This is a genomic window from Methylobacterium terrae, from assembly GCF_003173755.1.
Taxonomy (GTDB): domain Bacteria; phylum Pseudomonadota; class Alphaproteobacteria; order Rhizobiales; family Beijerinckiaceae; genus Methylobacterium; species Methylobacterium terrae.
In genome coordinates, this window is record NZ_CP029553.1 from 1,677,740 (window position 1) to 1,735,410 (window position 57,671).

Sequence of the window (57,671 nt, forward strand, 5' to 3'; positions counted from 1 at the left end):
CGGTTCGGTGGCGCTGTCCCTCGAACGCATGACCGGGATCGAGGCGATCGACCCGGCCTCCGCCACCATGACGGTCCGGGCCGGCACGCCGCTCCAGACGGTGCAGGAGGCCGCGGACGCGGCGGGCTTCCTGGTGCCCCTCGACCTCGGGGCGCGGGGCTCCTGCGCCATCGGCGGCAACGCCTCGACCAATGCCGGCGGCAACCGGGTCATCCGCTACGGCATGACCCGCGAGATGATCCTCGGCCTCGAGGTGGTGCTGCCCGACGGCGGCACGATCACCGCCCTCAACACGATGATCAAGAACAACGCCGGCTACGACCTCAAGCACCTGTTCATCGGCGCGGAGGGCACGCTGGGCATCATCACCCGGCTGGTGCTGCGGCTGTTCCCGAAGCCCGCCTGCACCATGGCCGCCCTCTGCGCCCTGCCCGACTACGAATCCGTGGTCGGCCTGCTCGCCGCGGCCCGGAGCGGCCTCGGCCCGATGCTGTCGGCCTTCGAGGTGATGTGGCCGGATTACTGGGAGACGGTCGGCGCGATGCCGGGCGTGCGGGTGCCGCTGCCGCAAGGCCACGCCGCCTACTGCCTGGTCGAGGCACAGGGCACCGACGAGGCCTACGACGCGCCGCGCTTCCAGGCCTGGCTCGAACGGCAGGCCGAGGCGGGGCTCCTCGCCGACGCGGTCGTGTCCCGCTCGGTGGCGGACGTGAGGACCTTCTGGGGCGTGCGCGACGCCTGCTCGGAATTCCCGCACGTGCTCGGGCCGCACGAGCCCTTCGACATCGGCCTGCCGGTGGCGGCGATGGACGCGTACGTGCGGGCCTGCAAGGCGGCGCTCGCCGAGCGCGTGCCCGGCGCCTTCGCGCTGTTCTACGGCCATATCGGCGACGGCAACCTCCACATCGTCGCCGGGCTGAGGGGCGCCGATCCCCAGCCCAAGGACGCGGTCCAGGAGGTGGTCTACGGCCTGGTGCGGGAATTCGGCGGCACGGTCTCGGCCGAGCACGGCATCGGCCTGACCAAGAAGCCGTGGCTCGGCCACGTCCGCTCGGAGGCCGAGATCGCCCTGATGCGGCGCCTCAAGGCGGCGCTCGACCCGGACGGGATGCTGAATCCCGGCAAGGTCGTGTGAGCGGAGTGGTCCCGTGATGGTCTGCTTCGCCTCCCTCGACGCCGACCTCGTCGTCCGGATGCCCGAGATCCCGCGCGCCGGCAGACGCCGCTGGCCGACGGCCTCAGCCTGCAGGCGGGCGGCAAGGGCGCGAACCGGGCGGTCGCCGCGGCCCGGGACGGAGCGGAGGTCGCGATAGGCGGCGCCGTCGGCGGCGATCCCCTCGCCGAGGTCCCGCTGGCGGACCTGCGCGAGGCGGGCGCCGATAACCGGCCGGGTGCGCCGGGTCGCGGCGGCGACGGGCTGCGCCTCGATCTGGATCGACCCGCGGAGGTGCAACCGCATCGCGGTGGCGCTCGGCGCGAATGCCGAAGCCCGGGCCGATCAGGTCGAGGAGGCATGCCTGTCGCGGGCGACGTCGCTGCTCCCGCAGATGGAGGTCGACCCGACCGAGACCGCCGTCCTCCTGCGGCGCGCGGCATCGTCAATCTCGCCCCGCCTTGCCGCTCGCCCTCGAGACCCTGCGGCTCGCCGGCCTCCTCGTCGTCAACGAGGACGAGGCGGAGGCGACCGCCGCCCGGCTCGGCTGCGCGGCGGAGGCCACCCTGCACGCGGCGCTCGGCCTCGACGTGGTGCGCACCCTCGGCGAGGCCAGCTCGGAGGCGGCGACGGCGGAGGGCGCCTGGCAGCTGCCCGCCCGGGCGGTCACGGCGATCGACACCACGGCGGCGGCGGATTGCTTCGTCGGCGTGCCGGCGGCGATCCTCGACCGCGGCGCGCCTCCGCGCGCGGCGATGGAGCGGGCGAGCGTCGCGGCCGCCCTCGCCTGCGCGCGGCCGGGCAGCCAGGCGAGCCTGCCCCGGCGCGCCGAGGCCGACCGCGCCGCAGGGGCCTGAGATCCCGGTCAGACCGGGGTGACCGTCGGGTCGGCCCGGACCGGGAAGGCGGCCTCGCGCGCCCTGACGAGGGCGACGACTGTGTCGTTGACCGGGGTCGGGACGCCGCATCGCCGCCCCAGGCGCGGGATCGACCCGTTGATCGCCTCGACCTCGCCGGGGCGCCCGGCCCGGTGGTCGAGCAGCATCGAGGGCCGCGCCTCCGGGATCTTGCCGCCGAGCCGCCGGATGTGCTCGACCGGGTCGCCGACCTCGAGGGTCACGCCCAGCGCCGCCGCGACCGCGATCGCCTCCTCGGCGCAGGCCCGCGCCACGCGCCAGGCGTCGGGATCGGCCATCACCCCGCCGATGGTGAGGCCCGTGAGCGTCGTGGTGCCCGAGAAGGTGACGTTCATGATCAGCTTCTCCCACACCATCCGGCCGAGATCGGTGAACAGGCTGACCTTGAACCCGGCCGATTCCCAGACCGCCGCCGAGGCCTCCAGCCGCTCGCGGGGCAGCCCCGCGAAGGCGCCGAAGCGGATCATCTCGAGGCCGTTGTGGTGGGCGTGGCCCGGCCCGCGCATCGAGGCGCCGAAGCCGCCGACCACCCCGACGGCGATCCGGTCGGGATCGATCGAGGCCGCGGCGGTCTCGGGCGAGCCGAGCCCGTTCTGGATGGTCTGGACCACGGTCCCGGGCCCGATCAGGGGAGCGCAGGCGGCGGCGGCCGCCGCGACGTCGAAGGCCTTGGTGGCGATGATGACGAGGTCGCAGGGGCCGATCCCCGCGGTCGTCGTGCCGGCGCCGGCGAGCCGCACGGTCCGGTCGCCGCTCGCGCCCTCGACCCGCAGGCCCCGCTCGCGCATCGCCGCGGCGTGGTCGGCCCAGAGCGTGACGGCGTGAACGTCGTGGCCCGCCGAGGCCATCAGCGCCGCGTAGACCGAGCCCATGGCTCCGCACCCGACGATCGCGACCTTCGCCATCTCGCCCCCTCCTCCCCCGGAGGGCGTCGCTCGGTCCGGCGCGCCCGCCTCGTCGGCCTGGCGACCCCGGTAGGGCTCGAACCTACGACCTGCCGCTTAGAAGGCGGCTGCTCTATCCAGCTGAGCTACGGGGCCTGGCCGGACCTCGACCTATCAGGACCCTCGTCGCCCGTCCACGAGAGACTCGCCGCAGGGGCGTTTTCCGCTCCCGCGGAGGGCCCGGCCCGCCCGTATCCGAGGGACGGGAGAGGACCGCGAACGCGGCGGGCTCGAGGGTGCCTGTCTCGGTTCCCGAGCCCGCGCCGGGGCTCGCCGGGGGGCCGAATGCCCGCCCGGAGGCCCGCCCGGAGGCCCGCCGTCACGGCCAGACGGGTGCGCCGTCCAGCCCCGCGGTCTCCGGCAGGCCGCAGATCAGGTTCGCATTCTGCACAGCCTGGCCGGCCGCCCCCTTGCCGAGATTGTCGACCACGCCCATCGCGATCACCAGATTGCGCTCCGGATCGGCCGCGTAGCCGACGAAGGCGAGGTTCGAGCCGGTCGCCCATTTGGTCTGCGGCGGCCTGTCGGTCACGCGGACGAAGGCCCGCCCGGCATAGAAGCGGCGGGCGGCATCCAGGCACTGGTCCGTGCTGGCGCGGTCGCGGCCGCGGCCGCGGCCGCGGCAGTAGATGGTGGCGAGGATGCCCCGGGTCATCGGGACCAGGTGCGGCGTGAACACCAGCCCGGCCGCGCTGCCGCCGCTCAGCCGCTCGATCGTCGTCTCGATCTCGGGCACGTGGACGTGCCTGAGCAGGCCGTAGGGCACCAGGTTCTCGTTGCTCTCGGCGTAGCCGAACCGGCTGTCGCCGCCGCCCCGGCCGGCACCGGAGATGCCGGTCTTGGCGTCGATCACGATGTTGCCGGGCTCGATCAGCCCCTCGGCCAGCAGCGGCGCCAGGGCGGTCAGCGTCGCCGCGGGGAAGCAGCCGGGATTGGCGACCCGGGTCCGGCCCGCGATCCGGTCCGGCCAGACATCGGCCAGGCCGTACGCCCAGCCCTCGGCGTAGCGGTGGTCGCCGCCGATGTCGACGATCCTCACGTCCGCGGGGACGCGCGCCAGCGCCTCGGCCGAGGTGCCGGTGGGCAGCGACGCGAACAGGACGTCGAGCTTCGGCAGGGTCGCGGGATCCCACCTCTCGATCACCAGGTCGGCGAGCCCGGCCGGCGCGCCGGGGAAACGGTCCGCCAGGCGGCTGCCGGCGCTGCCCTCGCCCGCGGCGTAGACGAGGTCGAAGGACGGGTGGCTCGCGATCAGGCGCATCGCCTCGCCGCCGCCGAAACCGCTGATGCCGACGATGCCGACGCGTATGCTCATGGTGGTGTCCGTCCGAGGTTCGGGCAAAAGAAAACCCCCGGAGCCGGGGGCTGCGGGGGTTCGGGAATGCGGGCCGGACGCTCCGGTGCGTGAGACCTACGATGAGGCCGTCACGACGCGGAAAGGACGCTGATCGACGCGCAGCCGAAGAACCGCCGCTCGAGGGCAGCGGCATCGGCGTCGATCGCGAAGGGTCCGGGTCCTGGTCATGTCCCGCGACACTGTCGCCGTCTCGCCTCACCGTCAAGCCGGGACTTCCGCCCGGGAGTTCCGCGAGCGGCCCCGGGCGGACCCCGAACGGTCGAGCCGGCACACCTCACCCCCGCCGGCGCCTGTCCGCCGCCACGAGGCACAGGAGCTCGAACAGCACCTGAGCGGCGCATTGCGCCGTGTTGCTGGTCGGGTCGTATTGCGGCGCCACCTCGACGACGTCGCCGCCGACCACGTTCACGCCGGCGAGCCCCCGCAGCAGCGCCAGCACCTCGCGGGGCGTGAGCCCGCCCATCTCGGGGGTGCCGGTGCCGGGCGCGAAGCCGGGATCGAGGCTGTCGACGTCGAAGGAGAGGTAGGTCGGCCCGTCGCCCGCGACCTCGCGGGCCCGCGCGATCACCGCCGGCAGGCCGAGCTCGGCCACCTCCTCGGCGTGGATCACCGTCATGCCGGAGACGTAAGAGAACTCCCACAGGTACTCGGCGCCGCCCCGGATGCCGATCTGGATCGTGCGCGCGGGATCGAGCACGCCGTCGAGCACCGCCTGGCGGAACGGGCCGCCGTGGTGGAACTTCGAGCCCTCGTAGACGCCGCCGGTGTCGCAATGGGCGTCGATGTGGATCATGCCGACCGGGCGCGAGGCGCCGACCGCCCGCAGGGTCGCGCGGCTGATCGAGTGGTCGCCCCCGACGGCGAGCGGCACGACGCCCGCCTTCACCACGGTCGCGAAGAACGCCTCGATGTCCTCGTGGCAGCTCTCGAGGGAGAAGCGGCTGCGGAACGGCACGTCGCCGATATCCGCCGCCTTCAGCTCCGCCGCCGGGGTGATGCGCAGCACGTGCTCGTAGGGGCCGATGCGCTCCACCGCCCGCACCGCCCGGGGGCCGTGCCGGGCGCCGGCCCGGTTGGTGACGCCGAGATCCATCGGCACGCCGATCAGCGCCACATCGAGCCCGCCGAAATCCGGCAGGGTCGCGGCCTCGGGGCGGAACGGCAGGTCGAGGAAGGTCGCGGGGTCGGCGAAGGGCCACTTGCGCCGGTCGCTCTCGCTGAATTGCTGCGCCGCCGCCTCGGCGAAATCCGGGTCGTCGATGTCGCCGCCGGTCGCATCGAGGTAGCGGGCGCGCAGGGCTGCGAGCTTGTCCTGGTCCATGGCGGCTCCGGGATCGAAGGCCCGCCGGGCGTCGAGCCCGCGGGCGCGGCACTCGGGGGGGTTCGGCCTCGTGCGAGAGGCCCGGCGCGCCCGGCGTGCCCTCGGCCCGCGCCACCCGGCCGCGACAAGAGCGCAGCCCGGCCATGCTGGCAAGCCCCTGTCCCGGCGGGCGGCGACGGTCCAGGAAGCCGGCCGGGACTCCGGTCGGCCCCGTCTGCGCCGGACATCGCCCCGTGTTCGAGATCGAGGCCGCCACGCATGGGCGACACGCCCCCCGACGTCCCTCCGCGCCCGGCCCCCGGACCGGCCTGAACGGCGACACGATGCGCTTTCCCCTGGCGCCGGCCTGGCCGGGCGTCTGGCTGCTCGCCGGCGCCCACCTCCTCGCCTTCGCGGACCGGTTCATCGCCGCCCTGGTCGCCCCGGCGATCAAGGCCGACCTGCGCCTGAGCGACTTCGAGGTCGGCCTGGTGCAGGGCACCGCCTTCGTGGCCGCCTACGCCGTCGCCTCGCTGCTCGCCGGCCCGGTGGTCGACCGCGTCCACCGCCCGCGCCTGATCGCCGCCGGGATCCTGGTCTGGAGCCTCGCCTCACTGGCCTGCGGACTGGCGACCGATCTGGCCGAGCTGATCCTCGCCCGCCTCGGCCTCGGCCTCGGCCAGGCCGTCCTCACCCCGGCCGCCCTCGCGCTCATCGCCGCGCGCCAGCCGCGGGACCAGGTCGGGCGCGGCGTCTCGCTCTACACCGCCGGCGCCGTCCTGGGGCGCGGCACGGCCCTGGTCCTGGGCGGCGGGCTCCTGGCGCTGCTGCCGGCGACCGTGGCCCTGGGGTCCGGGACACCGGTCGCGGCCTGGCGGGTGCTCTTCCTCCTCAGCGTCCTGCCGAACCTCGTCCTGGCGATCCTGCTCCTGCGGACGGGCGATCCCGGCCGCGAGGGCCCGCGCCCGCCCCCGCGGGCGCGCCTCGGGCCGTGGCTCGCCCGGCATGCCGGGCGCTACGCCGCCATGACGGTCGCGGGTGCGGCCGTCACCCTGGTGGTCCAGACCACCAACGCCTGGGCGGTGACGCTGCTCGTGCGCCGGTTCGGCCTGCCCCTGTCCTCGGCCGGGATGCTGTTCGGGCTCGTCGTGGCACTCGCGACGCCGTTGGGTCAGGTCACCGGCGGGCGCCTGCTCGACCGCGCGGGACGCGGCGGCCTGCCCGGCGGGCGGCTGCTCCTCGGCTCGCTCGTCGGCACGCTGCCGCTCGCGGCTCTCGTCTGCCTGACCGACAGCCTCGCCCTCGGGCTCGCCGCCCTCGCGGCCCTGGTGTTCGGGTTGGGGCTCGGGTCGGTCGCGACGCTCGCGGGCCTGCAGATCATGACGCCGCGCGCGCTGCGCGGCCGCGTCACCGCCCCGTTCATGGCCTGCATCACGCTCGCGGGCTTCGGCCTCGGCCCCCCGCTCGTCGGCCTCCTGGCCGACCGGGTCTTCGGCGAGGCCGGGCTCGGCCAGGCCCTGCTGGCGACCAGCCTGCTCGCCTACGGCACGGGCCTCGTTGCCCTTCTGCTCGGCAGCCGCTACGTCATGCACGACCGGATCACGCACGACGCGAGCAGGCGGGTGCGGACCGGCCGCTGAGCGGCCCGCGAGCGCGATGGACACGATCACCCTCAGCCCGGGCTCTCCGGGCCGCGCCGACGAGGCCGCCTTCGAGGCCTACCGGGCGCTCTACAGCGGCGGCGCCGATGTCGACCGCCTCGGCGGCTCGCTGCGGACCGAGGTGATCGCCCACCGGCTGCCCCGGATGCTGCTCTTCGACCGCCGCCTCGCCGGCGTGTCGCATGCCCGCGGCCCCCGCCGGGTCGCCCGCGACGGCTTCGACCACGTCACGGTCCACGTCGTCCTCTCCGGCACCATGATGCTGGAGGTGCCCGACACCGTCCGGCGGGTCGAGGCCGGGAGCCTGGCCCTGTTCGACCTCACCCGGCCGCAGCGCACCTGGACCGAGGGGGCGCGCATCGTCACCGCGGCGGTCGCCCGCGACCGCCTCGACGCCGGAGCGCTCGGCGGCCTCGACCTGCACGGCCTGGTCCTCGGCCCGCGCGAGGCGGGGCTGGTGATCGATTTCGCGCGCTCGCTCGCCACGCACGCGGCCGCCCTGACGCCGGACCTCGCCGGCATCGCGGCCGATTCGCTGAGCCTGATGCTCGGCGCGACGTTGGCCTCCCTGCGCGGCCGGCACGCAGCGGCGGCCTCGCCCCTGGCGGCCGGGCGCGCCCGCGCGCGGGTCCTCGCCTACGTCGAGCAGCATCTCGGGGACCGCGACTTGAGCGCCGCGACGATCGCGGCCGGGGCCGGCCTGTCGCGCAGCACGCTCTATCGCTTGTTCGAACCCGCGGGCGGCGTCGCCCGGTTCGTGCAGCAGCAGCGCGTGACCCGGCTGCGCCGCGCCCTCTCGCGGACCGACGACGACCGCTCGCTCGACGAGATCGCGACGGCGACCGGGTTCTCCTCGCCGAGCCATGCCGGCCGGTCGTTCCGCAACGCCTTCGGTGTTCCGCCGGGCGAGTATCGCCGCGGCGCGCGCGCCGGGGCCGCGCCGCGCAACCTCGTCGCCGCGGATCCGCCGGCCGGCCTCGCGGCCTGGCACGGCGAGCTTCTCTGAGGCCCCGCGCCCGGCGCGTTCGGCCCCCGCCGACGGCGCCGGAACGGGTCCGGGTCACGGCAGACCGGATCGCCGCCCCGGGCGCGAGGCCCGGGACGATCCGGCTCAAGGCGTCAGACGCCGCGCGAGCGCCCGCGCTTGGCCGCCTTGGTCTCGGCGGGCTTCGACTCGGCGACCGGCGCCTTCACCACCGCGTCGGACGCGGCGCGCTTGGCTGCCGCCGCGACGTTGCGGCCCCGGCCCAGCCCGATGCTCTTGGCGAGCTCGGAGCGCTGGGCGGCGTAGTTGGCCGCAACCATCGGGTAGTCGTGCGGCAGGCCCCACTTGCGGCGGTACTCCTCGGGGGTGAGCCCGCGGGTCGACAGGTGGCGCTTGAGCGACTTGTACTGACGGCCGTCCTCGAGGCTGATCAGGTAGTCCGGGGTCACCGTCTTCTTGATCGGCATCAGCGGCACGGGCTTCTCGGCCTCCTTGGCGGCGGGCTGGCCGAGGGAGACGAACGCGCTGTGCACGGTGCCGATCAGGCCGGCCAGGTCGGCGGCGGGGACGGAATTGTTGGCGACGTAGGCGGACACGACGTCGGCGGCGAGGGCGACGAAATCGACCTCCTGGACCAGATCTTCTTGCGACACGGATATTCGTCCTAATTTTACGCACCCGTTTGACGGGCATGAACCCGATATCGGGCATCGGGCCGCGGTTTCAACCCACCGTCGCGGCGTCACCCCTGAATTTCCCACAGATGCTTTTGATAATCGTGCAAGCTTCCCGTCGCGCAACGGCTTCATGCGGGGCACGGAGATTCCCCCAAGCCTTGCGCAGGTCGAGCGCTCATCGACCGCCAACTCTGCGACGAAGGTCGCATGGCGGTATCGCGCGCGGCGAAATGAGCGCAAAACGCTCAGGTGACGACGGAGCACGGCGCGATATGCGACGAACGGCCCTTTCCCCGGCCCCGGACTTGCCATAACGCCGAAGCACGAACGGCGAGCCTCGCATGCCCTTCAACTCCCTGCCGTTCCTGCTCCTGTTCCTGCCGGTGGCGCTCGGGCTGCACGCCGTCTGCATCGCCCGCCGGCCGGGCTGGCGCGTCGCCTGGCTCGCCGCCCTCTCCTTCGCCTTCTACGGCTGGTGGGACCTGCGCTTCGTGCCGCTGCTCGCGGCTTCCGTGGCGGTCAACTGGCTCGCCGGCGAGGTCTGGCGCCGCACCGGCCGCGACGGCGTCCTGGCCGCCGCGGTCGTCCTCGATCTCGGGCTGCTCGGCCTGTTCAAGTATCTCGGCTTCTTCGCCGGCCTCGTCGACGCGGTCGCGGGCGCGGACCTCGCCTTCGTCTCGCTGGCGCTGCCGCTCGGCATCTCGTTCTTCACCTTCCAGCACGTCGCCTACCTGGTCGACCTGCGGCGCGGCCATGCCGAGCGGATGACGCTCCTCGAATACGCGGTCACCGTCGCCTTCTTCCCCCGGGTGATCGCCGGTCCACTGGTGCGGCCGGGCGAGTTCCTGGGCCAGCTGCGCGGGCCCGAGCCGGTTTCCGCCGATCGCGCCGCCCGCGGTGTGATGCTGCTGACCGCCGGCCTCGCCAAGAAGGTGTTTCTCGGCGACGGGCTCGGCACCTTCGTCGATCCGGTCTGGGCCGCCGCGGCGGCGGGCGGGCAGCCGGACTTCGCCGCGGCGATGCAGGCGGCGGTCGGCTACGCCCTCCAGCTCTACTTCGACTTCTCGGGCTACACCGACATGGCGCTCGGCCTCGCGCTCCTGTTCGGCATCGTCCTGCCCGAGAATTTCCGGGCGCCGTACCGGGCGGTCTCGATCCAGGATTTCTGGCGGCGCTGGCACATCACCCTGTCGTCGTTCCTGCGCGACTACCTCTACATCCCGTTCGGCGGCAGCCGGCACGGGCTGGCGCGCCAGCTCCTGGCGCTCTTCGCCACCATGGCGCTCGGCGGGCTGTGGCACGGGGCGGGGCTGACCTTCGTCGCCTGGGGCGCGGCGCACGGGATCGCGCTCGGCCTGCACGTGCTGTGGCGCCGGGCCGGCCTCTCCATGCCGGAGATCGCGGGCCTTGTCGCGACCCTCACCTTCGTCTGCCTCGCCTGGGTGCCGTTCCGGGCGCCGGACTTCGCCACCGCGCTCGCGGTCTATCGCGGGCTCCTCGGCCTCGGCACCGACGCGGCGGACGGCTCGGCCGCGTTCTGGCCCCTCGCCGCCGGCGCCGCGGCCCTGGCGATCCTCGGCCCCACCGCCCGCGAGGCGGTGGAACGCCTGGTGCCGCGCCCTTGGGCCGCCGCCGCCACCGCCCTGGTGCTCGCCGCGATCCTGCTCCAGGTCGGCAACGACGCCAACCAGGCCTTCATCTATGCCCGCTTCTGAGGCCGCCTCCCGCCGCTTCCTCGCCCTGACGGCGGGGGTCCTGGCGGTCCTCGTCGCCGGGGTGGCGGGACGCGTGATCGGGTTCGACGCCTACTGGATCTTTCGCGAGGACCCGCCCTGGCGGCAGGCGACCGACGGCAACAGCCGCCTCCTCGACCGCCAGACCCGCCGGGCCAAGGTGCTGCAGGCGCTGACGCGCCCCTACGACCTCGCGCTGATCGGCAGCTCGACGGTCTATCACGGCCTCGACCCCGCGGACGTCACGGCCCTCGCCCCGGGCCGCGTGTTCAATGCCGGCATCTCGGCGATCATCGCCACGGAACTGCCGGTGATCGCCGCAATCGTCGCCTCGCGGGCGCCCGCCCGGGCGGCCATCGGGCTCGACTACTACATGTTCTCGCGCCCCGGCGTGCCGGTCCACCTCGACGAGAGCCTCGCCACCCCGAGCGGCCGCCTCGCCGCGCTGATGGGCAGCGTGCTCGGCCGCTACGCGCTGGCCGACAGCCGGCTGTCCGCGGTCGCGGGCGGGGACGATCCGGGATCCTGGACGAGGGCCGGCTTTCGCGTCACCCCGCCCCTGCCGGCGGCCCTGACCCTCGAGAACGACGCCACGCGCCGGCGCACCACCGCGCCGTTCCGGCCCGAGACCCTGGCGGGCCTCGACCTCGCCCTCGCCCGCCTCTCCGGCCTCGACCTGACGGTCTACCTCTCGCCGGTGAGCGACGCGCAGAGGCGGGTGCTCGCCGATCTCGGGCTGACCGACGACTTTTCGCGATGGCGCGACGCGGTGATGCGGCTCTGCGCCGCCCGCGGCCGGCCGGCCCTCGACCTCACCGGGCTCGGGGCGCCCTATCCGTTCGACCCCGCCAAGGGCTCGACCGCCGCCTGGCTCGACAACCTGCACTACACGCCGCTGATCGGCCGTCAGGTGCTGGAGCGGCTGGGGTTGCGGCGGGAGCTGCGTTGAGCGCCGCCCGGCTCCCCGCCCCGCCGGCGAAGGCCTCCGGCCTCAAGCGCCACCGCGCCGTCCTGGCGCGCCTCGCCGCCGGCGTCTCGCCGGAGGCGGTGGCGCTCGGCGATTCGCTCGTCGCCGGCTGGCCCGAATCCGATCTCACGGCCGCGACCGGCCTCGCCGCGCTCAATCTCGGCCTGCCCGGCGACCGGGTGCAGACCACCCGCTGGCGCCTGTCCGCCATGGCCGCCTTCGCCCTCCGGCCGCGCCTCGCTCTCCTGATGGTCGCCACCAACAGCTTCGCCGATCGCGACGATTGCGAGACGATCACCGCCGGCCTCGCGGCCCTCGTTGCGGAGCTGCGCGCCGCCTGGACGCCGCCGGCGATCGTCCTCGCCACCGTGCCGTGGCGCGAGGCTCCGCCCGGGCGGCGCGAGGCGGACAGGCTCGCGCTGAACGCCGCCCTCGGCGCCCTGGCGCGGGCGGAATCCCTGCTTCTCCTCGATTGCGACGCGGCACTCGGTCCCGACCCCGCCACTGGCCTCGAGCCCGACCGGCTCCATCTCAACCCGCACGGCTACGCCGCCCTGAGCGGCGCCCTCGCAGGCGCCCTGCGGGGCGGCTGACGCGCCGGCCCGCCGGCACCCGTCATCGGATCGTCATGACGGCGTCCGACACGCAGGCCATTCCGCAAGGGACAGGAGCCCCGCCCGATGGATTTCCACCGCCGCTTCACCGTGCTGATGTGCACGCCGGCCTTCGACCCGGACGACCTCGAGGGCGCGCGCGTCAACCAGATCGTGGCGGCGGTCGAGCACCGCGGCTTCGAGGTGGTGCGGGCGCGGCGGGTCGAGGACGCGGCGATCGCGGTGCAGACCGACGCGGCGGTCGGCTGCCTGGTGGTGGATTGGGGCAAGCGCGGCCTCGACGGCAAGGCGGCGGCGCTCATCGACATGATGCGCAAGCGCGGCCTCGAGATGCCGATCGTCATCATGGTCCGGCGCAAGCGGCTCGAGGACATCCCCGTCGAGCTCCTCGACTTCATCGACGGCTACATCTTCCTCGCCGAAGAAACCCCCGAGTTCATCGCGCGCGGCCTCGTCAGCAGGGTGACGCAATACGCCGAGACCCTGAAGACCCCGTTCTTCGGCGCGCTCGTCGACTACGCTGAGAAGGGCAACCAGCTCTGGACCTGCCCGGGCCACAACGGCGGCATCTTCTACAACCGCTCGCCGATCGGCCGCATCTTCGTCGAGCACCTAGGGGAAGCGATCTTTCGCGACGACCTCGACAACTCGGTCCTCGACCTCGGCGACCTCCTGACCCACGAAGGCCCCGCCCTCAAGGCGCAGAAGGAGGCCGCCCAGATCTTCGGGGCGGAGAAGACCTACTTCGTGCTCAACGGCACCTCGGCCTCGAACAAGATCGTGCTGTCCTCGCTCGTCGCCGAGGACGACCTGGTGCTGTTCGACCGCAACAACCACAAGGCGGCGCATCACGGCGCGCTGTTCCTCGGCGGCGGCATCCCGATCTTCCTCGAGACCGACCGCAACGCCTACGGGCTGATCGGCCCGATCTTCCACGAGGCCCTCGACGAGGACAAGATCCGCCGGAAGATCCGCGACAACCCGCTCGTCAGGGACCGCGAGGCGTGGCGCCGGGAGCGCCCGTTCCGCGTCGCGGTGATCGAGCAATGCACCTATGACGGCACGATCTACGACGCCCGCGAGATCGTCGCGAGGATCGGTCACCTCTGCGACTACATCCTGTTCGACGAGGCCTGGGCCGGCTTCATGAAGTTCCATCCCCTGTTCCAGGGCCGCTACGCCATGGGGCTGACCGGGCTCGACGAGACCTCGCCCGGCATCATCGCCACGCAATCGACCCACAAGCAGCTCGCGAGCTTCTCCCAGGCCTCGCAGATCCACACCAAGGACGGGCACATCCGCGGCCAGACCCGGCGGGTGGAGCACCGGCGCCTCAACGAGAGCTTCCTCGTCCACGCCTCGACCTCGCCGTTCTATCCCCTCTTCGCCTCCCTCGACGTCGGCGCCCAGATGATGAAGGGCCGCTCCGGCATGATCCTGTGGGACGACACGATCCGGCTGGGCATCGAGTGGCGCAAGAAGGTGCGGGCGATCCGCAAGGAGTTCGAGGAGAACGAGCGCGACCCCAAGCGCCGCTGGTTCTTCGATCCCTTCGTGCCCGACCTGGCGACGGGCGCGGGCGGCGCCGAGGTGCCGTGGGAGAGCCTGCCGACCGACGAGCTCGCCTCCGACCCGCGGCACTGGGAGCTCAAGCCGGGGGCCGGCTGGCACGGCTTCACCCACGTGGCGCCGGGCTACGCCATCACCGACCCGAACAAGCTCACGGTGCTCACCCCGGGCTTCGACCGGCGGACGGGCGAGTACACCGAGCACGGCGTGCCGGCCCCGATCGTCGCCCAGTACCTGCGCGAGAACCGCATCGTCCCGGAGAAGAACGACCTCAACTCGCTGCTCTTCCTGCTGACGCCCGGCGTCGAATCGTCGAAAGCCGGCACGCTGATCTCCGGCCTCGTCGCCTTCAAGCGCCTGCACGACGACAACGTGCTCTTGGAAGAGGCGATGCCGGAATTCGTCCGGCGCCGGCCGCAGCGCTACGGCGGCGTGCGCCTGCGCGACCTCTGCGCCGACTACCACACCTTCCACCGCCAGGCCGGCACCTCCGGCCTGCAGCGCAAGCAGTTCATGCCCGAGCACCTGCCCGAGATGGCGATGGCGCCGAAGGCCGCGGCGCAGATGCTGACGCGCAACAACGTCGACTTCGTCCCGATCGCCGAGGCCGAGGGGCGCATCGCCACGACCTTGATGCTGGTCTATCCCCCGGGCATCGGCACGGTGCTGCCGGGAGAGCGGCTCGACGAGCGGGCAAAGCCCATGCTCGACTACTTCAAGATGTTCGAGGCCGCCGCCAACCTCTTCCCGGGTTTCGAGGCCGAGATCCAGGGCGTCTACCGCCAGGTCGAGCCGGACGGGCGCATCCGCTTCTACACCTACGTGCTGCGGGAGGGACGGTGATGGATTCGGTCGCGGGCCAGCCCGGGATCGTGATCCGCCCGTCGACGGATGCGGACGTCTCGGCGATGATCGAGATCTACGAGCACCACATCCGCCACGGCGTCGGCGATACCGGCGACTTCGAGGAGGACCGTCTCCGGCCGGACGACCTCAAGCGCCGGCGCAAGAACATGCGCTCGAAGCGCCTGCCCCACCTCGTGGCCGAGCGCCACGGGATGGTGGCGGGCTACGCCTACGCGGTGCCGTTCCGCAAGCGCCCGGCCTACCGCTACACCCTCAAGCACTCGATCTACGTCCATGCCGGCCATCTGCACGCCGGCATCGGCCGGCGCCTGCTGCCGGCCCTGATCGAGGCCTGCGCGGCGGGCGGCTACCGCCAGATGATCGGCTACATCGACGCCGAGAACGAGGCGTCCTTGCGCCTGCACGAGGCCTGCGGCTTCGCGCGTGTCGGCCATCTACCGGGCGTGGCCTACCGCCACGGCCGCTGGGGCGACAGCGTGATGGTGCAGTGTCCGCTCGGCACGGGGGCGTCGGACCAGCCCTCGACCTGGCGGCAGGAGGCGGTGGTGCAGGAGACGCGGGCGCCGCTCCCGGCGACGTGAGGGGGGTGATCGGGTCGCGCTCGACGATCTTGCGATCACCTCATTGATCCCACCTACGACCTCAGGATGAGGTCGTAGGTCTGAATAATGTCTAGCGCCGCCGGATACATTGCCGCTCGGTCGATAAGGCTTCAACCCGGCACCACCGGTGTCTTCTTTACCGGCAGCCCGGCCAGCACCGACTCGTCGACGTTCAGATGCGCCCGCACCAGCGCGTGCGGGGTCAGCGCCATCCACTGGTTCAGCGACACGTCGGCGTAGGTCGGGCTGCGGAACAGCTCCAGGAAGCGGAGCGGCGTCGCACCGGTATTCTCGATGTAGTGGCCCATGGCGAAGGGCACGTAGCCGACGTCGCCGGCCTGGTAGTCGAAGGTGCGGGCCTTCGATTCCGAGCCGAACACCGTCATGCGGCCCTGCCCCGAGAGGTAGTACTGCCACTCGTCGCCGTTCGGGTGCCAGTGCAGCTCCCGCATTCCCCCGGGCTCGAGCTCGACGAGGGCCGCCGCGATGGTCTTCGAGGCCGGGAAGATCCGGGAATCGGTGATGCGGACGCTGCCGCTCTTCGTCCGCGTCGGCTCCTGCGCCAGCATCCGGTGGCTGAAGCTCTCGGGGATCGGGCCGGCGCCGCCGGTCCGGTCGCCGGCGAGCGGGCCCGGCATCGGCGCCGGGAAGATGTACTTCTCCGTGGAAGGCAGCCCGGCCAGAGCCGATTCGGGCACGCCGAAATTCTTCGCCAGCACGTCGCGCGGGGTATGGGCGAGCCAGTCGGTGATCAGGAAGGTCGAGTCTTCGGAGAAGTGCCCGTCGTCGAAGACCAGCAGGAACTCGCAGCCGTCGACGTCGCTCTCCAAACCCTGGATCGAGTGGGGAATGCCGGACGGGAAGTACCAGAGGTCGCCCTCGCCGACGTCGTCGACGAAGGTGCGGCCGTCCTGGTCGACCGCGGTGATGCGGGCGCGGCCCTTCAGCATGTAGGACCACTCGGCTTCCTTGTGCCAGTGCATCTCGCGGGCGACGCCGGCCTTGAGGCGCATGTTGACGCCCGCCATCGCGGTCGAGATCGGCAATTCGCGCGTGGTGGTCTGGCGCGCCCAGCCGCCCTCCTCGAGCCGCATGTGGCTGTCGGTGAAGGACCATTTCAGGTTCGGCATCGTGCCGTGGTCGGTCTTCGGCGGGCGCGTGGTGAACGGCTCCTCGGCCTGGCGCGCCGGGTTGGTCGGGCCGAGGATGTCGGCGCCGTCCTTGCCGCGGATGGGCGTCGATCCGGAGGGTGCGGGCGCCTGCGCGCCGGCGGTGCTGCTGACGAGGCCGGCCGCCGCGGCGGCCAGCGTGTGACGGCGGGAGATGAGGGTCACGGGCAGGCCTCGACCTTGGTGACGGCAAGGTCTCACGACCCCGCCTGGCGCCCGACAATGCCCCGCCCGACGGCCGGTTCCGTTCGGTCAGGGAAGCCGGAATCCGGGGTTTCGCCATCCGCGGCGACATCGACTGGACGAAACCGGCCTCGTCTTCGTGGCAGGCCATGCAGCGGCGCGACGACCCGACGAACATCGTGTCGGATCGCGGCGGCGCTCGCGAAAGGTTGATCGGCGCCGCGCGCCTGACACGGCATCGGACTCCCTCTAGGCTGCCGGCCGACGGGAGATCGGCGGAAAGCCGCGGGAGGATACGGATGGGCGAAGACCTGAAGGCCGCGGCCGACGCGATCCTGCGGCGCGGGGTGGCGCAGGCCCCCGGACTTCCCGGCATCGTCGCGATGGCGACCGACCGCGAGCGCACGCTCTATGCCGGCGCCGCCGGGCAGCGGAGCGGGGATGCGCCGATGACCACCGACACGGTCCTGGCGATCTTCTCCACCACCAAGGCGGTCACCGCCACCGCCGCGCTGCAACTCGCCGAGGAGGGTCTCATCGACCTCGACGCTCCGGCCGCCTCGTACGTGCCGGCCCTCGCCGAAATCCAGGTGCTCGAGGGCTTCGCCGAGGACGGCAGCCCCCGGCTTCGTCCGCCGGCGCGGCCGGTCACCACCCGGATGCTGCTGCTGCACACCGCCGGCTTCGGCTACGACATCTTCAACGAATCGTACGCCCGCCTGCTGCGCGAGAGCCGACGGCCGGGCGTGACCAGCGGCACCCGCGCCTCGCTGATGACCCCGCTGCTGTTCGATCCCGGGGAGTCGTGGGAGTACGGCAGCAACATCGACTGGGCCGGCCAGGTGGTCGAGGCGGTGACGGGCCGGCGCCTCGGGACGGTGATGCGGGAGCGGATCTTCGGGCCTCTCGGCATGGAGAGCACCGGCTTCTCGCTGACGCCCGCCCTGCGCACCCGCCTCGCCCGGATGCACCAGCGCAACGAGGACGGCACCCTCAAGGTCCTCGACGGCTTCGAGCTGCCGCAGGAGCCGGAGGTCGAGATGGGCGGCCACGGTCTCTACTCCACCGCCGAGGACTACCTGCGCTTCGTCCGGATGTGGCTCGACGACGGCGCCGGCCCGCACGGACCGGTGCTGCGGCCGGAGACCGTCGCGATGGCGGCGACCAACGGCCTCGGGCCCTCGCTCAGGATCCGCGCTCTCCCGGGGGTGAAGCGTCACCTCTCGCACGACGCCGAGTTCTTCCCCGGCATGCCGAAATCCTGGGGCCTGAGCTTCATGATCAACGACGAGGACGCCCCGACCGGGCGCTCGGCCGGCTCGCTCGCCTGGGCGGGCTTGGCCAACCTGTATTTCTGGATCGACCGGACCAGGGGAGTCGGCGGGTTCTGGGGGACGCAGCTCTTTCCGTTCGCCGACCCGGCTTCAATGGAGAATTTTCTGGAGTTCGAGACGGCTTTGTATCGCAGCCTGGGCTGAGTTCCGCAGGATTCCCTGTTGTTCCACCTGCGACGTCATCCTGAGGCGCCGAAGCGAAGCGGAGGCCTCGAAGGGGCTCACGCCCCGATGAACACCCCGGCGATGGCCGCACTCGTCAGGTTCGACAGCGTCCCGGCGAGGATCGCCCGCAGGCCGTAGGCCGCCACCTCCGAACGGCGCTCGGGCACGAGGCTGCCGAAGCTCGCGAGCTGGATCGCGATCGACGCCAGGTTGGCGAAGCCGCACAGGGCAAAGCACAGGATCGCGGTGGTGCGGGCCCCGAGCTCGCCGCTCTTCAGCACCGGCGAGAGGTTGGCGTAGGCCAGGAACTCGTTGAAGGCGAGCTTCTGGCCGATGGCGCCGCCCACCAGCGTCGCCTGGTCCCACGGCACGCCGAGAAGCCAGGCGAGCGGCGCCAGGGCGAGGCCGAGGGCACCCTCGATCGAGGCGCCGGGCGCGCCCACGAGGCCGCCGGCATGGGCCACGATCCCGTCGACGAGGGCGATCAGCCCCACGAAGGCGATCAGCATCGCGCCGACCGCCACCGCCACGGCGAGGCCCTTCTGGGTGCCGTCGGCGGCGGCCTCGATCACGTTGACCGCCCGGGTCTCGCCGAACGTGACCCGCATCGTCGTGACCCGGCTCGGCTCGGTCGAGGGCACCAGGATCTTGGCGTAGAGGAGCCCGCCGGGGATCGCCATGAACGAGGCGGCGAGGAGATACGGCATCGGCACGCCGAGCGCGGCGTAGCCGGCGAGGATCGAGCCGGCGGTGGAGGCCGCCCCGCTCGTCATCACGGCGAACAGCTCGGCCCCGGTCAGCAGCGCCAGGAACGGACGGAGCGCCACCGCGATCTCGCTCTGGCCGATGAAGATGGTGATGACCGCCGAGAACGTCTCGATCCGCGAGGTCCCGAGCACCCGCTGCAACGCCGCCCCTAAGCCCCGGGCGAGCGCCTGCATCACGCCGACGTGGTACAGGACCGCGATCAGCGCCGAGACGTAGATGATCTGCGGCAGCACCCTGAGTGCCAGCACGAAGCCGCCGCCGCCGAACAACTCGAACATCTTCGGCTCGACGAGGCCGCCGAACAGGAACGCCACGCCCTTGTCGCCGTAGGACAGGACCGCCTGCACCGCGTCGGCGACGGCGCTCAGGGCCGCGCGGCCCGCCGGCCAGAACAGCACCAGGGCGCCGAGCCCGATCTGGACGGCGAGCGCCGACAGGACCACCCGCGGCCGGATCGCCCGGCGGTTGGTCGAGAACAGGACCGCGACCGCGATCAGCACCGCGATGCTGGCACTGGCGTGGAGCAGGCGGTCCGGCATCACGTTCTCCCCGATCGGCGGGCCTTCCCCATCGGCAGGTCCCAGCAAGCCTGATGCCGCATCGTTCAGTGTCGGTTCAAGCGCGACGGTTCGTGATGGGGCCCGCCATCGTGATGCCCGGATGAGCGGCGATCCGGTGCGGAACCGGGGCGCGCGACCCCGGTCGTCAGCCACGGGAGGGCACCGCCATGCCGCCGCTCCGACACGTCATCCTTGCTCTCGCGGCGCTGGCCGGCCTCGTCGCGACCGCCCTCCCCGCAGCGGCGGCCCCGGCCGAACGGCGGATCGCCCTCGTGGTCGGCAACGGCGCCTACGCGGCCGGGCCGATCCCGACCGCCGCCAACGATGCCGGCCTCGTCGCCCAGACGCTCCAGGCGGCGGGGTTCGACGTCGTCGGCGCCCGCGACCTCGACGAGGACGCGCTGCGCCGGTCCCTGCGCGACTTCACCGACAAGGCCGCGGCGGCGGGGCCGGACGCGGTGGCCTTCGTCTACCTCGCCGGCTACGGGTTGCAGCTCGAGAACGAGGCCTATTTCGCGCCGGTCGATGCCCGGATCGAGACCGCCTCCGACGTGCCGCTCCGGGCGCTCAGGGTCTCGGACTACGTCAAGCGCCTCGCCGCCCTGCCGCTCAAGGCCCGGTTCGTGGTGCTCGACGCCGCCCGGGCCGCGCCGTTCCGCTTAGCGGGCGATCCGCTGGCCGGCGGCCTGCCGCTCGTCGAGGCCGATCCCGGCAGCCTGATCGCGTACAATGCCGCGCCCGGCACCGTCGGCCCGGCCGAGACCGGGCCCTACGGCGCCTACGCGCTCGCCCTCGTCGAGATGATCCGCGAGGGGGGACTGGCGCCCGCCGCCCTGTTCGAGCGGGTGCGCCTGCGGGTGGCCGAGGTGACCCGCGGGGGCGAGGTGCCGTGGAGCGGCTCGCGCATCGAGGCGCCGTTCGTGTTCCTGGAGCGGGAGGCCGGCGCGCCGTCGCTCGCCGGCTTCGCGCCGCCGGCAAAGCCGCTCGGCGAGATCGGGGCGCGGGAGGCCTACGCCGCCTGCCTCGGCCGCGACACCCTGCCGGCCTACGAGGAGTTCGTCGCCGCCTATCCCCGCGACCCGCTGGCCAAGCGCGTGCGGGCGATCATCGCGGCCCGGCGCGAGGCCCTGACCTGGCGGCGCAGCGCCCTCGCCGATTCGCCCGAGGCCTACTGGTCCTACCTCGCCCGCTATCCCCGCGGGCCGCATGCCTGGGATGCCCGCCGGCGCCTCACGGCGCTCGCCGCCGCCTTCGCGCCGCCGCCGGGTTACCGGATGCTCGCCTACGACGTTCCGCCGCCCCCGCCCGAGGAGGCGATCTACGTCGAGCGGCCGGCGCTCTTCCTCGACGACCCGGCCTACGCCCTGCCGCCGCCGCCCGTCGCCTTCCTGCCGCCGCGGCCGACCGTGCTGGTGGAGCTCGCCCCGCCCCCGCCGCCGGCCGAGACCTACGTGCTGCCGGTGCCGATCTACGTCCCGGTCCCGACCTACGTGGTGGCGCCGCCGGCCGTGGTGCCGCCGCCGAACCCGGCGCTGTTCCAGAACCTGCACGTCACCACCGTCACGGTCCCGCGCGAGCACGGTCCCGAGCCGGCACGGCCGGGGACGGCGCGCCTCGGGGCGCCGGTCGTCGGCGCCGTCGCGGGGGCGGCGCTCGGCGCTGCCGCGGCGCGCGTCGCCCTGCCGCCGGCCCTCGCCCGGAGGACCGCCCCGCGCCCGGATCCGCAGGGCGCGCCGGGCCAGATCCCGCGCCCGAACGGCCCGGCGAGCCCTGATCCCGGCGCCGCCCTGCGGCCGAGCCTGCCCGGGCAGATCCCGTCCCAGGCGCCGGGCGGGCCGCGCCCGAACCCCGCACAAGCGCTGCCCGGCGCAGGCGGCACCCCGCTGCCGGCGGTCGCCGGACGCCCCGGCATGCCCCGACCCGCCGGGCTCGGCCAGATCCCGCCGGTTGCCGCGCGACCCGCGGGGCCGCCCGCGGCCGCGGGCCGACCGGTGACGCAGGGGGCCGCCGCCGCCCACCCGCCGCAAGGATCGGTCTCGGGCGGGCCGCAGCCCCAAGGACTGCAGCCCCAAGGACTCCAGCCCCAAGGCGTGCGGCCCCCCCTCACCCCGTCGCGCCCCGTGCAGCCGCCGCGGATGGTCGCCCCCGCGCAGGCGCCGCGACCGGCGATGCCGCCTTCCACTCCGGCACCCCGCCTGGCCACGCCCGCCCGCGCGCCTCGGCCGGATGACGGGTTGCAGCGGATGCGGATGGAGCAGGCCGTGCGCCAGCAGGCGGTGCAGCGGCAGCAGGCCCTGCAGGCGCAGCAGGCTCAGGGCCGCCAGCGCTTCGAGGCGCAGCAGATGATGCAGCGCCAGCAGCAGCAGATGCAGGACGCGATGCGGCGCCAGCAGGCGCAGGCGATGCGCCAGCCGCAGATGATGGCGCCGCGGCCCCAGCCGATGCCGCCGCACCCGCCGCAAGGCGCGCCGCGCCCGGCCCCCCACGCGCCGCCGGGCCATGGTTGCGGCCATCCGGGCGGGCCGCCGTGCCGGTAGGAGGGGATCCGTCGATCACGCGACGGAACTGAAACCTCACCGTCATTCCCAGGTTCTCGCCTGCGGCGAGCCCCCGGATGACGGTGAGGGTTGCAGCCGCGTCGGGACGACCGCGCAGGATCGCGGCTCGTCGAAACGAGACGGGGCGCGGCCCCTCCCCCATCCGGAGGAAGCGCCGCGCCCCGTTGTCGTCCGAGACGGCGAGAAGCCCTCAGTCGATGTCCTCGACCGCGTCGGCCCCGCCATAGACCCGATGCGCCAGCGACGCCTCGATCAGGTCGTCGATGTCGCCGTCGAGGACGTCGTCGGGGCTGGTCGAGGTGGCGCCGGTGCGCAGGTCCTTCACCAGCTGGTAGGGCTGGAGCACGTAGGAGCGGATCTGGTGGCCCCAGCCGATGTCGGTCTTCGAGGCCGCCTCGGCGTTGGCCTTCTCCTCGCGCTTCTTCAGCTCGAGCTCGTAGAGGCGGGCGCGCAGCATGTTCCAGGCGGTGGCCCGGTTCTTGTGCTGCGAGCGCTCCTGCTGGCAGGCCACCACGATCCCGGTCGGGTTGTGGGTGATGCGCACCGCCGAATCGGTGGTGTTGACGTGCTGGCCGCCCGCGCCCGACGACCGGTAGGTGTCGATCCGGCAATCCGATTCCTTGATCTCGATCGTGATCCGGTCGTCGATGACCGGATAGACCCAGACGCTGGCGAAGCTGGTGTGCCGCCGGGCGTTGGAATCGTAGGGAGAGATCCGCACCAGGCGGTGGACGCCCGATTCGGTCTTCAGCCAGCCATAGGCGTTGTGGCCCTTGATCAGGAGCGTGGCGCCCTTGATCCCGGCCTCCTCGCCGTCCGACCACTCGACGATGTCGACCTTGTACTTCCGGCGCTCGGCCCAGCGGGCGTACATGCGCTGGAGCATGTTGGCCCAGTCCTGGCTCTCGGTGCCGCCGGCGCCGGCATGGACCTCGAGATAGGTGTCGTTGCCGTCGGCCTCGCCCGAGAGCAGGGTCTCGATCTGGCGGCGCGCGGCCTCGACCTGCACGGCGCGGATCTGCTCCTCGCCCTCGCGGATGCTCGCGGCGTCGCTCTCCATCTCGCCGAGCTCGATCAGCGTCGCGCCGTCCTCCAGCCCCTGCTCCAGGCGCCGGATCGCCGTCGCGGCGTCGTCGAGCTGGGTGCGCTCGCGCATGACCTTCTGGGCCTCCTCCGGATCGTTCCAGAGCGAGGGATCCTCGGAGCGGGCGTTCAGCTCCGCGAGGCGCTTGTCAACGGTATCCCAGTCAAAGATGCCTCCTCAGCAGTCCGATCGACTGCTTGGCGGCATCCGAGAGTTGCTCGATCTCGGCGCGCATCTGGTGTGGGTTCACTCGCGTGAGGTGGGGTGCAGGGTGATAGCGCCGGGGGCGGCGGGTGTAAACGGATCGAGGGACCGCGGTCCGCTCCGATGCGATCGTCAGGCGAGCGAAGGGCGGGGCACCTGCCGGCGCCCCGCCCTTCGATGACCCTCAGTACAGCCCGCCCGCCTGCGCCGCCCGGTCCGCGTCCGGGGGCACCGCGCCCGGTGCCGCCGGCTGGGCGCTCGGCGGGGCCGAGTAGCTGTCCGGCGGGGCGGTGCCGGGCTTGAACGCCTCGAGGAGGCCCCCCTCCGAGCCGCCGGCGCGGGTGCCGCTGGCGGCGTTGACGCGGATCAGCTTGATGCCCGGGGGGACGCGGAACGGCGTCGGCGGCTTGTCCTTCAGGGCGGCCTTGAGGAAGTCGCGGGCGACCGGGGCGGCGAGGCCGCCGCCGGTGGCGCGGTCGCCGAGCGAGCGGGGCTTGTCGTAGCCGATGTAGATGCCGACCGCGAGGTCCGGCGAGAAGCCGACGAACCAGGCGTCCTTGGCGTCGTTGGTGGTGCCGGTCTTGCCGGCGAGCGGCTTGCCGATCTCCTTCAGGATGGTGGCGGTGCCGCGCTGGACCACGCCCTCCATGATCGAGACGATCTGGTAGGCGGTGAGCGGGTCGAGGACCTGCTCGGACTCGTCGACGAGCTTCGGCTCGTCCTGGCCCGACCACTTGTCCGCGTCGCAGCCGATGCACTTGCGGGTGTCGTGGCGGTAGATGGTCTCGCCGTTGCGGTCCTGGATCCGGTCGATCAGGGTCGGGCGGATGCGCCGGCCGCCGTTGTCGAGCATCGAGTAGGCGGTGACCATCCGCATCACGGTGGTCTCGCCGGCGCCGAGCGACATCGGCAGCACGGGGAGCATGTCGTCGTAGACGCCGAAGCGGCGGGCGTACTCGGCGATCAGCGGCATGCCGACATCCTTGGCGAGCCGCACCGTCATCAGGTTCTTCGAGTGCTCGATGCCGTAGCGCAGGGTGTGGGGACCGCCGGACTTGCCGTCGTAGTTCGAGGGCGACCAGGCCTCCTGGCCGGGACCCGCCTCGATGGTGATCGGCGTGTCGAGCACGATCGAGGACGGGGTGTAGCCGTTGTCGAGCGCCGCCGAGTAGACGATCGGCTTGAACGACGAGCCCGGCTGGCGCATCGCCTGGGTGGCGCGGTTGAACTCGCTCTCGTCGTAGGAGAAGCCGCCGACCATCGCGTGGACGCGGCCGGTATAGGGATCCATGGCCACGATGGCGCCGGAGACCTCCGGGATCTGCCGCAGGCGGTAGGCGGTGCCGGCGCCCTCCATCCGCTCGACGTAGACCACGTCGCCCGGGTTGAGCGCCGCCGCGACGCTGCGGCCGGTCCAGCGCACGCCTTCCGCCGTGATGGTTCCGGTGTCGCGGTCCTTCGAGACCTGCCCCGAGCTCTCGCGCTTCGGCTGCAGGCCGATCGTGGCGCGGCCGCCCGAGGTGTCGAGCACCACCGCGAGCCGCCAGGGCTGCACGTCGCCGAGCGCCGGCACCTCGGCCACCGCCATGCCCCAGTCGCGGCCGGCGAGCTCGACCCGGCTCTTCGGCCCGCGCCAGCCGCGGGCCTGGTCGTAGCGCACGAGGCCGTCGACCAGCGCCTTGCGGGCCATCACCTGCATCTTCGGGTCGAGGGTGGTGCGCACCGACAGGCCGCCCTCGTAGAGCTTCTTCTCGCCGTAGCGCTCGGAGATCTCGCGGCGGACCTCCTCGGCGAAGTAGTTCGCGTTGGCGGTGTTCGGCGAGACGCTGCGCGGGTTGACGCCGAGCGGCAGCTTGCGCTCCGATTCGGCCTCCTCCTTGGTGATGTACCCGTTCTGGGCCATCAGGCCGATGATCTCGTTGCGGCGCGCCAGCGCCTGCTGGGTGCGGCGGTAGGGATGGTAGTTGTTCGGGCCCTTCGGCAGGGCCGCCAGGTAGGCCGCCTCGTGGATCGTCAGCTCGTGCACCGACTTGCCGAAATAGTCGAGCGCGGCGGCCGCGATGCCGTGCAGGTTGCGGCCCGGCACGATCGTGCCGAGGAAGATCTCGTTGAGGTAGAGCTCGAGGATCTTGTCCTTCGAGTAGGTCGACTCGATGCGCAGGGCGATCAGCGCCTCGCGGATCTTGCGGTCGAAGGTCTGCTCGGAGGAGAGCAGGAAGTTCTTGGCGACCTGCTGGGTGATGGTCGAGGCGCCCTGCTTCTTGCCGCTCGACGCGTTGGTCACGATCGCCCGGACGACGCCCTCGGGATCGATGCCGTTGTGCTTGTAGAAGTTCTTGTCCTCGGCCGACAGGAAGGCCGCGACGACGATCTTCGGCATCGCCTGGATCGGCAGGTAGAGCCGGCGCTCGCGGGCGTACTCGGCGAGCAGGCTGCCGTCGGCGGCGTGGACGCGGGTCATCACCGGCGGCTCGTAATTGGCGAGCGCCGCGTGGTCGGGCAGGTCGCGCGAGTACTTCCAGAAGAAGTAGCCGCCCGCCGCGGCGCCGACGACGACCGCCATCGCACCGATGCTGAACAGGAAGCCGAAGAAGCGGAGGATGAAGCGCATCGAAACCCGATCCGTCGATGATGCCGCGCGGCCCTCAGGGCCTGACGTGTAGCCCGAGACTGGTGGCGGAGGCCACGCCCGGGCACGGCTCCTCACGAGAACGCGACCGTCACGACGACGCGCGAACCGCTCCCGCGCTTAGCGGAGGAGGACCGCGAAATCCAGGACAGCGAGGGGCCGACGGGTCCCTATCGACACGGGATCTATGGTGAAACTGGGGCGGGTCCGCCCGGCGCGCCCTGACCCTGGGTGATCTGGGTGGGAGAGATCTGGGCCGCCTTGCCGATCCGGGGCGCCTCCGCCGCGCGGGCGGTGGCGGCCGGCGGCAGGCGGGCGGCGAAGAACGCCTCGATGGCGCCGGCCATCTGGGCGGTGACGTTGCCGCGCCACTCGTCGGAGAGCAGCAGGTCGAGGTCGCGCTTGCTCGACAGGTAGCCGAGTTCGACCAGCACCGAGGGCACGTCGGGCGAGCGCAGCACCCGGAAGCCCGCCTCGCGGTGGGGCTTCACGCTCATCTCCATCACGCCCGAGAGGCGGCCGAACAGCCCCTTGGCGAACCGGGCCGAGAAGCCGCGGGTCTCGCGCAGGGTCAGCTCGTGCAGGATGTCGGCGACGTCGCTCGGACCCTCGCCCTGGTCGGCGCCGGCGGCGGCATCCGCCTTGTTCTCGCGGTCGGCGAGCCGGGCCGACTCGGCGTCGGTCGCCTTCTCGGAGCCGGTATAGATGGTGGCGCCGCGCACCTGGGGGGCGGCCGAGATCGAATCGGCGTGGATCGACACGAACAGGTCGGCCCTCGCGTCGCGGGCGATGCGCACCCGCTCGGCCAGAGGCACGAACACGTCGCGGTCGCGGGTCATCTGAACCCGGATCCGGCCGCCGGCCTCGAGGCGCTGCACCAGCCCCTGGGCGACCCCGAACACGATGTCCTTCTCGTAGACGCCGTTGCCCGCGATGGCACCAGGATCGATGCCGCCATGGCCGGCATCCACGATGACGAGGGGACGCGAATCACCCGGATCCCGGGACGGCGGGCCCGCCGCGCGGGCGGGCTCCGGCGGCTGGGCAGCGCGCCGGAAGGCCTCACGGTCGCTGCGGGCGAGATCGATGGTGAGCAGGGTCGCCCCGTCCCGCGGCCGGGTGGTGGTGGCGACCCGCGCCACCGTGGCGGCCTGGGCGAGGTCGATGACGATGCGCGAGCGCCCGGGGGCGAACAGTCCGTAGCGGTAGGAGGCGACGAGGCCGTCGCGCTTGCGGCCAGCCTCGGGCGGCAGTTGGAAGTTGACCTCGGGCAGGTCGACGATCGCCCGGTCGGGCCGCTCCATCACGAAGGCCCGGGCCTCGACGGGCCGCGACAGCACCACGGTCAGGCGGGTGCCGCCCTCCGGGACGGCGCTCGTCTCGGCGGCGATCGCCACCGCGGGGCGCTCCGCGGCCGAACGCTCCGGGGCTTGGCGCTCGGAGGTCTGGCGCTCGGACGTCTGGCGCTCGGACGTCTGGCGCTCTTGGGCGCCGGAGCCCGCCACCGGCGCGGCGAGGCCGGCGGCCGGCAGGGCGGCGGGCAGGACGAGGCCCGCGGCCAGGAGGGCAGCGCGGAGCGGCAGGCGGATCGGATTTGCGCGTCGTGTCGGCATGGTCTCGCGGCGACCTGAAGGCGGCATCCCCGTTACGCGATAACCGCGTCATGGTTAACGCATCGCGAAGGCCTTCGGATCGCCGGCGCCCGGCTGTGGCCGCGCGGGTACAGCGGGGATCCCCGGGGAATCCCCGGGGGATCGCCGCCGCTCGGCCCCGCTCCCCGGCCCATCGCCGCGTTGGTGCTTGCAAATTCCTCCGGACACTCTGTAATGATGATGACCCCTGCCCGTTGCCGCCGGCTTCTCGCCGCGGACCACGGGCTCGCCCGGGCGCTCCCGCAGCGGCATCGGCGCTGGCCGGCCGCAGGCGGATCGTCCGACGATCTCGCGAGCCGGGCAGGTGTCTCTGGATCCGCGGCGGCGTTCGCGAACGTCGTCGCCCGTTTTTCACCGGCGGCCGGACCTCAGCGTCCCGGCGCCTCGATTCGAAAGGTCGGTGGGAGTATGCGCGGACGCACAGCCTCGGCTCTCGAAGCTGCTGCCCCGGGCGCGCGCATCCGGCGTCGCGCCCGTCCGCGCCCCCTGCCCCCGGCCCTCGTCAACCCCTCGCGCGCGTGGATGCGCGCAGCGGCGATTGACGGCATCCCCCGCACGACATCATCCGCCGCGCCCGACCGGGCACGGCATGGGAGAGCCCTCCCGGCGCAGGTTTCCGCGCCCGGGGCGGCACCGGACTACGGAGGCTCGTCCTCCCGCGCACGGCCAGGATCGCCGAGGTCCCCATCCTCGCGGTCCGTTCCCGGATGGCCCCGTCCAGCGGCGCTGCCGTCTGTCGCCATGCCGAAAGTTCGTCATGGCCAACAAGATGCTCATCGATGCCGCCCACCCGGAAGAGACCCGGGTGGTGACGGTCAAGGGTTCCAAGGTCGAGGAATTCGACTTCGAATCCGCTAGCCGCCGCCAGCTGCGGGGCAACATCTATCTCGCCAAGGTCACGCGGGTCGAGCCGTCGCTGCAGGCCGCCTTCGTCGAGTACGGGGGCAACCGCCACGGCTTCCTCGCCTTCAGCGAGATCCATCCCGACTACTACCAGATCCCGATCGCGGACCGGATGGCGCTCCTCGAGGAGGAGGCCCGGGCCGAGCGCGAGCACGAGGAGCGCCCCGAGCGGCAGGAACGCAGCGAGCGCCAGGAACGCGGCGAGCGCCAGGAGCGCGGCGACCAGCCGCGGCGCCGGCGCCGGCGCGGCCGCCGGGCCGAGGCCTCGTCGCGCCCGTCCGACGCCGTGGTGAGCGCCCCCGCCGAGGACGTGCAGGGAGTCGACGCGCGCGCCTCCGATGCGGAATCCGGAGCCGAGGCGAGTGCGTGGCAGGACGCGCATCCCGGGGAGACGGTCGGGCAGGAGACGTTCGTGCAGGAGGCCCCGCGGCCGGAGGGCTTCGAGCCCGAGGGCGGCGAGCACCCGGCGCAGGAGACCGCGTCGGCCGGGACCCAGGACGGCGCCGAGGTGCCTGCACGGGAGACCGCCCCGGACGCGGGCGAGACCCATGCCGAGGTTCACGCCGCGCAGGGCCGTGCCGGCGAAGCTCCCGCCGCCGAGGCTCCTGCCGGCGAGCCCGCCCCGTCGCAGGAGAGCGTGACTGAGATCGCGCCGGAGACACCGGTGGAGATCGCCGCCGCGGTGTCGGCCGAGCCCGCGCCGGTCGAGACCACCGACGCCGCCCCCGAGGCCGAGGCGCCGGCGGCCGACGCCCCCGAGGTTCACGCCGCCGAGCTTCCCGCCGCTGAGATTCCCGCCGGCGAGACGACGGACGAGGTCGTGCTGCCTCAGCCCGTCGCCGCCTCGCAACCGGTCGATGCGGACGAGGCCGTCGCCGAGTCGGACGACGAGGACGAGGACGACGATGAGGACGACTCGGACGAGGAGGACGACGAGGACGAGGACGAGGACGACGGGGAAGACGACGAGGACGACGAGGATCACGAGGAGGCGGTCGTCGAGCAGGTCGGCGGCCGCGGCGACGCGCTCGCCGAGATCCCCGAGCGGCCCCGCACCCCGCGCCGGCACTACAAGATCCAGGAGGTGATCAAGCGCCGGCAGGTCATCCTGGTCCAGGTCGTCAAGGAGGAGCGCGGCACCAAAGGCGCGGCGCTCACCACCTACCTGTCGCTCGCCGGCCGCTACTCGGTGCTGATGCCCAATACCGGTCGGGGCGGCGGCATCTCGCGCAAGATCACCAGCGCGGCCGACCGCAAGCGCCTGAAGGAGATCGCCACCGACCTCGAGGTGCCCGATGGGATGGGCGTCATCCTGCGCACGGCCGGCGCCTCGCGCACCAAGCCGGAGATCAAGCGCGACTTCGAGTACCTGATGCGGCTGTGGGAGAGCGTGCGCGAGCTGACGCTGACCTCCTCGGCGCCGGCGCTCGTCTACGAGGAGGGCTCGCTGATCAAGCGCGCCATCCGCGACCTCTACAACAAGGACATCGACGAGGTTCTGGTCGCGGGCGAGGACGCCTACCGCGAGGCCAAGGACTTCATGCGGATGCTGATGCCGACGCAGTCGAAGGTGGTGAAGCCCTACCGCGACCCGACGCCGGTCTTCGCCCGCTTCGGGATCGAGCAGCAGCTCGACGCGATGTTCTCCAACCACGTCTCCCTGCGCTCGGGCGGCTACCTCGTCATCAACCCGACCGAGGCCCTGGTCTCGATCGACGTGAACTCGGGGCGGGCGACCCGCGAGCACGACATCGAGGACACCGCGCTCAAGACGAACCTGGAGGCCGCCGAGGAGGTGGCGCGCCAGCTGCGCCTGCGCGACCTCGCCGGGCTGATCGTCATCGACTTCATCGACATGGAGGAGAAGCGGAACAACCGCGCCGTCGAGAAGAAGCTGAACGAGTGCCTGAAGAACGACCGTGCCCGCATCCAGGTCGGTCGGATCTCGCCGTTCGGCCTGCTCGAGATGTCGCGCCAGCGCATCCGCACCGGCGTGCTCGAATCCTCCTCGGTGCCCTGCCCGCATTGCGGCGGCTCGGGCTTCGTGCGCGCGACCGCCTCGGTGGCCCTGCTGATCCTGCGGGCGATCGAGGAGGCCTTGATCAAGTCGAACAGCCACAACCTGGTGCTGCGCACCCGGACCGAGGTGGCGCTCTACATCCTCAACCAGAAGCGCGCCCACCTGCACGAGCTCGAGGCGCGGTTCGGCGTCGCGATCATCATCTCGGCCGACGAGCGGCTCGCCGCCACCTCGGCCTTCCATCTCGAGCGCGGCGAGCCGGCCCAGCGGGTCGAGCCGCGCCCCGTGACGAGCATCCGGGCCGAGGCGGTGCTGCCGCCCCCGCTCGAGGAGGAGGATGAGGACGAGGAGATCGTCGAGGAGACGGTCGAGACCGACGAGGCCGAGGCCGAGGCGGATGCCGAGGGTGAGGACGAGGCCGGGGAGGCCGAGGCCGCCGACGGGGCTCCGCGCGGCGACGACGAGGGCGGGGGCAAGCGCCGCCGGCGCCGCCGGCGGCGGCGGGGCCGGGGCGAGCGCTCCGACGAGTCGGAGGCCGAGGGCGGCGAGGGCGAGGAGGCTGCTGAGCCCTTCGAGGCCGCGACCCCGGACGCGGTGTCGATCCCGATCACCGAGGACGGGGCGGCCCCCGCCCGCGGCGAGCGCGAGAGCCGCGAGGACGCTCTGAGCCGGCGCCGTCGGCGCGGGCGCCGCGGCGGCCGCGGGCGCGACCGCTTCGAGGAGACCGGCGGCTCGATCGGCGACGAGGTTGTGGTCGGGTCCGAGCCCGGCGAGGCCGGCGTCGACCTGGTGCAGGACGCCCTCGCCGAGGAGATCGTCGCCCTCGACGAGATCGCCGGACCGGCGCCCGAGGCGGTCGGCAGCCCGGTCGCGGCGCCGGACCTCCCGGCGGTCGAGCGCGAGGCCCTGACCGTCGAGGCGATCGAGGCCCCGGCGCCGGTCGGTGCGTCCGAGACCGGCCACCCGGCCGAATCCGTCCTGGGGTCGCAGCCCGGTGCCGAGTCCGCCGCCGAGGCGCCGGCTCCCGCGCCGGAGCCCGAGCCCGAGCCCGTGGCGGTCGTGCTGACCCCGCCCGATCCGGATCGCCCGAAGCGGGCCGGCTGGTGGTCCCGCACCAAGGCGGCGATCGGCGGCGAGTGAGCGGGTCCGGGACGGGCGTCAGGCCCGTCTCGCCGACGACATGATGGTAGAGAACCCGGGCCGCGCTTCGACGGGAGCGCGGCCCGGCTCGTTCACGGCCCCCGCGCTTTCCGAGCCCGAAACAGGCTCGAACGAAACAGGCCACAAGGTGCCGATGCGCCGGGCCTCTCGACGACGCCGCAGCGCCGGCGAGGCGCCACGGTACAAGTCCAGTGAAGCTGTCGCGAATGACGGCGTGTCGGACCGCCGTTGTGTCGGCGACACTGACCCTGCGGCATGTAACGCGCTAGATGCGGGATCCGGGGCGCCGTTAACGGAACCGATACGGGATGCGCGGGAAATCGTCCTGATGCCTGCCCGAGCCTTCACCATGTTCCTGTCCCGTCGCCTCCCTCCGCCCGCCCCCGTCGAGACGCCCGAGATGGTCGAGGGCCGCCTCGCCGTCATCGTCGACCAGGCGGGCACGGCCGGAGCGCAACTGGGGAGCGGGCCGCTCGCGAGCGCCCTGGGACGCATCCTCGGCCAGATGCGTGGCAGCGCTGCCGCGGACCTCGCCAGCACCGCCCGGGTCGCCGCGGACGCCTCGGAGGGCGCGACGGTCCTCGGCTGGATGACCCACGATGCCGGCGAGATCGCCGGGCAGACCCGCGCCATGGCGGCGGCGGTGGAGGAGGTCGCAGCCTCGACCCGGGAGCTCGCCGGCCGCTCGCAGGCGAGCGCCGACGCGGCCGAGAAGGCGAGCGGCGGCATCGCGGCCTGCGCGGCGGACATGCGCGAGGCGAGCCGTACCATGGCGGCGATCGAGACCCATGCCGGGCAGATCGAGCAGCGCCTGACCGGCTTCGAGGGCGCGGCGCTGCAGATCCAGGAGATGGCCGGCACGATCGAGGCGATCTCGAGCCAGACCAACCTCCTGGCGCTCAACGCGACGATCGAGGCGGCGCGCGCCGGCGAGGCGGGACGCGGCTTCGCCGTCGTGGCGGCGGAGGTCAAACAGCTCTCGGGCCAGACCGCGCGCGCGACCGAGCAGATCCGCGGCCGCCTGGCGGTGCTGCTGCAGGAGCTCGCGGCGATCCAGGACGCCGTGGTCGAGAGCCGAAACGCGGTGGCGGACGGCACCGCCGCGGTCGCCCGCGTCGAGGCCCGCGTGGCGCAGGAGGGCGAGGCCGTCGCCCGCTCGGCAGAGGGCATCCGGGCGCTCGCCGAGGTGCTCGGCCAGCAGGAATCGGCGACCGCCGAGATCTCCGCCGGCGTGCAGCAGGTCGCCAGCAAGGCGCAGAAGACCCGGGAGGAGATCGACGGCCTGATGACGATCCTGGTGCGGGCCGAGACGGCGGCGCAAGCCGCCCTCGAGACCGGCGCGGCCCGGGACCTGCCGGCCTATCCGCTCGTGCGCCTGCCCGCCGATGTCGGGGTCTGGAAGCGCCGCCTCGCGGCGGCCCTGGTCGGGCTCGGGCCCGTGACCGCGGCCGTCCCGCCCTTCGGCGCCGGCACGGCGGCCGAACTGGGCGTCGAGTCCACCGATCCCGCCGCCGCCCGGCTGCTCGCGGCGAGCACCGAGGCCCGGCGCCAGGCCGCCGCGATGGCCGACGCCCTGGGGGCGAGCGCCTGGGACAAGGCGATCCCGGCCTTCCAGGCCTTCGAGGCCGCCGCCAAGACGATGGTCGCCGTGGCCGGCGAGATCACGGCGCGCTGAGGGCGGTCCGCGGCCCAGCGTCGCGGGTCTCGTACCGCAGCACCGTCGAACGGGCTCGTTCGACGGTGCCGGGCAAGCCCGACCGGGCGCCGGCGCCCGTGCGCCGAACGCTGATGCATCGACGTGTCGATGCATCAGCGCGAGGGTCTAAGGTGTGGATCGAGGGAATCCGGCCGTTCGGACCGGATCCCGGGGGCCGTCACGGGAGGAACGCGCATGAGCAACCCGAATCCCGAAACCCCGGCGATCGCGCCCGTGCAGGGCGGTCTCGTCACCTACCTGATGCTCGACGGGGCCCTGAAGGCGGCCGAGTTCTACGTCGCGGCCTTCGGGGCCGAGATCGTCGCGGCGATGCCGGCCGATCCGCAGGGCCGGACCCCGCACGTGCACCTGCACGTCAACGGCTCGTCGCTGATGCTGAGCGACGCCTTTCCCGAGCACGGCTGCGCCCTCGAGGCGCCGCAGGCCTTCACCCTGACCCTGATGGTCGAGGACATCGACGCCCGCTACGCCCGCGCCGTCGAGGCGGGCGCCATCGCCGTGTCGCCGCCGGCCGAGATGTTCTGGGGCGACCGCTACGGCCAGCTGCGCGACCCCTTCGGCGTGACCTGGGCGATGAACCAGCAGACGCAGCGATAGGAGGCCGGCCATGAGCGATGCGGCCAAGATCGATGCGGCCATGAGCGATGCGGCGAACGCCGGCGGGAGCGGGCGGGAGCTCGTCCTCACCCGCCTGATTTCCGCCTCCCCCGCCGCGCTCTACCGCGCCTGGACCGAGCCGGCTTTCCTGAAGCGGTGGTTCGCCCCGCGGCCCTTCACGGTCGAGGAGGCCGAGACCGAGCTTCGGCCCGGCGGCACCACCCGCATCGTGATGCGGGGGCCGGACGGCGCGACCTTCGCGAGTGCGGGCGTCTACCTCGAACTCGTCGAGAACGCCCGCATCGTCTTCACCGACGCCTATATCCGGGCCTGGGAGCCGTCGCGGAAGCCGTTCTTCACCGGCATCATCACCTTTGAGCCGGAGGGCGAGGCCACGCGCTACACCGCCCGGCTCCTGCACTGGACGCCGGAGGACCGCGCCGCGCACGAGGCGATGGGCTTCCACGACGGCTGGGGCCGCTGCGCCGACCAGCTCGCCGAACTCGCCGCCGGATCGTAGCCGGCACGATCCCGGAGGCGCACCATGACGACCGTCAGCACCTGCCTGTGGTTCGAGCGCGACGCCGAGGCGGTGCGCCGCTACGTCGCCCTGGTGCCGGGCTCGCGGCTCGGGCCGATCCTGCGCGCGCCCGGGCCCTAGCCCGGCGGCGCGCCCGGCGACGCGATCCTGGTGGAGTTCACCCTCGGCGGCCAGAGCTTCCAGGCCCTGAACGGCGGGACCCGGGCGGATTACGGCACCGCCGCCTCGATCTCGGTCTCGTGCCCGGACCAGGCCGGGATCGACCGCCTGTGGCAGGGGCTGCTCGCCGAGGGCGGCGCGGAGATCCAGTGCGGCTGGCTGCGCGACCGCTGGGGCGTGCCGTGGCAGATCGTCCCCGAGATCCTGCCGCGCCTCGTCGCCGACCCGGACCCCGCCATCGCCGCCCGCGTGTTCGCGGCGATGCAGGGCATGGTCCGGCTCGACGTCGCGGCGATCGAGCGAGCGGCCGCGGGCTGAGCGCGCAGGCCCTCGCCTCCGGCTTGCCTTTCCGCTCGTCGGCGCCATCCTCCCCGGACGGCCGCAAGGTCAAGCCGAGGATCGACCGAGCGTCGAGCGACGAGGAGCCCCGATGACCGACGACGAGACCTTCATGGCGCGCGCCATCGCGCTGTCGGAGCACACCGCCCTCGTCGAGAGCGCCGGCGGCGCCTTCGGGGCGGTGATCGTGCGCGACGGCGCGGTCATCGGCGAGGGCGCGAACCGGGTCGTCGCCGAGAACGACCCGACCTGGCACGCCGAGATGGCGGCGATCCGCGACGCGTGCCGGAAGGAGGGCAGCTTCAAGCTGCCGGGCGCCACGCTCTACACCTCGGCCGAACCCTGCCCGATGTGCATGGCGGCGGCCTACTGGGCCGGCATCTCGCGGATCTTCTACGCCTCGACCAACGAGGACGCGCTCCGCCACGGCAACTTCGACGACAGCATGATCTACGAGGAGGTCCGCAAGCCCGCGGATCAGCGCAAGATCCCGATTCGCCAGATCATGCGGGCCGAGGCGATCGAGGTCTGGAAGCGCTACGAGGCCAAGGCCGACCGGGTGCCGTACTGACGGGCGACGAAGCGGGGCAACCCGGGCCGGCGACCTGGCGTTATCCTCGGTGGGGTTGACGCACGGACAGGAGCCCCGAGACGCCGTCCGGAGCGCCGGCCGCAACCCTCGCAGGTTCGAACCATCGAAGGAGGCTCCATGCGTCGCACACCGTACCTCGCCGTCCTCCTCGCGGCTTTCCTCGCCCCCGCCCCGCTCCTCGCGCAAGGAGAGCCGCCCGCCCGGGACCCCGGGGTCACCGGCTCGCTCGGCCCCGCCACCCGCGACACCACCGGCGTCGGCCAGACCAAGCCGCCGGGCGCGGCGCTCGGCCCGGATTCCGGGCTGACCCCGGAATTGCGGGAGCGCGACCGCGAGCTTCAGCGCGCGATCGATACCGGCATCTGCACGGGTTGCACCGAGTGATCCGGCCACGCTCGGCCGAGCGCATTAATCCGCTCTGCATTAGACGGAATGAGCGGTTGCAGCCCCGGCGCGCGGGCCACTAAATCCGCCGCAACCGGCCCGGACGCCCTGCGGGCGATCGTATAGGCCAAAACAGAGACGAGACAGGGAGAGCGCGATGAGCCAGCGGGTCGTCGAGGTCAGCCAGGATGCGCGCGCGCGGGCGCATATCGACGAGGCGAAGTATCAGGCCTGGTACGAGGCCTCGATCCGCGATCCCGAAGCGTTCTGGCGCGAGCACGGCAAGCGGATCGACTGGTTCACGCCCTACGCCAAGGTCAAGGAGACGACGTTCGGACCGGTCGACGTCTCGATCAAGTGGTTCTCCGACGGCGTCACCAACGCCGCCTACAATTGCATCGACCGGCACCTCGACACCCGCGGCGACCAGGTGGCGATCATCTGGGAGGGCGACGACCCGTCGGAGTCGCGCCACATCACCTACCGCGAACTGCACGCGGAAGTGTGCCGGATGGCCAACGTCCTGCGCAACCGCGGCGTCTCGAAGGGCGACCGCGTCACGATCTACCTGCCGATGATCCCCGAGGCCGCCTACGCGATGCTGGCCTGCGCCCGGCTCGGCGCGATCCACTCGGTGGTGTTCGGCGGCTTCTCGCCGGATTCGCTCGCCGGCCGCATCCAGGGCTGCGACTCGAAGCTCGTCATCACCGCCGACGAGGGCCTGCGCGGCGGCCGCAAGGTGCCGCTGAAGGCCAATGTCGACGCGGCGATCCAGCGCCTTCCCGCCGACAGCGTCGACCACGTCGTCGTGGTGCGCCGCACCGGCGGCGCGGTCGAGATGGACCCGGTCCGCGACGTCTACTACGACGCGGCGGCCGCCCAGGTCACCGACGAGTGCCCGGTCACCCACGTCGAGGCCGAGCACCCGCTGTTCCTGCTCTACACCTCGGGCTCGACCGGCCAGCCGAAGGGCGTCGTCCACACCACCGGCGGCTACCTCGTCTACGCGTCGATGACGCATCAATACGTCTTCGACTACCACGAGGGCGACATCTACTGGTGCACCGCCGATGTCGGCTGGGTCACCGGGCACTCCTACATCCTGTACGGGCCGCTGGCGAACGGCGCCACGACCCTGATGTTCGAGGGCATCCCGACCTACCCGTCGATCTCGCGGTTCTGGGACGTCGTCGACAAGCACAAGGTCAACATCTTCTACACCGCGCCGACCGCGATCCGCTCGCTGATGGGCGCCGGCGAGGAGCCGGTGAAGAGGACCTCGCGCCAGTCCCTGCGGGTGCTGGGTTCGGTCGGCGAGCCGATCAATCCCGAGGCCTGGGAATGGTACTACCGGGTCGTCGGCGACGAGCGCTGCCCGATCGTCGACACCTGGTGGCAGACCGAGACCGGCGGTATCCTGATCACCCCGCTCCCCGGCGCCACCCCGCTCAAGCCCGGCTCGGCGACGCGGCCGTTCTTCGGCGTCAAGCCGGTGGTGGTCGACGCCGACAACACGATCCTGGAGGGTGCCTGCGAGGGCAACCTCTGCATCGACGAGTCCTGGCCGGGCCAGATGCGCACGGTGTGGGGCGACCACGAGCGCTTCGTGCAGACCTACTTTTCCACCTTCCCGGGCCGCTACTTCTCGGGCGACGGCTGCCGGCGCGACGCCGACGGCTACTATTGGATCACCGGCCGGGTCGACGACGTCATCAACGTCTCGGGCCACCGGATGGGCACGGCGGAGGTCGAATCGTCCCTCGTCGCGCACCCGAAGGTCTCCGAGGCCGCGGTGGTCGGCTATCCCCACGACATCAAGGGCCAGGGCATCTACGCCTACGTCACCCTGATGCAGGGCGAGGAGCCCTCCGACGACTTGCGCAAGGAGCTCGTCACCTGGGTGCGCAAGGATATCGGGCCGATCGCCTCGCCCGACCTGATCCAGTTCGCCCCCGGCCTGCCCAAGACCCGCTCCGGCAAGATCATGCGCCGCATCCTGCGCAAGATCGCCGAGAACGAGTTCTCCTCGCTCGGCGACACCTCGACGCTGGCCGAGCCGGCGGTGGTCGACGACCTGATCGAGAACCGCCAGAACCGCAGCAAGTGACCGCGACGGCCGGGGCCCACGTCGGGCCCCGGCTTTTCATCCAGCGATGAACGGCCGCGCTTCTCAGACCTTCGTCGTAGCGCGCGCCTTTTCAGTCTCTTTGCGCTGGCATTTGCCGAAAAATCAGGTCATCCGCCTCTTGCGCCGCAGCAAATGCCGCCGCGCACGCTCACCCTGGCAAGACCAGGTGCAACACAGCACACACCGAAGCACCGGCTTCACTGCCCCGTGCCGCCCTCGGCGCGCGGCGGAGCCTTGCCCGGACACAGAAGCGAAACACAGGGGAGGCCCGCCGATGGCAGAGGCAGACACCGCACGGGTTCTGGCGAGCCCGACATTCCGACAATTGGTGACAGAGCGCACGCGTTTCGGCTGGATCCTGTCCGGCGCGATGCTGGGCATCTACCTCGTCTTCATCCTGCTCGTCGCCTTCGCGCACGGTCTGATGGCGACGAAGGTCGGCTCCGGCGTGACCTCGCTCGGCATCGTGCTCGGCCTCGTCGTCATCGTCGCCGCCTTCGTCCTCACCGGGATCTACGTCGCCCGGGCCAACGGCCGCTTCGACGACCTGACCCGCGACCTCAACCGGGAGCTCGGCCGATGAGCGCGCGCCGCATCGCCATCGTGGCGCTCCTCACGATCGTCGGAGCCGGCGCGGCCCTGGCCGCCGGACCGGATCTCGGCGCCGTGCAGAAGCAGGCGACGAACTGGACCGCCGTCGCCATGTTCCTGCTCTTCGTGCTCGCCACGCTGGGCATCACCTACAAGGCCGCCGCGGGCTCGAAGTCGGCCGCCGACTTCTACGCCGCCGGCGGCGGCATCTCGGCCGGCCAGAACGCGCTCGCCATCGCGGGCGACTACATGTCGGCGGCCTCGTTCCTCGGCATCTCCGGCCTGGTGTTCTCGTCGGGCTTCGACGGGCTGATCTACTCGATCGGCTTCCTGGTCGGCTGGCCGATCGTGCTGTTCCTGATCGCCGAGCGCCTGCGCAACCTCGGCAAGTTCACCTTCGCCGACGTCGCGAGCTTCCGCCTCGACCAGACCCGGATCCGCATCCTGTCGGCGACCGGCACGCTCGTCGTGGTGGCGTTCTACCTGATCGCCCAGATGGTCGGCGCGGGCAAGCTGATCCAGCTCCTGTTCGGCCTCGACTACCTCACGGCGATCATCGCGGTCGGCATCCTGATGATCGTCTACGTCGCCTTCGGCGGCATGAAGGCGACGACCTGGGTGCAGATCATCAAGGCCTGCCTCCTGCTCGCCGGTGCGTCGTTCATGGCGCTCGCGGTGCTGTGGCGCTACGGCTTCAACCCGGAGGCCCTGTTCGCGGCCGCCGTGCAGGAGCACCCCAAGCACGAGGCGATCATGGCGCCGGGCGGCCTCGTCGCCGACCCGATCTCGTCGCTCTCGCTCGGCATCGGCCTGATGTTCGGCACCGCCGGCCTGCCCCACATCCTGATGCGGTTCTTCACCGTGTCGGACGCGCAGGCCGCCCGCAAGTCGGTGTTCTACGCCACCGGCCTCATCGCCTACTTCTACATCCTGACCTTCATCATCGGCTTCGGCGCGATCACCTTCCTGATGGGCGACCCGAGCTACTTCAAGGCCGGGGCGAACGGCGCCTACGACCGGATCGCCGGGCTCATCGGCGGCAGCAACATGGCGGCGGTGCACCTCGCCAACGCCACCGGCGGGTCGCTCTTCCTCGGCTTCATCTCGGCGGTGGCCTTCGCGACCATCCTCGCGGTGGTGGCCGGCCTGACGCTCGCCGGCGCTTCCGCCGTGAGCCACGACCTCTACGCCCAGGTCTTCGCCCGCGGGCGCACGACCGAGGCCGGCGAGGTCCGCCTGTCGAAGATCGCCGCCGTCGTGATCGGCATCGTGGCGATCTATCTCGGCTACGTGTTCGAGAACCAGAACGTCGCCTTCATGGTCGGCCTCGCCTTCGCGGTGGCGGCGAGCTGCAACTTCCCGGTGCTGGCGATGTCGATCCTGTGGAAGGGCACCACCACGCTCGGCGCCCTCGTCGGCGGCCTCATCGGCCTCGTCAGCGCGGTCGTGATGGTGGTGCTGTCGAAGGCCGTGTGGGTCACCACCTTCGGCCACCCGGCGGCGCTCTTTCCCTACGACAACCCGGCCCTGTTCTCGATGCCGCTGGCCTTCCTCGGCATCTGGATCGTGTCGAAGATCGACAACTCGGCCCGGGCGAAGCGCGAGCGGGCGGCCTTCGAGGCCCAGTACGTGCGCTCCGAGACCGGCATCGGGGCGGCGGGCGCCCACGCGCATTGATGGATGAGGGGCGGCGGCCGGTTGGGCCGCCGCCCCTTCGACGATACGGTTTGTATTGCGAAATGCATGACATCTCCCTACCTTCTCGCGCAGGAGAGATGCCATGTCCGTCAATGCCCGGAAGGATTACCCGATTTCGATGCGCCTGCCAGAGGCCGACCTAGCATTGATCGACCGTGCTGCGAGCCTACGCGGCAGATCCCGCACCGACTTCGTCCGTGAGGCCGCCGTTCTTACGGCGGAAGAAGTGCTGATGGACCAGCGCCTGATTCGCCTCAGCCCCGAAGCGTTCGCGGAATTCATGAGTATCGTTTCGGCGCCCGCCACTGTGGTGCCTGAAATCGTCGAGATCGCCAGACACCGCGCGCCTTGGGAAAACCAAGACAGCGAGGGCTGATACGTGGCCCTGTCCGCGCCCGAACCGCTCTGCGCGTCGCACGATATCTTGGCATTCTCGTGCGGCAAGCCGGGCCTCGACCGCTGGCTCAAGACACGGGCGCTGTCCAACCAAGAGAAAGGCTTCACGGCCGTGATGGTCGTGCACGAGGCCCGCCGGGTGGTCGGTTATTATGGGCTGGCGCCGACGGCCGTCGTCCCGAACGTTCTGCCTCGCGCGATCCGAACCGGGCAGCCCCCCGATCCGGTGCCGTGCCTGCTGCTCGGCCAGCTTGCGACAGATACCGGTTGGGCAGGGCGAGGCATCGGCAAAGGCTTACTCCATCACGCGCTCACGCGCTGTGTGAAGGCGGCGGCACTCGTCGGCGGACGTGCGGTCATGGTTCACGCGGTGGACGACGAGGCCGTGGCATTCTGGCAGCGATGGGGATTCATCGCCACGCGGAACAGCGAATACGAACTCGTCCGTTCGGTCGCCGACATCGCCGCTTCGTTCACGGCCGCTCGGACGTGATGCACTCGGGCGTCGGTATCGGCCAGCCGCCTCAATGCCCGCCCGGCTCCGCGTGCGCCCGCCGGATCCGCCGGACCGTCCACCACACGCCGACCAGCACCAGCGGCACCGCGAGCGCCGTCCCGACCGTCGCGTCCACCGGCACGCCGGCATGGTGCACGCCCTCCAGCACGTGGTGGACGAGGCTCGCGACGTAGTAGGTGATCGCCGCGACCGACAGGCCTTCCACGGTCTGCTGCAGGCGCAGCTGCAGCCGCACCCGGTCGTTCATCGCCTGGAGCTGGGCCTGGTTCTGGCGCTCGAGCTCGATGTCGACCCGGGTGCGCAGCATCTGGGCGGCGCGGGCGAGGCGGCGCGAGAGCAGGTCCTGGCGGTCGGCGATGACGAGGCAGGTGCGGATCGCCGGGTTGTAGCGCCGGGCGAGGAACATCGACCAGCTGGTCTGGCCGGATACGGCGTGCTCGGCCGCCGCCGCGAGGCGCAGGCGCACCAGCTCGTCGTAGGCGCGCGTCGCGCCGAAGCGGAACATCGTGCGCGAGGACCCGGCCTCCAGCTCGGCGGCGAGCGCGATCAGCCGGTCGAGGAGGGCGTGGTTCTCCGAGAACCCTTCGCTGGTGCGCATCGCCTCCATCAGGGTCGGCAGCTCGGTCTCGATCCGCCGGATGGTGGGGCCCAAGCTCTGCGCCTCCGGCAGGCCGAGGAGCGCGAGGGTGCGGTAGGTCTCGATCTCGAGCAGGCGCTGCACCAGGGCGCCGGCGCCGAGCCGGCTCAGCCGCCGGTCCGCCACCACGACGCGGACATAGCCGTGGGGATCGGGCTGGAAGTCCGTCGCGATCACCGCGGCGCCGCTCTCGGCCTCCGCCATGGCGAGGGAGGCGGCGTTGAAGTTCGAGACGATCTCCGGCGGCAGCCCGCCCTCCACCGCCGGCAGCAGGTGCAGGTCGACGGCGACGAGGAGCGGGCCGGGCTGGGCCACCTCGCCCATCGCGCCTTCCAGCGCGTCGGGCTGGGGCTGGAAGGCGTGAGCTTGGGAATCGCCGAACTCCCACGTGTAGGTGGTGAATTCGCTGTGGCTCTCCCAGCGCAGGATGGCTCCGGAGAACACCACCCGATGCTGCTTGGCCCCCGGCGCCGGGCCGGGATGGCCGAGCCCGGTGCAGTAGGCCTCCAGCGCATCGCGGTCGGCCGCGGCGGCGTCGCCGTCGGTCAGGAAGGCGTAGTGCAGGAAGCGGCGCGGCGTCTTGACCGGGGTGAAGGGCCGGGCATGGACCTCCGCCAGCACCCGCGCCCGCAGGGGGTGTTCGTCCAGCCGCATCCGTGAAGCCCCACCTGTCGTCGCGTCCGGCGAGGCTTGGCCGAGGCCGGCCCGTCGGTCAACGGGCCGGGTGGCCGAGGCCGGCCCGCGGGTCAACGGGCCGGGTGGTGGAGGCGGGCCGGCCCGGATGTCGTCAGTGCCGGAAGTGGCGGTGGCCGGTGAGCACCATGGCGAGGCCGGCCTCGTCGGCGGCGCGGATCACCTCGTCGTCGCGCATCGAGCCGCCGGGCTGGATCACCGCCGTGGCGCCGGCCTCGGCCGCGGCCAGCAGGCCGTCGGCGAAGGGGAAGAACGCGTCGGAGGCCACCACCGCGCCGCGGGCGAGGCTCTCCGGCAGGCCGGCGGCCTTGGCGGCTTCCGCCGCCTTCCAGGCGGCGATGCGCGAGGAATCGACCCGCGACATCTGCCCGGCGCCGATGCCGACCGTCGCGCCGTCGCGCGCGTACACGATGGCGTTCGACTTCACGTGCTTGGCGACCCGGAAGGCGAAGCGGAGATCCGACAACTCGGCCTCGGTCGGCGCGCGCTTCGTCACGACCTTGAGCGGCATGTCGTCGACGACGGCGTTGTCGCGGTCCTGGACCAGGAAGCCGCCCGCCACCGTGCGCCAGGCCTGGCCGGGCGCGCGGGGATCGGCGATGCCGCCAGCGGTGAGGAGGCGCAGGTTCTTCTTCGCCGCGACGATCGCGACCGCCTCCTCGGTGGCGTCCGGCGCGATGATGACCTCGGTGAAGATCTCGACGATCCTGCGCGCCGCCTCGGCGTCGAGGGTGCGGTTCAGCGCGACGATGCCGCCGAAGGCCGAGACCGGGTCGCAGCGCAGGGCCCGCTCGTAGGCCTCGACCAGGCTCGCACCCTCCGCGACGCCGCAAGGGTTGGCGTGCTTGACGATGACGACGGCGGCCGTGCGGGCGGGATCGAACTCGCTCACCGCCTCGTAGGCGGCATCCGTGTCGTTGAGGTTGTTGTAGGACAGCTCCTTGCCCTGGAGCTGGCGCGCGGTCGCGACGCCCGGCCGGGCCGCGCCGGCGGTGCGGTAGAACGCGGCCTTCATGTGCGGGTTCTCGCCGTAGCGCAGGCCCTGCGCCAGCGTGCCGCCGAGCGCCCGGAAGGTCTGCGTCTCCGGCTCCGCCGCGATCTCGCCGGCGAGCCAGGTGGCGATCGCGGCGTCGTAGGAGGCGGTGCGGGCATAGGCCTTCTGCGCGAGGCGCCGGCGGGTCGCCCGGGTCACCGCGCCGTCATGGGCGTCGAGGTCGGCCAGCACCGTGGCGTAGTCGGCGACGTCGACCACGACGGCGACGTCCTCGTGGTTCTTGGCCGCGGCGCGGATCATCGCCGGGCCGCCGATGTCGATGTTCTCGATGCAGTCCGCCGCCGGCTTGCCGGCGGCGAGCGTCGCCTCGAAGGGGTAGAGGTTGACGACGAGGAGGTCGATCGCCGCGATGCCGTGGGCCAGCATGGCGGCCTGGTGCTCGGGGTTGTCGCGGATGGCGAGCAGCCCGCCATGCACGCCCGGATGCAGGGTCTTGACCCGCCCGTCCATCATCTCGGGGAAACCCGTGAGGTCGGAGACCTCGGTCACCGGCAGGCCGGCCTCGGTGAGCGTCCGGTGGGTGCCGCCGGTCGAGACCAGGGTGACGCCGCGGGCGGCGAGCGCCCGGGCGAACTCCACCAGCCCGGTCTTGTCGGAGACGGAGAGGAGCGCGCGGGAGATGCGGGAGAGGTCGCTCGCCATGGGGATCCGGGTCTTTCAGGTCTTGGGGCGCGACCGGGACAAGACCCGAGCCGGCGCAGGAATTTCGGGCGCGCCTAGCAGAAACCGCCGGTCGAGGCCAGATGTTGCGCCGCAAGACGGACCCGGGCGTCCACCGGCTTCCCCGGCGGCATCGACGGTGGAGGGCCGCGCGCTCACGCTTTCTGACGGATAGGCTCGGGAGGGCAGACTTGCTATGAGGGAACCGGCCGCTTCCCGTCCCGGGCGCGGCCTGTCGCGCCACGGGAGGCGGTGATTTTCTCCGACAGTCCTTGGGGGACGGGCCTCGGCCTGTTCGCCATCGTGTTCCTGGTCTTCGCGAACGGGTTCTTCGTCGCGGCCGAGTTCGCCCTGGTGGCGGTCCGGCGCAGCCGGGTTCAGGAGCTCGTGGCCGAGAAGCGGATGAACGCCTCGGCCCTGCAGCGCGCGGTCGAGAGCCTGGATTCGCATCTCGCGGCCACGCAGCTCGGCATCACCATCTCGTCGCTCGCCCTCGGCTGGGTCGGCGAGCCGGCTTTGGCCCACCTGATCGAGCCGGCCCTGTTCTGGCTGCCTCAGGGCGTCGGCACGTTCGGCGCCCATGCCATCGCGGTGGTGCTCTCGTTCGTCGTCATCACCTCGCTGCACATCGTGCTGGGAGAACTGGCCCCGAAGAGCCTGGCGCTGCAGCGCAGCGAGCGCACGGCGCTCGCCATCGTGCGCCCCTTGCGCCTGTTCCTGCTGGTGTTCCGGCCGGCGATCTCGTTCCTGAACGGGCTGGGCAACGGCGTCCTGCGGCTGTGCGGCCTCCAGCCCGGCTCGGGGGAGGATTCGCTGCACTCCACCGCCGAATTGTCGCTGCTCGTCGCGGCGAGCCAGGAGGCCGGCCTGATCCAGGAGGCGCAGCAGGAGGCGGTGCAGCGCATCTTCGGCATCGGCGAGCGCCGGGTGAAGGACATCATGACCCCGCGCCACGAGGTCGACTGGATCGACGTCGACGATCCCCGCGAGGCGGTGCTGGAGACGATCCGGGCCTGCCGCCACGAGCAGCTGGTGGCGAGCCGCGGCGAGATCCACGAGATCGTCGGCGTGCTGCGCAAGCAGGACGTGCTCAACCAGCTCCTCGACGGGGCGCCGATCACCCTCGACGCGATCATCCGCGAGCCGATCGTCGTGCACGAGGCGATGCCGATCCTGCGGGTGCTCGAGACCTTCAAGGCCAAGCCCGTCCGGATGGCGATCGTCGTCGACGAGTACGGCAGCCTCGAAGGCATCGTCACCCAGACCGACCTGCTCGAGGCGATCGCCGGCGACATCCCGGAGACGGACGACGAGGAGCCGATGGTGGTCGAGCGCCAGGACGGCTCGCTCCTGATCGACGGGATGATGCCGGCGGTCGACGCCTTCGAGCGCCTCGGCTTCACCGAGCGGCCCGACAGCGACGACTTCTCGACGCTCGCCGGCTTCGTGATCTACCAGCTCGGCCGCATTCCCACCGCCGGCGACGGCTTCGAGCGCAGCGGCTGGCGCTTCGAGGTCGTCGACATGGACGGGAGGCGGATCGACAAGGTCTTGGCGGAACGCGTGCCGGCGTGACCCTCCCCTGCGTCAAACGGGCTTGCAAAGCTTCGCCGACCGGTTAGGTATCCGATTGCCAGATTATCCCGGGTCGCCGCACGCGGCGCCCGCCCACTGCCACGGAGCCCGTCCCCATGACCCTGAACCGCGCCCTGCTGCTCGCCGCCCTCCTGGCGGCTCCGCTCGCCCTCCCCGTCTCGGCCGAGGCCAAGCCGAAGACCGACCGCACCATCGCGGCGGTGGACACCGATTCCGACGGCACGATCGACCTCGCCGAGACGAAGGCCGCCGCCGGCGCGGTGTTCGACAAGCTCGAGAAGGATGCCGACGGCACGCTCGACACCAAGGAGCTGCAGGGCCGCGTCAGCCGCAAGGACATGAAGGCCGCCGACCCGGACAACGACGGTACCCTGGACAAGAACGAGTACCTCGCCCTGGTCGAGGCCCGCTTCAAGGCGGCCGACCCGGACAACGACGGCACGCTCGACGCCAAGGAACTGCGCACCCCGGCCGGCAAGGCCCTGGCGCGCCTGCTGAAGTAACATGGTCCGAGGGAGGGGCGACCCGCCGGGCCGTCCCTTCCCGCCGTCAGGATCCCTGGATCAGTCGCAGCGCTCGCTGTGAACGGTCTTGCTGTCGCCGTACTCGTTGGTCTTCTTGACGGTCTTGGTCTCGCAGCCGCCGACCGAGCCGGTCGACTCGACCGAGCGCTTCTCGATCACGGTGCTGCGCTCGACCGGGGCGGAGTCGCGGCGGATCACCGTCACGTCCTCGGCGAGCGCCGGAACGGTGACGAGGGCGGCGAGCGTCGCGAGGGTGGCGAGGCGGAAGGACATCGAAGTCTCCAGGCTTGAGCGTTCAATCGTGCTCAGAACGCCATCGTCGCGCGGACGGTTCCGCGATCCTCCGCGGGCAGTGATCGGCAAGTCGCGGGGAGATTTCGCCGCGAGGGGGAACGCTCGGGCAGATTGATGCTGCGGTGCCCTCAAAACGGCGCGAATCGCGGCTGAACTGCGCGCACGCCGCGGGCCGGACCCGAGCCGCGCCGGCCGCAGGAGATCACCACCGTGCCCGCAGCCGGCCCCGTCGACCGCAGCTCATCGGGGGAAGCGGTGCAAGCCGGTTTTCCGGCACGCCTCGCCGCCATCCTGCGGACGGTCCGGCTGCCCCTGCCCCAGCACGCCTGGTTCTGGATCGGCATCCTGGCGCTCAGCGCCGGGGCGGGCCTGCTCTACGACGCGTTGTTCCAGAACGGCATCCCGCTGGTGGCGGCGGTCCACGGCTTCTTCATCGGCGCCTGCGCGCTGCTGATGGAGCGCGGCACCCTGCTGCCGCGGCTGCAGGCGCGGTTGCGCCGCCTGCCGACCTTCCTCTACGTGCCGATCGCCGAACTCGCCTATGTCGGCATGATCACGCTCGGCCACGCCGCCGGCGGCGTCATCGTCTGGAGCACGGGCCTGAGCCCCGAGCCCTTCGCCGTGGCGGTGGTGCCCTCGCTCCGGGTGCTGGTCTACGCGCTCGCCGTCTCGGCACTGCTCGTCTTCGTGGTGCGGATGCGCGACCTCATCGGCGCCGAGGTCTTCGTGAACCTCCTCGTCGGCCGCTACCACCGGCCGGTCGAGGAGGAGCGCATCTTCCTGTTCGTCGACGTCGTCGGCTCGACCGCCTACGCCGAGACGCACGGCGCCCTGAAGACGCAGGCCTTCCTGAGCGCGGTCTTCGCGACGCTCGCCGAGCCGGTGCGGCGCTGCCAGGGCTCGACCGACGACTTCATCGGCGACATGGCGATGATCACCTGGCCGATGGACCGCGGCCTGCAAGGCGCCCGCTGCGTCGCCTGCGTGCTGGCGATCCAGGAGAGCCTGGCGCGGGACGCGGCCGCCTGGCAGGAGCGCTTCGGCGCCGTGCCGCGCATCCGCGCCGCCCTGCATGGCGGGCCGGTGGTCACCGCCGAGGTCGGGGTCGACCGGCACAAGATCGCGTATTTCGGCGACGCCGTGAACGTCACCGCGCGGCTGGAAGCCCTGTGCCGCACCCTCGACGCGCCGGTGTTGATCTCCGGCGACCTGCTCGCCAAGCTGCCGCGCCTGCCCGACGGCGTGCGGGCCCGGCCGCTCGGCGAGCACGCGGTCCGCGGGCGCGACCAGGTCCTGGCGGTCGCGGCCCTGGAGCACGCGCCGCGCCCCGGCCGCGCGGCGGCCTGACGGCGAGCCCGGCTCGACGAGAAACCGGCCCATCCCGGTCGGCCATCGGTACTTGGCGCCGACGACGCTGATCCGTTCGGGTTTGCCCGGCACCTTCGAACGAGTCCGGTCGACGATGCCGGTGTCTCGAACCTCGACCGCCGGAGATCGCCACCGCCTCGCCGAGGTCATCGGCGCCTCGCTCCAGTCCTCGGCGCTCCTGGAATTGCGCGCCGCCCATCTTTACCTGAGCGCGCGCGCCGGAACACAGCATTCGCACAACACACATCGCCTCCGAAGCGGCCCGCGGCCAGAGCGGTCGGATCCGGATCGTGGGCGCGTGTCGATCGGTTCGTGCATGATGGAATTGCGACGTGGTTTATGCACCCGAAACCATTGGCGGACATGACGCCATCTCATGGTTTCTGCCATCTGGGCACACGCTTCTGGTGAGATGAACCCGTGAACGCGACATGTTCTTGTCCTCTGTCGAAAGGTGCTGCCCCTCCCGCGCGACATAAGCCAAAGAGGATATGACGGCCGCGCCGCCCAGGATCGAGGTGGATCCTCCTCGCGCGAACGGTCAACTCAGCACAACCACTCCGGCTGTCGGCGCCAACAAGAGTTTCGGCCGCCGCTTGACCGAAGGCGAGTATCGCTTCATTTTCCTCTTGCGGTTCCTGCGCCAACATCATAGTTGCACCGATAAGCAAAGGCAGACCAACCCTGCGGCCTGAGAATCCTGAGGGCGGAATGTCCAAGCGTCTTACGAATCTACCCTGAGCAGAGGGCCGACGTGATGAGTGAGAGTGAGGCCTCGACGAGCCATATCGAGCTCGCCGCGGATATCGTTGCGGCTTTCGTGACCAACAATTCGGTTCCGGTCGCGGACCTTCCGACCCTGATCGCCTCGGTTCACGCCGCGCTGGGCGGCCTCGGCAACGGCGCTGCGGCCGAGCAGGCCGAGCCGCTGGTCCCGGCCGTGCCGATCAAGAAGTCGATCATGCCGGATTATCTCGTCTGTCTCGAGGACGGCAAGAAGTTCAAGTCGCTGAAGCGGCACCTGCGCACCCGCTACGGCCTGTCTCCCGAGGAGTACCGGGCACGCTGGAATCTCTCGCCTGACTACCCGATGGTGGCGCCCAACTATGCGGCGGCACGCTCGGAACTGGCGAAGACCATGGGCCTGGGGCAGCAGCGGCGCAAGTCGCAGCGCGGCGGCGAGAGCTGACAGGCCCGGACGGCCCGCCCGTGACGAGACGGGCCGCCATCGCCATCGCGCGGCGCCCTAATCCCAGTCGGGATTCGGACGCTCGCCGATGAGGCAGTTGGCCCGGGGCTCGCCCTGCGCCCGCTGCAGCAGCGGGCCGGTGTCGCGGCCCGCCACCTCGCGGATGATCTTGGTGCGGATCGCGGCGGCGAACTGGTCGCGCTCGCGCACCGGCACCATGAAGCTGCCGCTGCCGCCGATGACGCAGTCGCGGTAGTAGAGGTCGAGATCCTTGATGTCCCAGGGCCCGCTCGGCTCGCGGATCATCAGGGGCAGGCCGTTGATGACGATCCCCTGGCCGACGGCGTCGTCCCGGGCCTTGGTCACCGACCGGCCCTGGTTGTTCGGCCCGTCGCCCGAGACGTCGATCACCCGCCGCGTCGCCTCGAAGCCGCTGCCGGCCAGCAGGCCGGCCGAGAAGTCGATGGCGCTGGCGATCGAGGTCCAGGTCGAGCGCCGGGGCGGGCTCTGGCCGAGCCTGTCGGCGAAGCCGGCCGCCTCCTCGGCCCCCGCGATCAGCGTCCAGGGCACCACGACCCGCTGGTTGCCCACCCCCGCCCACTCGACGTAGGTCACGGCGATGCGCCCGACCATGCCCTGGCGGATCGCCTGGTGGACCGCCGGGTTGCGGAACGCCTCGACGTAGCCCTCCCGCTGCACCGCCTGCTCGTCGCCGGTCATCGATAGGGAGACGTCGACGGCCAGCACCAGGGCGACATCGACCTCGACCGGCTCGCCGCCGGCCCGGACGGGAGGCCCGACCGCGACCGCGGCGACCAGGCAGGCGAGAAGCGCGACGACGCGTGATCGCATCCGGGATCTCCCGTACGCCGGCCCAAGTCGGGTCCCGGCGAAATGCCAGGATCGGATGCCCGGCGGCCCGAACGCAAGCGCCGCGAAGACCTTGCCTCGACACGCTCGCGTGAGGAGGGAGCCCGGCGCCGACCCCGGGCGCGCCAGCGCGTTCTGCTGTGGATGAAGCACGGGAGAGACGGTGTCTTAGGCTGGGGACAAGCCGATGCCGCGAGAGTCCGGACCGTCCGGCCGCCCCGTGCGGCGAGAGGAGTCCCCTCGCGATGCCCCGTCCCGCCAGCCTCGCCGACCGCCTGTTCTGGCCGATCCTGGCCGGGGGTGCGGCGAGCCTGTGGTTCGGGCCGAAGGCGCTCGCCGTCGCCGGCCTCGTGGTGCTGGCGCTGGTCGTGCACCGGCTCGGGCGCGGCGGTCGATTCCGGCGGCGGGTCCGGGCGATCGCCCGCCGCCACCGCGAGACCCTGGCCCTGCGCCGCCGCCAGGAGAGCTACGTCGACCCCTACGGCAACGAGATCCTCGACGGCTGGCTGCGCGAGCGCAGCTACTTCGCCGAGCGCACGGTGCTGCCGCGGCTGGAGGCCGAGGGCTACGGCGACCTGATCGAGGTGCGCTGGGACGAGATCCTGGCCATCGTCGAGGCGGCCTCGCTGAGCGTCGCGGCACCGGACGAGGCCGAGGACCTGCCGGAGGACGGGATCGCCTACGAGCGCTACTGCGCCGCCCTGCTCGAGCGAGCCGGCTGGGAGGCGCGCACCACCAAGGCCGCGGGCGACCAGGGGGCCGACGTGGTGGCGGAGCGCGACGGGGTGCGGCTCGTCGTGCAGTGCAAGCGCTACGCGAAGCCGGTCGGCAACGGCGCGGTGCAGGAGGTGGTCGCGGCGCGGAGCTACTGGAACGCCGATTGCGCGGCCGTGGTCTCGAATGCCGGGTTCACGCCGGCGGCGCGCAAGCTGGCGGCGGCGACCGACGTGTGGCTCCTGCATCACGACGCCCTGCCGGATCTCCGGGCGCGGCCGGCGGGGCGGTCGCGCTGAGGCGACGCGGCCGGGGCTCGCCTCACTGCGGCGGCGCGCAGAGGTTCCAGACCTGCTTGAACTCCCGTTGCGCGCGAGCCCGTTTTGCAGCTCGATCGCGTCGGCGACCGGGCTGCGGCCCGGGCGAGCGGCCGCATCGTCCCGCCCGGCGGAACCGGCCTGACTGCCGGGACCCTGCCCCTTCGCACCCAGCACCGGCACGATCCGATTCGGGACCGAGACCGTCGCCGGGATTGTTTCCTCCGCATTGCCCTTGTTATGCTCGATCCTGCGTCGTCGGTGGCCTCGACGCGACGCCTCCCGCACGAGAAATGGGCACGGCCAATCCATGTGTCGGCACTCTCACGCGCACCCGTCATCGATGCGCCTCGCGCCGTGCCGCCCGGCACCGCCGGACGCGGCAGATCCGTGCCGGCCGGGCCCCGGAGCGGCGACGCGGCGGTGATCCATCCGCGCCGCATCGCCGGGCTGCCGGGCCTCGCCGTCCGCGGCCTCGTCGGGCTGGTCTACCCGCCGAGCTGCATCGCCTGCGGGGCCGCGACGGCCGTGCCGCACGCGCTCTGCGCCGGCTGCTGGAGCGGGATGCGGTTCATCGAGCGGCCCTATTGCGAGCGGCTCGGCATCCCGTTCTCGGTCGATCTCGGCAGCCCGGGCCTGCTCTCGCCGGCGGCGCTCGCCGATCCGCCGGTCTATCAGCGCGCCCGGGCGGTGGCGCGCTACGACGCCACGGCGCGGCGGCTGGTGCAGCGGCTGAAATACGAGGACCGCCTCGACCTCGCCGGCGCGCTCGGCGCGATGATGACGCGGGCGGGCGCCGAGCTCATGGCAGAGGCCGACGTCGCGGTACCGGTGCCGCTCTGGCGCTGGCGGCTGTGGCGGCGGCGCTTCAACCAGGCCGCGCTGCTGGCCCGGGCCTCCACGCGCGGGCGCGGCGTTCCGGTGGCGCCGGAGCTGCTGGCCCGGGTGCGGCGAACCCGCCAGCAGGTCGGCCTGAGCCGCGCCGCCCGGGCGGAGAACCTGCAGGGCGCCTTCCGGGTGCCGGAAGCGGCGCGCCCGCGCCTGCACGGCAAGCGGGTCCTCCTCGTCGACGACGTGCTGACCACGGGCGCGACGGCGAACGCCGCCGCCCGTGCGCTCCTGCGCGGCGGGGCGGCGGCGGTCGATGTCCTGGTCTTCGCCCGCGTGGTGAGCGACGGGCGCGACGTGGTTTAGGTCAGGCGCGCTGCACGCCGCCGATGACGCTCTCCTGCGGGGCCGGCTCCGCCGCGTCGAGAACCTTGCCGCGGGGCCCGACCCAGGCGCCAACCCACTTGCGCGACCACAGGGCGAGGCAGCCGAGCACGATCGCCGTGAAGGCGGCGTAGAACAGGAAGCCGGTGGCGAACCCGCCGGTATACTGTTTCGACAGGCCCATGGCGTTGGGCAGGATGGCGCCGCCGAGCGCCCCGACCTCGCCGATCATCGAGCCCGCCACCGCGGTGTTGGTCGGCCAGCGCAGGGGCACGAGCTGGAACAGCGCGCCGTTGCCGGCGCCGAGCGCCGCGAAGCAGAACATGAACAGGATCGTGGTGACCAGAAGCGTCGGCGCCGCGGTCAGCATCAGGAACGAGCCGACGGCGGCGAGCAGCACCACGGTCAGCACGAGGATGCCGCCGATCCGGTCGGCGAAGTAGCCGCCGAGGATGCGGATGCCCGACCCCATCAGGGCGGCCAGCATGGTCAACCGGCCGGCCTCGATCTTGGTGACGGCGAACTGCTCGTAGAAGAAGGTCGGCAGGAAGTTCGACAGGCCGATGAAGCCCCCGAAGGTGATGACGTAGATCAGGTTGAAGGCCCAGCCGTCCTTCTCGAACAGGCAGGAGACGTGCTGCCTGAAGCTCTGGTGCTCGCGATCCGGCGGCTCCTTGGCGAAGACGATCATCACGGCGAGCGGGATCAGCATGAACACGCCGGCGAAGCCGTAGACCGCCTGCCAGCCATAGGCCTGGGCGAGCGGCGGCGCGAACAGCACCGCGAGAACGGTGCCCGAGTTGCCCGCGCCCGCGATGCCCATCGCCAGGCCCTTGTGCTCGGCCGGGAACCAGCCCGAGCCGAGGGAGAGCGCGACGCCGAACGAGGCGCCGGCGATGCCGAGCAGCACGCCCATGGCGAGCACGTCGTTGAACGAGTGCACCAGGAAGAAGCCGTAGGCCATCGCCAGGATGATCAGCGACATCTCGGTGACCGCGGCGTTCTTGCGCCCGATATACTGGGCGAGCACGCCGAGGGGGAAGCGCATGATCGCGCCGGCGAGGATCGGCAACGAGATCATGAAGCCGGTCTGGGCCGGCGTGAGCTTGTAGGTCTCGGTGATGAACGGCCCCATGGCGCCGTTGAGCACCCAGATCGCGAAACAGAAATCGAAGTACAGGAACGCGGCGAACAGGGTCGGGGGATGACCCGACTTCATGACGGTCTTGAAACTGGCCATGTCGGAGCCTCACGCACAGCCCCCGCGGGGGGTCTTCAACGCGCTTCAGGGTGAGGATCGGACGGCCGGTTCGTTCCGGCCGCGATCCCCCGTCTGTCGGACATCCCTGTCCAAGGCTCGGGCGTCTTTGCCCCGCGGGCCGTGAGGCCAGCCTGCGGGAGGATGTGCAGTTTTCGTGCCAGATGCCGCCCGGGGGATCGCGGGGCCCCCGCATCGGTCGCCTGCCTGAAGGGCAGGCAGAGGCTGGCGCGCCGGGCGGCACCGCGACGGCCGGGGCGGGTGGGGTCGCATGGGCCGGAGGAAGGCCCCGCTCCCGCGGGCGGGCCGTCACACCCTCACGTCGAGCACCTGGCCCTGTCCGGGCGGGGCCGGCGGGCTCGCGGTCTGGGCCACCAGGTCGGCGACCGCGCGTTCGGCGTCGAGCTGGCTGCGGACGGCGATGACCGCCACCTGCTGGCTGAAGGCGGAGCCCGCTTGAGCCATGGCGGCGGCGGCGATGGAGGTCGTGTCGAGCGTGGTCATGGCGCCAGACTGCACCCGAACCGTGAGCGGGCCGTGAAGGCGTCAGCTCAAAAGCTGGCCCATCCGGGCGAGCGCCGCGGCGAAGCCGGCGAGCGGCACCGTGATGGTCTCGGCCTCGCCGTTCGGCTTGGTGCCGGTGACGCGAAGGTTCACGGCGGTCTTCATCGCGTCGGTGGCCACCGTGGGGAAGCTGATCGGCACGATGCAGCCGGCCTGGACGCAGGAGGTGTAGGGGGCGCCCTTGCCCAGCGTCGCGTCGTCGAGCTTGAAGGTCACGCCGGGTTCGATCGACAGGCCGAGCGGCATCAGCATGAGGCCGTTGCTGCGCCCGTCCTGGGGGGGGTTGAGCTCGATGCTGAAGCGGCGCTGCCCGGTCTGGACCGTGCCTTGCGCCTGCGACAGCTGGCACTGGCGCTTCTGGTTCTCGCGGGTGCAACTGATGGTCCAGTCGCCGTAGACCTCGCTCACTGCGCTGGCGCCGTTCGGCCAGTGGCCGGTCGGGGCCGTCGCCGCGGCGGGCGGTGCTTCCGCCTTCGGGGCCGGGGCGGGCTTGGGCGCGGCGCGGCGCGGCGCCGGCTTCGGCGCGGGCTTGGGCGGCGCTTCCGCCGCCGGCGCCTCGACGGCCGGTTCCTCCTGGGCGCGGGCGGGCGCGGCGAGGAACAGGCCGAGGACCAGGAGGCTGGCGAGGGCGGGGCGGCAGGGCGACATGACGAAATTCCTCGGCGCCCGTCCGCGCCGGGGCAGCGGAAGCGGGCTCTTGTCTCGCCGCTCCTCTAGAGCCACGAGCGCCGGAAGGGAAGCCGCCGCGACGCCGATCCTACCGCCATGCCATTGAGTTTTCTTGGATTTATTCCAATGAGCCGCCGCGTCGGCCGAGATCCTCGCGCCTGATCGGCGTCAGCCGAGATCCTCGTGCCGGATCGGCGTCAGCCGAGATCCTCGTGCCACGTGCGGCCGTCGCGCTCGATCAGCGCGATGGCGGCGGTGGGGCCCCAGGTGCCGGCGGGATACGGGCGAGGCGGCTCCGGGCGGTCGGCCCAGGCGTTGAGCAGGGTGTCGGCCCAGGCCCAGGCCGCCTCGACCTCGTCGCGGCGCATGAACAGGGTGGCGTTGCCCCGCACCACGTCCATCAGCAGGCGCTCGTAGGCGTCCGGATAACGCTGGTTGAAGGTCTCCTCGAACGAGATGTCGAGGCCGGTCGCCCGCAGGCGCATGCCGCCGGGGCCCGGCTCCTTCGTCATCACCTCGAGCTTGATGCCCTCCTGCGGTTGCAGCCGGATCACCAGGCGGTTCGGCTCGCGGGCGAACTCGTCGGAGAAGATGCTGAACGGCGAGGAGCGGAACTGCACCACGATCTCGGAGACTTTCTGGGGCAGCCGCTTGCCGGTGCGCAGGTAGAACGGCACCCCGGCCCAGCGCGGCGTCATGAGTTCGAGCTTCAGGGCGACGAAGGTCTCGGTCAGGCTCTGGCGGTCCTCGGCGAGGTCGGCGGCGTAACCCGGGACCGGCTGGCCGTTCACCGCCCCGGCGACGTACTGGCCGCGCACCGTGCGCAGCGGTACCTCGTGGGCGGGAATCGGCTTCAGGGCGCGCAGCACCTTCAGCTTCTCGTCGCGCACCGCGTCGGCGTCGAGGGAGAGCGGGCTCTCCATGCCGAGGAGGCAGAGGAGCTGCAGCATGTGGTTCTGCAGCATGTCGCGCAGCGCGCCGGACGTGTCGTAGTAGCCGCCCCGTCCCTCGACCCCGACGGTCTCCGCCACGGTGATCTGGACGTGGTCGATCACGTCGGCGTTCCACAGCCGCTCGAAGATCGTGTTGGCGAAGCGCAGAGCCAGCAGATTCTGCACCGTCTCCTTGCCGAGATAGTGGTCGATGCGGAAGATCTGGCTCTCGGGAAAGACCTTGCCGACCTGGTCGTTGATGGCGCGGGCCGAGGCGAGGTCGTGGCCGATCGGCTTCTCCAGCACCACGCGGGAGCGCTCGCCGATCAGCCCGTGGGCGCTCAGGTTGCGGCAGATCGCGCCGTACAGGCTCGGCGAGGTGGCGAGGTAGTAGGGCCGCACGTGGTCGGGATGCTCGGCGAGCAGGTTCGCGAGGTCGTCCCAACCCGCCTCGCCCGCCCCGTCCACCGCCACGTAAGCGAGGTGGTCGAGGAAGCGCGTCACCGTGTCGGGGTCGCGGTCGGCCTCCGGCACGTGGCGTTCCAGCGCCGCGGCGGCGAGGTCCCGGTACTCGGCCGTCCCGAGGCGGGTGCGGGCCGCCGCGACGATGCGGCTCTCCTCGGGGATCTGCCGGTCGCGAAACCGGTAGTAGAGCGCCGGCAGCAGCTTGCGCATCGTCAGGTCGCCGGTGGCGCCGAACACGACGGCGTCGAAGGGGGCGACGGGGATGATCTTGTGCATCAGGTGACGGGTCTCCCGCTTCCTGCCGATCTGACTCGCAAGGGCGCGGCCAGTTCGTGTCTGTCGCGGACGCTGGCTCGCGTCCACCTCCTCACGGGCCGATGAGCGCCGTGCGACGCACCTCTCGCCCCGGTCCTGCCAGTCCCGGCATCATCCCGGAGCCGCGGAGCGGAGCCGGGACGACGGGGTGACTGCGACATCGGTCGAGGTCGAACGGGGCCTTAGAACGACGCCGGTGTCGCCGCGGCCTCCTTCACCCCCTCGTCCGCCCCGGTGCTTCCGCCCGCGAGCGGCGCATCCATGTGCGCCGCGAAGGCCGCCTTGTGGTCGGGGTGCCAGCGCGACAGGGCCGGGCGGTTGCGGATCAGGTCGTCGGAGGACCAGCGCATCCGCTTCTCGTCCATCTCCAGGGTGGTCTCGTTGTCCGGGCAGAGGATGTAGAAATCGCCGGCGCTCATCGCCTCCAGCAGGAACTCGACGGTCTCCTCCGGGGTCCAGGCGCCCGCCGGCTTCTCGGTCGCGCCGCGGGCCCGGGTCAGGCCGGTATAGACGAAGCCCGGGATCAGCAGGTGGGCGGTCACCGGCGAGCCCGCCTCGCGCAGCTCGTGCGCCAGCGCCTCGGTCGTCACCTTCACGCCGGCCTTGCTGACGTTGTAGGGCGTGTTGCCGGGCGGCGTGGTGATGCCCTGCTTGGAGCCGGTGACGATCACCGCGCCGGGCCTGCCCGCCTCGATCATCGCCGGGACGAAGGCCTGGACGGCGTTGATCACGCCCCACAGGTTGGTGTCGAGGATGCGGTGCCAGGTCGCGGCGTCCGAGAAGAAGCGTCCGCCGGCCTCGATGCCGGCATTCGCCATCAGCAGCGACACCTCGCCGAGGGACGCGGCCTCCCGGCGCAGGGCTTCCAGCGCCTCGGGGCTCGCCACGTCGGTCGGCACCGCGCGGACCTCCGCCTCGCCGCCCTGCGCCGCGTCCGCGACCTCG

General features: G+C 72.2%; 46 protein-coding genes, 1 tRNA gene and 2 pseudogenes (2 of these 49 running past the window's edge). 30 read left to right on the forward strand and 19 right to left on the reverse strand.

What is annotated here, in order from left to right; translation table 11 throughout:
* From DK419_RS07545 to DK419_RS29380, 3 genes and pseudogenes are all read left to right on the forward strand, one after another.
* On the forward strand, window positions 1-1,135 hold the 3' portion of the coding sequence (locus tag DK419_RS07545; protein ID WP_109958538.1) for an FAD-binding oxidoreductase. It extends 308 nt beyond the left edge of the window; only the last 1,135 of its 1,443 coding nucleotides appear in the window; its start codon lies beyond the left edge, outside the window; the stop codon is at window positions 1,133-1,135.
* A 108-nt stretch (window positions 1,136-1,243) separates the two neighbouring features.
* Window positions 1,244-1,324 (forward strand): annotated as a pseudogene (locus DK419_RS29970) (hypothetical protein); the annotation flags it as partial.
* A 290-nt stretch (window positions 1,325-1,614) separates the two neighbouring features.
* Window positions 1,615-2,010: a PfkB family carbohydrate kinase gene (locus DK419_RS29380; protein ID WP_245442864.1), complete on the forward strand. Its 396-nt coding sequence runs from the start codon at window positions 1,615-1,617 to the stop codon at window positions 2,008-2,010.
* 8 nt (window positions 2,011-2,018) lie between these two features.
* Here the strand turns inward: DK419_RS29380 and DK419_RS07560 are convergent, their stop codons facing one another.
* The 4 genes from DK419_RS07560 to speB form a co-directional block, all read right to left on the reverse strand.
* The gene (locus DK419_RS07560) at window positions 2,019-2,975 is read right to left on the reverse strand and encodes a ketopantoate reductase family protein (protein ID WP_109958540.1); all 957 of its coding nucleotides are present in this window, start codon (window positions 2,973-2,975) and stop codon (window positions 2,019-2,021) included.
* Between the two features lie 58 nt (window positions 2,976-3,033).
* Window positions 3,034-3,110, reverse strand: a tRNA-Arg gene (locus DK419_RS07565).
* A gap of 223 nt (window positions 3,111-3,333) precedes the next feature.
* The gene (argC, locus tag DK419_RS07570; protein ID WP_109958541.1) at window positions 3,334-4,329 is read right to left on the reverse strand and encodes an N-acetyl-gamma-glutamyl-phosphate reductase; all 996 of its coding nucleotides are present in this window, start codon (window positions 4,327-4,329) and stop codon (window positions 3,334-3,336) included.
* Between the two features lie 316 nt (window positions 4,330-4,645).
* Window positions 4,646-5,692, reverse strand: a complete 1,047-nt coding sequence (speB, locus tag DK419_RS07575) for an agmatinase (RefSeq protein ID WP_109958542.1) — start codon at window positions 5,690-5,692, stop codon at window positions 4,646-4,648.
* Window positions 5,693-6,015: 323 nt separating this feature from the next.
* Here speB and DK419_RS07580 point away from each other — a divergent pair, with 323 nt between their 5' ends.
* Window positions 6,016-7,311 (forward strand): MFS transporter, encoded by a 1,296-nt coding sequence (locus tag DK419_RS07580; protein WP_162561168.1) that lies wholly within the window; start codon window positions 6,016-6,018, stop codon window positions 7,309-7,311.
* A gap of 16 nt (window positions 7,312-7,327) precedes the next feature.
* A complete protein-coding gene (locus DK419_RS07585; RefSeq protein WP_109958544.1) occupies window positions 7,328-8,338 on the forward strand; it encodes a helix-turn-helix domain-containing protein in 1,011 nt (336 codons plus the stop codon).
* A gap of 113 nt (window positions 8,339-8,451) precedes the next feature.
* Here DK419_RS07585 and DK419_RS07590 read toward each other — a convergent pair whose 3' ends face one another.
* A complete protein-coding gene (locus DK419_RS07590) occupies window positions 8,452-8,970 on the reverse strand; it encodes a Ros/MucR family transcriptional regulator (protein ID WP_245442865.1) in 519 nt (172 codons plus the stop codon).
* Window positions 8,971-9,335: 365 nt separating this feature from the next.
* Between DK419_RS07590 and DK419_RS07595 the strand changes: the two genes are divergently transcribed.
* From DK419_RS07595 to DK419_RS07615, 5 genes are all read left to right on the forward strand, one after another.
* Window positions 9,336-10,709: an MBOAT family O-acyltransferase gene (locus tag DK419_RS07595; RefSeq protein ID WP_109958546.1), complete on the forward strand. Its 1,374-nt coding sequence runs from the start codon at window positions 9,336-9,338 to the stop codon at window positions 10,707-10,709.
* Window positions 10,696-11,676: a hypothetical protein gene (locus tag DK419_RS07600; protein ID WP_109958547.1), complete on the forward strand. Its 981-nt coding sequence runs from the start codon at window positions 10,696-10,698 to the stop codon at window positions 11,674-11,676. Before DK419_RS07595 ends, DK419_RS07600 begins: the two co-directional genes overlap by 14 nt.
* Window positions 11,673-12,287: a GDSL-type esterase/lipase family protein gene (locus DK419_RS07605; protein ID WP_109958548.1), complete on the forward strand. Its 615-nt coding sequence runs from the start codon at window positions 11,673-11,675 to the stop codon at window positions 12,285-12,287. The genes DK419_RS07600 and DK419_RS07605 overlap by 4 nt, the downstream gene beginning before the upstream one ends.
* 87 nt (window positions 12,288-12,374) lie before the next feature.
* Window positions 12,375-14,720 carry an Orn/Lys/Arg family decarboxylase gene (locus DK419_RS07610; protein ID WP_109958549.1) on the forward strand — a complete coding sequence of 782 codons (2,346 nt, stop codon included), beginning with the start codon at window positions 12,375-12,377 and terminating at the stop codon, window positions 14,718-14,720.
* Window positions 14,720-15,325, forward strand: coding sequence for a GNAT family N-acetyltransferase (locus tag DK419_RS07615; RefSeq protein WP_109958550.1), 606 nt, complete (start codon window positions 14,720-14,722; stop codon window positions 15,323-15,325). Before DK419_RS07610 ends, DK419_RS07615 begins: the two co-directional genes overlap by 1 nt.
* Before the next feature lie 131 nt (window positions 15,326-15,456).
* Here DK419_RS07615 and DK419_RS07620 read toward each other — a convergent pair whose 3' ends face one another.
* Entirely contained in the window at window positions 15,457-16,680 is a 1,224-nt protein-coding gene (locus DK419_RS07620; protein WP_109958551.1) for an oxalate decarboxylase family bicupin, read from the reverse strand.
* A gap of 317 nt (window positions 16,681-16,997) precedes the next feature.
* On the opposite strand from DK419_RS07620, the gene acmB reads away from it, so the two are divergent.
* Window positions 16,998-18,176 carry a methyl acetate hydrolase AcmB gene (gene acmB, locus DK419_RS07625; RefSeq protein WP_109958552.1) on the forward strand — a complete coding sequence of 393 codons (1,179 nt, stop codon included), beginning with the start codon at window positions 16,998-17,000 and terminating at the stop codon, window positions 18,174-18,176.
* A gap of 77 nt (window positions 18,177-18,253) precedes the next feature.
* Here acmB and DK419_RS07630 read toward each other — a convergent pair whose 3' ends face one another.
* Entirely contained in the window at window positions 18,254-19,504 is a 1,251-nt protein-coding gene (locus DK419_RS07630) for a NupC/NupG family nucleoside CNT transporter (RefSeq protein ID WP_109958553.1), read from the reverse strand.
* Between the two features lie 188 nt (window positions 19,505-19,692).
* Between DK419_RS07630 and DK419_RS07635 the strand changes: the two genes are divergently transcribed.
* Window positions 19,693-22,062: a caspase family protein gene (locus DK419_RS07635; RefSeq protein WP_109958554.1), complete on the forward strand. Its 2,370-nt coding sequence runs from the start codon at window positions 19,693-19,695 to the stop codon at window positions 22,060-22,062.
* A gap of 211 nt (window positions 22,063-22,273) precedes the next feature.
* Here DK419_RS07635 and prfB read toward each other — a convergent pair.
* The 3 genes from prfB to DK419_RS07650 all read right to left on the reverse strand — a co-directional run bounded on the left by prfB (window position 22,274) and on the right by DK419_RS07650 (window position 27,613).
* Window positions 22,274-23,402 (reverse strand): peptide chain release factor 2 gene (gene prfB / locus DK419_RS07640; protein WP_109958555.1). Its coding sequence is split into 2 segments (ribosomal slippage): window positions 22,274-23,332 and window positions 23,334-23,402, totalling 1,128 coding nucleotides; the frame shifts between segments, so codons are not numbered across the junction.
* Window positions 23,403-23,555: 153 nt separating this feature from the next.
* A complete protein-coding gene (locus DK419_RS07645; RefSeq protein WP_109958556.1) occupies window positions 23,556-25,982 on the reverse strand; it encodes a penicillin-binding protein 1A in 2,427 nt (808 codons plus the stop codon).
* Window positions 25,983-26,185: 203 nt separating this feature from the next.
* Window positions 26,186-27,613, reverse strand: coding sequence for an N-acetylmuramoyl-L-alanine amidase (locus DK419_RS07650; protein ID WP_245442866.1), 1,428 nt, complete (start codon window positions 27,611-27,613; stop codon window positions 26,186-26,188).
* Between the two features lie 796 nt (window positions 27,614-28,409).
* On the opposite strand from DK419_RS07650, the gene DK419_RS07655 reads away from it, so the two are divergent.
* From DK419_RS07655 to DK419_RS07710, 12 genes and pseudogenes are all read left to right on the forward strand, one after another.
* On the forward strand, window positions 28,410-31,715 hold the full coding sequence (locus tag DK419_RS07655) for an Rne/Rng family ribonuclease (RefSeq protein ID WP_109958557.1): 3,306 nt from the start codon (window positions 28,410-28,412) through the stop codon (window positions 31,713-31,715).
* Window positions 31,716-32,064: 349 nt separating this feature from the next.
* Window positions 32,065-33,411, forward strand: coding sequence for a methyl-accepting chemotaxis protein (locus DK419_RS07660; protein ID WP_245442867.1), 1,347 nt, complete (start codon window positions 32,065-32,067; stop codon window positions 33,409-33,411).
* Window positions 33,412-33,627: 216 nt separating this feature from the next.
* Window positions 33,628-34,050, forward strand: a complete 423-nt coding sequence (locus DK419_RS07665) for a VOC family protein (protein WP_109958559.1) — start codon at window positions 33,628-33,630, stop codon at window positions 34,048-34,050.
* A gap of 10 nt (window positions 34,051-34,060) precedes the next feature.
* Entirely contained in the window at window positions 34,061-34,570 is a 510-nt protein-coding gene (locus DK419_RS07670; RefSeq protein ID WP_425352641.1) for an SRPBCC family protein, read from the forward strand.
* A 24-nt stretch (window positions 34,571-34,594) separates the two neighbouring features.
* Window positions 34,595-35,068: pseudogene (locus DK419_RS07675) on the forward strand (VOC family protein).
* A 112-nt stretch (window positions 35,069-35,180) separates the two neighbouring features.
* On the forward strand, window positions 35,181-35,660 hold the full coding sequence (locus DK419_RS07680) for a nucleoside deaminase (protein WP_109958560.1): 480 nt from the start codon (window positions 35,181-35,183) through the stop codon (window positions 35,658-35,660).
* Window positions 35,661-35,798: 138 nt separating this feature from the next.
* Window positions 35,799-36,065: a hypothetical protein gene (locus DK419_RS07685; protein ID WP_109958561.1), complete on the forward strand. Its 267-nt coding sequence runs from the start codon at window positions 35,799-35,801 to the stop codon at window positions 36,063-36,065.
* A gap of 157 nt (window positions 36,066-36,222) precedes the next feature.
* On the forward strand, window positions 36,223-38,172 hold the full coding sequence (acs, locus tag DK419_RS07690; RefSeq protein WP_109958562.1) for an acetate--CoA ligase: 1,950 nt from the start codon (window positions 36,223-36,225) through the stop codon (window positions 38,170-38,172).
* A 295-nt stretch (window positions 38,173-38,467) separates the two neighbouring features.
* Entirely contained in the window at window positions 38,468-38,776 is a 309-nt protein-coding gene (locus DK419_RS07695) for a DUF485 domain-containing protein (RefSeq protein WP_109958563.1), read from the forward strand.
* Entirely contained in the window at window positions 38,773-40,461 is a 1,689-nt protein-coding gene (locus tag DK419_RS07700) for a cation acetate symporter (RefSeq protein ID WP_109958564.1), read from the forward strand. The genes DK419_RS07695 and DK419_RS07700 overlap by 4 nt, the downstream gene beginning before the upstream one ends.
* 103 nt (window positions 40,462-40,564) lie before the next feature.
* Window positions 40,565-40,858 (forward strand): type II toxin-antitoxin system TacA family antitoxin, encoded by a 294-nt coding sequence (locus DK419_RS07705; protein ID WP_109958565.1) that lies wholly within the window; start codon window positions 40,565-40,567, stop codon window positions 40,856-40,858.
* A gap of 3 nt (window positions 40,859-40,861) precedes the next feature.
* Entirely contained in the window at window positions 40,862-41,371 is a 510-nt protein-coding gene (locus tag DK419_RS07710) for a GNAT family N-acetyltransferase (protein WP_109958566.1), read from the forward strand.
* Between the two features lie 31 nt (window positions 41,372-41,402).
* On the opposite strand, the gene DK419_RS07715 is transcribed toward DK419_RS07710, so the two are convergent.
* Both DK419_RS07715 and purH read right to left on the reverse strand, forming a co-directional pair.
* Window positions 41,403-42,686 carry a DUF3422 family protein gene (locus tag DK419_RS07715; RefSeq protein ID WP_109958567.1) on the reverse strand — a complete coding sequence of 428 codons (1,284 nt, stop codon included), beginning with the start codon at window positions 42,684-42,686 and terminating at the stop codon, window positions 41,403-41,405.
* A gap of 133 nt (window positions 42,687-42,819) precedes the next feature.
* Window positions 42,820-44,421, reverse strand: coding sequence for a bifunctional phosphoribosylaminoimidazolecarboxamide formyltransferase/IMP cyclohydrolase (gene purH / locus DK419_RS07720; protein WP_109958568.1), 1,602 nt, complete (start codon window positions 44,419-44,421; stop codon window positions 42,820-42,822).
* Window positions 44,422-44,691: 270 nt separating this feature from the next.
* Here purH and DK419_RS07725 point away from each other — a divergent pair, with 270 nt between their 5' ends.
* A complete protein-coding gene (locus DK419_RS07725) occupies window positions 44,692-46,014 on the forward strand; it encodes a hemolysin family protein (RefSeq protein WP_109958569.1) in 1,323 nt (440 codons plus the stop codon).
* A 116-nt stretch (window positions 46,015-46,130) separates the two neighbouring features.
* Window positions 46,131-46,538: a lanmodulin LanM gene (lanM, locus tag DK419_RS07730; protein ID WP_109958570.1), complete on the forward strand. Its 408-nt coding sequence runs from the start codon at window positions 46,131-46,133 to the stop codon at window positions 46,536-46,538.
* A 60-nt stretch (window positions 46,539-46,598) separates the two neighbouring features.
* Here lanM and DK419_RS07735 read toward each other — a convergent pair whose 3' ends face one another.
* Window positions 46,599-46,832 (reverse strand): hypothetical protein, encoded by a 234-nt coding sequence (locus tag DK419_RS07735; protein ID WP_048434223.1) that lies wholly within the window; start codon window positions 46,830-46,832, stop codon window positions 46,599-46,601.
* Between the two features lie 327 nt (window positions 46,833-47,159).
* Here DK419_RS07735 and DK419_RS07740 point away from each other — a divergent pair, with 327 nt between their 5' ends.
* On the forward strand, window positions 47,160-48,200 hold the full coding sequence (locus tag DK419_RS07740) for an adenylate/guanylate cyclase domain-containing protein (protein WP_208642338.1): 1,041 nt from the start codon (window positions 47,160-47,162) through the stop codon (window positions 48,198-48,200).
* Between the two features lie 778 nt (window positions 48,201-48,978).
* Window positions 48,979-49,410, forward strand: a complete 432-nt coding sequence (locus tag DK419_RS07745) for a Ros/MucR family transcriptional regulator (RefSeq protein ID WP_109958572.1) — start codon at window positions 48,979-48,981, stop codon at window positions 49,408-49,410.
* A gap of 57 nt (window positions 49,411-49,467) precedes the next feature.
* Here DK419_RS07745 and DK419_RS07750 read toward each other — a convergent pair whose 3' ends face one another.
* Window positions 49,468-50,262, reverse strand: coding sequence for a DUF1194 domain-containing protein (locus tag DK419_RS07750; protein WP_109958573.1), 795 nt, complete (start codon window positions 50,260-50,262; stop codon window positions 49,468-49,470).
* Window positions 50,263-50,525: 263 nt separating this feature from the next.
* On the opposite strand from DK419_RS07750, the gene DK419_RS07755 reads away from it, so the two are divergent.
* Together DK419_RS07755 and DK419_RS07760 are read left to right on the forward strand one after the other, a co-directional pair.
* Window positions 50,526-51,293, forward strand: a complete 768-nt coding sequence (locus DK419_RS07755; protein ID WP_109958574.1) for a restriction endonuclease — start codon at window positions 50,526-50,528, stop codon at window positions 51,291-51,293.
* A 441-nt stretch (window positions 51,294-51,734) separates the two neighbouring features.
* Window positions 51,735-52,505 (forward strand): ComF family protein, encoded by a 771-nt coding sequence (locus DK419_RS07760; protein WP_167450859.1) that lies wholly within the window; start codon window positions 51,735-51,737, stop codon window positions 52,503-52,505.
* A gap of 1 nt (window position 52,506) precedes the next feature.
* Here DK419_RS07760 and DK419_RS07765 read toward each other — a convergent pair whose 3' ends face one another.
* From DK419_RS07765 to DK419_RS07785, 5 genes are all read right to left on the reverse strand, one after another.
* A complete protein-coding gene (locus DK419_RS07765) occupies window positions 52,507-53,763 on the reverse strand; it encodes an MFS transporter (protein WP_109958575.1) in 1,257 nt (418 codons plus the stop codon).
* 327 nt (window positions 53,764-54,090) lie between these two features.
* Window positions 54,091-54,285 carry a putative motility protein gene (locus DK419_RS07770; protein WP_109962182.1) on the reverse strand — a complete coding sequence of 65 codons (195 nt, stop codon included), beginning with the start codon at window positions 54,283-54,285 and terminating at the stop codon, window positions 54,091-54,093.
* 42 nt (window positions 54,286-54,327) lie between these two features.
* Window positions 54,328-54,993: an invasion associated locus B family protein gene (locus DK419_RS07775; protein WP_109958576.1), complete on the reverse strand. Its 666-nt coding sequence runs from the start codon at window positions 54,991-54,993 to the stop codon at window positions 54,328-54,330.
* A gap of 218 nt (window positions 54,994-55,211) precedes the next feature.
* Window positions 55,212-56,687 (reverse strand): glucose-6-phosphate dehydrogenase, encoded by a 1,476-nt coding sequence (zwf, locus tag DK419_RS07780; RefSeq protein ID WP_109958577.1) that lies wholly within the window; start codon window positions 56,685-56,687, stop codon window positions 55,212-55,214.
* A 221-nt stretch (window positions 56,688-56,908) separates the two neighbouring features.
* A protein-coding gene (locus DK419_RS07785) for an SDR family NAD(P)-dependent oxidoreductase (RefSeq protein WP_109958578.1) crosses the window boundary here: on the reverse strand, window positions 56,909-57,671 show its 3' portion. Its footprint extends 155 nt past the window's final position; the window shows 763 of its 918 coding nt (coding positions 156-918); the start codon falls outside the window, past its right edge; it ends in the stop codon at window positions 56,909-56,911.

Bases quoted from the DNA above. Each gene is read 5' to 3' on its own strand.
- DK419_RS07595 (WP_109958546.1), top strand. From the start codon at position 9,336: ATGCCCTTCAACTCCCTGCCGTTCCTGCTCCTGTTCCTGCCGGTGGCG.
- DK419_RS07680 (WP_109958560.1), top strand. From the start codon at position 35,181: ATGACCGACGACGAGACCTTCATGGCGCGCGCCATCGCGCTGTCGGAG.
- DK419_RS07745 (WP_109958572.1), top strand. From the start codon at position 48,979: ATGAGTGAGAGTGAGGCCTCGACGAGCCATATCGAGCTCGCCGCGGAT.
- DK419_RS07585 (WP_109958544.1), top strand. From the start codon at position 7,328: ATGGACACGATCACCCTCAGCCCGGGCTCTCCGGGCCGCGCCGACGAG.
- DK419_RS07610 (WP_109958549.1), top strand. From the start codon at position 12,375: ATGGATTTCCACCGCCGCTTCACCGTGCTGATGTGCACGCCGGCCTTC.
- DK419_RS07645 (WP_109958556.1), bottom strand. From the start codon at position 25,982: ATGCGCTTCATCCTCCGCTTCTTCGGCTTCCTGTTCAGCATCGGTGCG.
- DK419_RS07700 (WP_109958564.1), top strand. From the start codon at position 38,773: ATGAGCGCGCGCCGCATCGCCATCGTGGCGCTCCTCACGATCGTCGGA.
- DK419_RS07735 (WP_048434223.1), bottom strand. From the start codon at position 46,832: ATGTCCTTCCGCCTCGCCACCCTCGCGACGCTCGCCGCCCTCGTCACC.
- DK419_RS07705 (WP_109958565.1), top strand. From the start codon at position 40,565: ATGTCCGTCAATGCCCGGAAGGATTACCCGATTTCGATGCGCCTGCCA.
- DK419_RS07580 (WP_162561168.1), top strand. From the start codon at position 6,016: ATGCGCTTTCCCCTGGCGCCGGCCTGGCCGGGCGTCTGGCTGCTCGCC.
- zwf (WP_109958577.1), bottom strand. From the start codon at position 56,687: ATGCACAAGATCATCCCCGTCGCCCCCTTCGACGCCGTCGTGTTCGGC.
- DK419_RS07560 (WP_109958540.1), bottom strand. From the start codon at position 2,975: ATGGCGAAGGTCGCGATCGTCGGGTGCGGAGCCATGGGCTCGGTCTAC.
- DK419_RS07685 (WP_109958561.1), top strand. From the start codon at position 35,799: ATGCGTCGCACACCGTACCTCGCCGTCCTCCTCGCGGCTTTCCTCGCC.
- acs (WP_109958562.1), top strand. From the start codon at position 36,223: ATGAGCCAGCGGGTCGTCGAGGTCAGCCAGGATGCGCGCGCGCGGGCG.
- DK419_RS07655 (WP_109958557.1), top strand. From the start codon at position 28,410: ATGGCCAACAAGATGCTCATCGATGCCGCCCACCCGGAAGAGACCCGG.
- DK419_RS07665 (WP_109958559.1), top strand. From the start codon at position 33,628: ATGAGCAACCCGAATCCCGAAACCCCGGCGATCGCGCCCGTGCAGGGC.
- DK419_RS07670 (WP_425352641.1), top strand. From the start codon at position 34,061: ATGAGCGATGCGGCCAAGATCGATGCGGCCATGAGCGATGCGGCGAAC.
- DK419_RS07695 (WP_109958563.1), top strand. From the start codon at position 38,468: ATGGCAGAGGCAGACACCGCACGGGTTCTGGCGAGCCCGACATTCCGA.
- DK419_RS07650 (WP_245442866.1), bottom strand. From the start codon at position 27,613: ATGCCGACACGACGCGCAAATCCGATCCGCCTGCCGCTCCGCGCTGCC.
- DK419_RS07770 (WP_109962182.1), bottom strand. From the start codon at position 54,285: ATGACCACGCTCGACACGACCTCCATCGCCGCCGCCGCCATGGCTCAA.
- purH (WP_109958568.1), bottom strand. From the start codon at position 44,421: ATGGCGAGCGACCTCTCCCGCATCTCCCGCGCGCTCCTCTCCGTCTCC.
- speB (WP_109958542.1), bottom strand. From the start codon at position 5,692: ATGGACCAGGACAAGCTCGCAGCCCTGCGCGCCCGCTACCTCGATGCG.
- DK419_RS07775 (WP_109958576.1), bottom strand. From the start codon at position 54,993: ATGTCGCCCTGCCGCCCCGCCCTCGCCAGCCTCCTGGTCCTCGGCCTG.
- DK419_RS07715 (WP_109958567.1), bottom strand. From the start codon at position 42,686: ATGCGGCTGGACGAACACCCCCTGCGGGCGCGGGTGCTGGCGGAGGTC.
- argC (WP_109958541.1), bottom strand. From the start codon at position 4,329: ATGAGCATACGCGTCGGCATCGTCGGCATCAGCGGTTTCGGCGGCGGC.
- DK419_RS07660 (WP_245442867.1), top strand. From the start codon at position 32,065: ATGCCTGCCCGAGCCTTCACCATGTTCCTGTCCCGTCGCCTCCCTCCG.
- DK419_RS07750 (WP_109958573.1), bottom strand. From the start codon at position 50,262: ATGCGATCACGCGTCGTCGCGCTTCTCGCCTGCCTGGTCGCCGCGGTC.
- DK419_RS07600 (WP_109958547.1), top strand. From the start codon at position 10,696: ATGCCCGCTTCTGAGGCCGCCTCCCGCCGCTTCCTCGCCCTGACGGCG.
- acmB (WP_109958552.1), top strand. From the start codon at position 16,998: ATGGGCGAAGACCTGAAGGCCGCGGCCGACGCGATCCTGCGGCGCGGG.
- DK419_RS07755 (WP_109958574.1), top strand. From the start codon at position 50,526: ATGCCCCGTCCCGCCAGCCTCGCCGACCGCCTGTTCTGGCCGATCCTG.
- DK419_RS07630 (WP_109958553.1), bottom strand. From the start codon at position 19,504: ATGCCGGACCGCCTGCTCCACGCCAGTGCCAGCATCGCGGTGCTGATC.
- DK419_RS07635 (WP_109958554.1), top strand. From the start codon at position 19,693: ATGCCGCCGCTCCGACACGTCATCCTTGCTCTCGCGGCGCTGGCCGGC.
- DK419_RS07765 (WP_109958575.1), bottom strand. From the start codon at position 53,763: ATGGCCAGTTTCAAGACCGTCATGAAGTCGGGTCATCCCCCGACCCTG.
- DK419_RS07615 (WP_109958550.1), top strand. From the start codon at position 14,720: ATGGATTCGGTCGCGGGCCAGCCCGGGATCGTGATCCGCCCGTCGACG.
- lanM (WP_109958570.1), top strand. From the start codon at position 46,131: ATGACCCTGAACCGCGCCCTGCTGCTCGCCGCCCTCCTGGCGGCTCCG.